The organism is Shinella pollutisoli (assembly GCF_024609765.1).
Classification (GTDB): domain Bacteria; phylum Pseudomonadota; class Alphaproteobacteria; order Rhizobiales; family Rhizobiaceae; genus Shinella; species Shinella pollutisoli.
The window spans coordinates 53,752-106,709 of sequence record NZ_JANFDG010000016.1; the positions used below are offsets into that span (position 1 = coordinate 53,752).

The window sequence follows — 52,958 nt, forward strand, 5'->3', positions numbered from 1 at the left end:
GCTCGCCGTCGCGCTGGTGGTCCGGCGCACCGCGCTCGGCATGCTGATCGAGGCGCTTGGCGTCAACCGCCGCGCCGCCATGCTGTCGGGCGTCTCGACCGGCGTGCTGCTGATCGCCGCCTACATGCTGTCCGGCCTCTGCGCGGCGATCGCCGGCATCATCGCCGCCGCCGATATCCGCGGCGCCGACGCCAACAATGCCGGCCTCTGGCTGGAGCTCGACGCGATCCTCGCCGTCGTCGTCGGCGGCACCTCGCTGCTCGGCGGCCGGTTCAGCATCGCCGCCTCGCTGATCGGCGCGCTGATCATCCAGGCGATCAACACCGGCATCCTGCTGTCCGGCTTCCCGCCGGAGTTCAACCTCATCATCAAGGCGGCGATCATCGTCCTGATCCTGGTCATCCAGTCGCCGCGGGCGCAGTCCGCCTTCGTCTGGTTCTCGCGTCCGCGGGCAACGGCGGCCGGCAAGGCGGGCGAGGAGGCGAAATGAACGCGCGCTATCTTCCGCTGACGGCGACCGTCGCGATCTTCCTCGCCGCCTATCTCGTCTGCGTGCTGCAATATCCGAACATGCTGTCGACGCGGGTGATCGGCAATCTCCTCACCGACAACGCCTTCCTCGGCATCGCCGCCGTCGGCATGACCTTCGTGATCCTGTCGGGCGGCATCGATCTCTCGATCGGCGCGGTCATCGCGTTTACCGGCGTTTTCCTCGCCGTGCTGCTGCAGGCGACGGACATCCACCCGCTCGCCGCCTTCGCGCTGGCGCTTCTCGTCACCACGGCCTTCGGCGCGCTGATGGGGGCGATCATCCATCATCTCGACATGCCGCCCTTCATCGTCACACTCGCCGGCATGTTCCTGGCGCGCGGCATGGCCTTCGTGCTGTCGATCGATTCCATTCCGGTGCGCCACCCCTTCTACGCGACGCTGAAGGGCCTCTATTACAAGCTGCCCGGCGGCGGGCGCATCACGCTGATCGGCGGGCTGATGCTGGTCGTCTTCGCGGCCGGCATCCTGATCGCCCACCGCACCCGCTTCGGCGCCAATGTCTATGCGCTCGGCGGCGGGGCCGCGACGGCCGAGCTGATGGGCGTGCCCATCGGCCGCACGACGGTCGCGATCTACGCGCTCTCCGGCTTCCTCGCCGGCCTCTCGGGCATCGTCTTCTCGCTCTACACCTCGGCCGGCTATTCGCTCGCCGCCGTCGGCGTCGAGCTCGACGCCATCGCCGCCGTCGTCATCGGCGGCACGCTGCTCACCGGCGGTTCCGGTTTCGTCGCCGGCACGCTGGTCGGCATCCTGATCCAGGGCCTGATCCAGACCTACATCACCTTCGACGGATCGCTGTCGAGCTGGTGGACGAAGATCCTGATCGGCCTGCTGCTCTTCATCTTCATCCTGCTCCAGAAGGGGCTGATCCACGTGACGGAACGACGAAGGCGTCATGCCTGACGGGAAAGGACGGGGCGCATGCCGCGCGGCAGGAGGGGAGTGCTGGAGACGGTGATGGGCGGATCGGCCGCGCGCACCAGCCACGCCCAGGTGGTGCACGCGCTCGGCAAGGCCATCGTCGCCGGCGAGTTTCCGGTCGGCACGACGCTGCCGGGCGACCAGGAGCTCGAGGCCCGCTTCGGCGTCTCCCGCACCGTGCTGCGCGAGGCGATGAAGACGCTCGCCGCCAAGGGGCTCGTGGTGCCGCGCGCCCGCATCGGCACGCGGGTGACGCCGCGCGAGCAATGGAACCTGTTCGACGGCGACATCCTCACCTGGCATTTCGCCGTCGGCGTCGACGAGGATTTCCTGCTGCACCTGAGCGACATCCGCCTCGGCTTCGAGCCGCATGCGGCGGCGCTCGCCGCCCGGCACGCGAGCGAGGCCGACATCAACCAGATGATGCATCTGGCGCTCGCCATGGGCGATCCGGCGCACACGCCCGAGACGCTGGCGCTCGCCGACCTGCGCTTCCATCTCTCCGTCATGGAGGCCTCCGGCAATCCCTTCCTGCGCACCGTCGGCAGCCTGATCGAGGCCGCGCTCGCCGGCGTGTTCAAGCTGAGCTCGCCCAAGGCCGACCGCATCCGCATCGGCGACGTCGCCGCCTCGCACATGCGCATCGTCGAGGAGATCCGACGCCGCGACGAGGCCGGCGCCCGCCGGGCGATGGAGGCGGTCATCCACGTCGGACGCAGCCGGGTGACGGGGGTGGCCGAGGCGCCGTGAGCCGGCCGTGGCGTGTCCGATAAGCCACGCCGGGCGCTTCGCAGCCCGCCGCGGGCGGCTCGTCCCCTCCGCATCGCTTCAAAAGCCGCCGCCACTCGGCTAAGCAGGAGCGAGCGGCGTTCCGACGCCGGTCGGAAGGAAGGCGGAATGAAGCGGTCCATGACGATCCCCGGAATGCCGCGCGTGCTCGCAAGCCTGCTGCTTGCCGCCGCGCTTTCGCTTTCGGGCTGCGCGGGCCGGCCGGAGGGCGTGCTCGTTCCGAACGGCACGGCGCCGGCGGGCACCTCGACGGTCGACCTTCTCGTCGCCACCACGCGCGCGCCCACCGAGGAGCCGGGCGTGCTCTTTTCCGGCGAGCGCGGCTCCGGCCTCATGCTTCGCGACATCGTCGTCTCCATCCCGCCGGAGAAGAACCGGAAGATCGGCCAGGTCCAATGGCCGAAGAAGCTTCCCGCCGATCCGCTCAAGGAATTCGCCACCGTCAGCGTGACGCCCGTCGAGAGCGCGAAGGCGGGCCGCGCCTGGCTCGCCCGCCACCTGCCGGAAAACCGGCGCGTGCTGGTCTTCGTGCACGGCTTCAACAACCGTTACGAGGATGCCGTCTACCGCTTCGCGCAGATCGTCCACGATTCCAGGACGGATGCGGCGGCGGTCGTCTTCACCTGGCCCTCGCGCGCCAGCATCTTCGACTATTCCTACGACAAGGAAAGCACGAACTATTCGCGTGACGCGCTGGAGGACCTGTTGCGCGCGGCGATCGACACGCCGAACGTGAGCGAGATCACCATCATGGCCCATTCCATGGGCACCTGGCTTGCGGTCGAGACGCTCAGGCAGATGGCGATCCGCGACGGGCGCGTGCCGAAGAAGATCCAGCAGGTCATCCTCGCCTCGCCCGATCTCGACGTCGACGTCTTCGCCCAGCAGCTCAACGCCATCGGCAAGGACAAGCCGAAGTTCACGCTCTTCGTCTCGCGCGACGACCGGGCGCTGACGCTGTCGCGGCGCATCTCCGGCAATGTCGACCGCCTCGGCCAGATCGATCCGGCCGAGGAGCCCTACCGCACGCTGCTCGAGAAGCAGGGCATCACCGTGCTCGACCTGACGGCGCTCAAGACCGGCGACAGCCTGAACCACGGAAAGTTCGCCGAAAGCCCCGAGGTCGTCCGCCTCATCGGCAACCGGCTGATCGAGGGACAGACGATCACGGATTCCGAGGTGGGCTTCGGCGAGCGGATCGGCGCGGTGGCGCTCGGCACGGCGCAGACGGTCGGCAGTGCCGCGAGCATCGCCGTCTCCACGCCGATCGCCGTGTTCGATCCGGTCACGCGCCGCAACTACGATGCCCAGTGGCGCCGTCTCGGCAGCTCGGTCGAGAACACCGCCGTCACCGCGACGGGGCAATGAAAAGGGCGGCCCCGCGCGGAGCCGCCCTTCGTTCGTCCTACCGGGAAATCGCAGTCCTCAGCGCACCCAGATCACTTCGCGGGTACCGCGGTTGACGACGACCGGGCGTTCGTCGACATAGATGTAGCCGTAGTCCGGGCTTTCGGGGATCTCGACGATCTGCACGGTGTCGGGGATGACGACGCCCGCCTCGACGGGGCCTTCGAGAATGACCGGATCGACCGGGTGGCGTTCCACATAGGTGATGGTCGTGTCCGGAACGCCGGACGAGATGCTCGCCGTCGTCTCGACCTCCGGCGCATAGATCACCTGGCGGCTGTCGGCGCGCACGATGACCGGACGGTTGTCGACATAGACATAGGCGAGGTCCGGGTGGTCCGGGATCGGCGTCAGGACGACGGTGTCGTCAAAGCGCGTGTCGGCGGAAATCTGGCCGTCCACGACGACTGGCGGCGTCGGGTTTTCGATGACGTAGACGCGGGCGTCGTCCGGGACGGCCGTTTCCGCGCCGATCGTCATGCCGGCGATGCCGCCGACCACGGCGCCGACCGGCCCGCCGATGGCGGCACCTGCCGCGGCACCGACGGCGCCGCCAGCGGCTCCGCCGACGGCTTCCCGTTCCCGGTCATCCGCGTGGGCAGCCGTCGCGCCGATGAGGGCCAGGGCGGCCCCGGCCATGAGAATCTTGCGCATGGTGTTCTCCTTCGAGCGTTGGGTTTCCAACCCCTCGGCGGAGAAAACGTGGGATGCCTCCTTCTGTTCCCCGCAGGCGGCCCCGGAAAATCACGATGTGTAACGGACGATAAGATCGGTTTCCTCAGGCGACCGCGACCTCGCGCCCGGCGATCTCGTAATCCTCGTTGTGGACCTGCAGGCCGTGTTCCGTCACCACGACGATGCCGTAGGCGGCCGGCTCGTCCACGGAAAGCGAGGTGTCCGGCGTGTCGAAGGGCATCGGCTGCTGGTGCACGGGGCTCTTGAAGATCGAGAACGGGATGCCGCGATGCGAGCCGCCGATGGTGCGGTGGACATGGCCGGCGAAGATGTGGCGGACATTGCCGTGCCTCAGCACGACGTCGTAGAATGCGTCCTCGTTGCCGAGGCGGATCGCGTCCATGCCGGAAAAGCCCGTCTTGTGCGGCGGATGGTGCATGAAGAGGAGGACCGGCCTGCCGCCCGCGCCGCCGAGCGTGCGGTCGAGCCAGCCGAGCCGCCGCTCGCAGAGATAGCCGGCGTGGCTCAGCGGATAGTCGTAGGGCGGGGCGAACAGCGTGTCGAGCAGCACCGCGCGGCAGTCGGGAAAGTCGATCACCTGCTGCACGAACCCGTGCTCGTCCGTCCCGACACGGGCGAAGGTCTCGAGGAAGCGGTCGCGGTGGTCGTGGTTGCCGATGGTGATCGCCGCCGGCGGCACCAGCAGCGAGAGGAGATCGCGCAGCCGCGCGTAGGAGGCGGCGTCGGACCGGTGGGTGAGGTCGCCGGTGAAGATCACCCGGTCGGCGTCCGCATGGTGGCGGTTGACGTGCTCGATGCCGGCGAGCAGGCGCTGGTAGGGATCGAGGCCGATGATCGTCGTGCCTTCCGGCACCATGTGGAGGTCGGTGAAGACGATGAGCTTGGTCATGGAGGCGGGTCTCGGCGGGACTCTCGGGGCAGGCGGACGGATTGCCGCAGGCATTCGTTTTAAGGCCATTCCCGTGCCGCGCAAGAGCCGGGAACGGCCCGGAAAGCAGTTGGAATGGACGCCGACCTGATATATCAGTAGCGGCGAAAATCGGCCACGGGCCGGCAACCGGCGGAGCATATCGACATGAGATGGAAGCGCACGATCCAGCTTCTGGACGTTCACTGCGAGGGCGAGATCGGCAAGGTGGCGATCGGCGGCGTGCCGAAGATCCCCGGCGACACGATCGCCGAGCAGTTGAACCACATCAACACCGTGGACGACAGCCTGCGCCGCTTCCTCTGCCTGGAGCCGCGCGCGGCCGCCACCGGCTCGGTCAACCTGCTCGTGCCGGCCAAGCGCCCGGAGGCGGATGCGGGCTTCATCATCCTGCAGGCCGACCAGGCGCACGCCTCCTCCGGCTCGAACTCGATCTGCGTCACCACGGCACTGCTCGAATCCGGCATCGTCGAGATGAAGGAGCCGGAGACGGTGGTGGTGCTCGATACGGCCGCCGGCCTCGTCAAGGCGACGGCGACCTGCCGCGACGGCCGCTGCGAGAAGGTGAAGCTCACCATGGTGCCCTGCTTCGCCCACACGCTCGACGCCGAGATCGACACGCCGCACTGGGGCCGCGTGCGCTTCGACATCAGCTATGGCGGCATCTTCTACGCATTGGTGGATGTCCGCGAGATCGGCACGACCATCGAGAAGGCCAATGCCCGCGCGCTGGTCGACGCCGGCATGGTGCTGAAGGACCTGATCAACAGGGCGATGCCCGTTGTCCATCCGGACATCCCGGAGATCAGCGGCATCGCCTATGTCATGTTCCGCGACCGCGATCCGGACGGCACGGTGCGCACGGCGACGACCATGTGGCCCGGCCGCGTCGACCGCTCGCCCTGCGGCACCGGCAATTCCGCCAACCTCGCGACGCTGCACGCGCGCGGCCTCGCCAAGGTCGGCGACACGTTCCGCTCGCGCTCGATCATCGGCTCCGAGTTCGAGGTGGGGCTTGCGGCGGAGACCACGGTCGCCGGACGCCCGGCGATCATCCCGACGATCACCGGCCGCGGCTGGACCTTCGGCCTGCACCAGATCGCCCTCGACCCGACCGACCCGCTCGCCGAGGGCTTCGCGATGACCGACACCTGGGGGCCGCAGGCGGGCGAGATCCGCTGACCGCCTATTCCACGGCGTAGTGCTTCTCGATGGCGCCGAGGGTGATCGGGTCGATCTCGGCGTCGTCCGCCCCCTCGATCATCCTGCGCTCGGCGAGCACCCGCTTGATGGCGAGGCGGGCATCGGCGCTCAACTGCTCCGGCGCGTCGCGCAGGATGACCTCGAGGTCGACGTCGCGCATCTCGAAGGCGGCGACCAGGCTCGCCACGGCCTCCTCGATGTCCTTGACGATGCCGATGCCGCTCTGCTGCATCAGGCCGAGCTTCAGCTTGCCGAAGCTGTCGCCGCGCGCGGCCGCCTTCTGGAAATAGCCGGCGGCGGCCGTCAGGTCCTGCGCCACGCCCTCGCCGGCCTCCAGCATCAGGCCGAGGTTGATCATGGCGTCGACGCTGCCGCGTTCGGCGGCGAGCCGGTACCAGGCGATGGCGCGGGCGTCGTCCTCCTCGACCAGGCCGCCGTCGTCGAAGAGCACGCCGAGATTGAAGGCGGCGGTCTCGTCGCCGCCGGCCGAGGCCTTCTCGAACCAGCGCACCGCCTGCTGCCCGTCGATTTCCGTGCCGATGCCGTCGCGATAGGCGACGCCGAGATTGTAGGCGCCGAGCACGTCGCCCAGTTCCGCGGACTTCCTGTAGAGGCCGAACTCGCTTGCCGCGTCGCCGCGCTTGCCGAGCATCGCCCCGTAATGGACCATGGCGACCGTATGGCCGAGGCTCGCCGCTTCCGCATAGAGCTTCATCGCGTCGAGGTCCTGGCCGGCGCGCTCCAGGGCGCGGGCGAGCTGGAACGCCATGCGCGCGCCGCCGCCGGCATTGTAGGCTTCGCGGCAGGCCGAAAGGGCGGGACCGAGCACGATGTCTTCCAGCGCGACCGGCGCGAAGGCTGCGTTGCGCGTCATGTCGTAGCGGCTCGCGGCCGCCGCGTCGCAACGGTCATCGAGCGAAAACCCGCTCGCCAGCGCGCCGCCGGCGACGGTGGAAAGGAGCGCCGCGAAGAAAAAGGTGCGGCCGGCCGTCTTCACTATCGTGGATCGCATGGTCATGATCCGTCTCCCGTCTGATGATGGCCGCAGGATAGACGGCCGGCCGCGGGCGGCTTGTTTCCGCGGGAACAGAGGCGGCGGCGGGGACGGACGCATAAAGGAAGAGGCGGGCGCGTCCCGCGCGGTTCAACGGGTTTCAGCGAGGTAAGTCATGCGAAGGCTGCAATCTTCCGGTCCCTTCCCCCTCAGCCGCCGGCTTTTCGTGGCGGGCGGCGCGCTCGCGCTCACCGGCATCGGCATTCGCGCGACGCAGGCCAACACCGTCATCGGCAAGGCGGTGGAGATCACCGGCGACGTCACCCGCAAGCAGGCGAACCACCGCGAAGGCCTGAAGGCCGGGGCGAGCGTGATGGACCGCGATTTCGTTTCGACCGGCCGCGACAGCTTCGCCTCGCTCGAACTCGGCGGCGACACGATGCTCCTGCTCGGCAGCGACACGGAACTGCTGGTCGACAGCTTCATCGCCGGCCAGGGCGGCGTCATCGAGCTCGGCACCGGACAGATGGTGTTCGACCGGCCGGAGGGCCTCGCCAAGATCGACCTCACCATGCGCACCGCCTTCGGCATGATCGGCGTGCGCGGCACGAAGTTCTTCGCCGGCCCCAGCCGCGGCGTCTTCGCCGTCTTCGTCGAGCACGGCCGCGTCGCCGTCACCGGCGCCGGCGTGACGAAGGAAGTGGGCGGCGGCGAGGGCGTCGAGATCGCGACGCCGGGCGCCGCGCCCGGCGAGGTCGTGCGATGGGGCGAGGCCCGCATCCGCGAGGCCTATGCCAGCGTCGGTCTTCGTTAGTCGAGCAGGTATCGCCTCGGTTTTGCCTCTCACCCTCACCCTTGTAACTTGGAATTTGCTTCCCGGACTGTCCGGTCCGGGAAGGTTGGCGACCAAGCCCGACAACTCTAAGAACTTCAAGTTCGTGGGAGAGCAAGGGACACCGGCCGGGATTTCCAAGCCCGTACAGTCGCTTGGGCCAAGCTCCGGCCGGGGACCAAGCCCGCTATGCGCAAGGATGGGACACCGAAACTCTCTACAAACTCCTCGTTCCTAAGCCCTTTCTTGGCTTGTAATTCAAGACAGTCGCTCTCCCCGCAAGCGGGGAGAGGGGACTTGCCCCGCGAAACGGTGATGCTTCGGGAAAACGATGCCGCGGATCCCCTTCTCCCCGCAGCCAGGGAGAAGGTGGCCGGCAGGCCGGATGAGGGGCCTTGTCCAGCCACGACAGCCTTGGTCAGTCCAGCGTGAAGAGGTCCATCGTGCCGAAGCCGCGGATCTCGTGGCGGCCGATGGCGCGCAGCGGCCGGCTCGTCTCGCCCGCCGCGCGCGGGCCGACGCAGATCTGCGTGCCGAGGAACTTGTTGGCGTCCTGCAGGCGGGCGGCGAGGTTCACCGCGTCGCCATGCGCCGTGTAATCGAGCTTGCCGCCTGCCCCGACCTCCCCCAGCACCGCCATCCCCGTCTCGATGCCGATACGCGTGCGGCCGAAGTCCTTTTCGAGGAAGGCGGAACGGCGGCGCATCTCCTCGGTGAGCGCCCGGATTTCCTCGGCGCAGGCGAGCGCCTTGTCGACGTGGCGGTCGAGATCGTCCGGCGCGTTGAAGAGCGCGTGCACCGCATCGCCCACCACCTTGTCGACCATGCCGCCGTGGCTGGCGACGAGCGCGTTCACCTCGGAGAAATAGATGTCGAGCAGCTTGACGAGATCATGCGGCCCGATCTTCTGGGCGAGCGCGGAAAAGCCCTCGATGTCGGTGAAGAGCGCCGTCACCTGGCGCTCCTCGCCCGCCACGCGCGCAAGCTCCGGATTGTCGATATAGCGGGCGACGACCGATTGCGGCAGGTATTGCGAGAAGCGCAGCCTGGCCGTCGCCTCCGCGCGGCGCACATGGGCATACTGCAGGAGCCCGGTGACGAGGGCGGCGAGCGCGACGACGAGCGAGACGCCGATCGCGTCCGCCAGCAGGCCCGTGCGGACATAGAGCAGCAGCGCCGCGGCGAAGACCGCGCCGACGAGAAGAAGGCCGGCAAGGGCCGAGAGCAGCGGGCGCGAGCGCGATGCCGCAAGGGCCGCCGCCGCCCCGCCGAGGAAGGCGAAGCCCGTCTCGACGGGCAGGAGGGCCGGATCGCGCATCGGGATATATCCGGTCAGGATGGCGTTGGCGACGTCGGCATGGATCTGCACGGAAGGTTCGAGCGGCATGGAGGCGCTGGCGCGCAGGCCCCCGAGATTGGGCAGGCTGCTACCGATCAGCACCACCTTGCCGGCAAGGCGCTCCGCCGGCACATGGCCTTGCGCCACGTCCGCCGCCGAGACGGTGCGCGCGGCGATCGCCTCGGCGCCGCTTGCGACGAAGCGCAGGCTGCCGTCCTCGTCGAGGCGCAGGATGCGCGTGTCGTGCCGCACCCAGGCGGGATCGCCGCCCAGCACCGGCGTGCGCGTGCCCGCCGCCAGCCGCGCCGCCTCGACGCCGAGCGCAGGATAGGCGGCATTGCCGACGATGGCATAGGCCTGCACGCGGCGCACCACCGCGTCCTCGTCGCCGACGAGGAAGGCTGCCGCTGCCGAGACCGCCCGGTCCTGCAGGAAGGCGCAGGACGTTTCCGTGCCGTCGATGAACCAGAGATCGGGCGCGACCAGCGGCCGTTGCAGCGCCAGCGCCGGCACCGGCCGCGGTGCCGCGTCCGCATCGTCGCCGATCAGGAAGCCGAGCACGGTCGGCACGCGGCCGATGGCGGCGGCAAGGGCGGCGTTCGCCGGCTCCTCGGCGGTGCAATCGGTGCTGAAGACGAAGTCGAAGGCGATCGCGGCGGGCCTCGCCGCCGCAAGCCGGTCGATCAGCGCGGCGGTCTCCTCCCGCGTCCAGCTCCTGTCCGGCGCGCTCTGGAAGGCCTTGCGGTCGATGTCGACGACGACGATCCCGTCCGCCTGCGCGACGGGCACGGCCTGCGTCAGCGCGTCGAAGAAGAATTCCCGCTGCCGTTCCAGCGCCGTCTCGCCGAAGGCGAGGAGGGCGAGCGCGCCGACGAGGCTCGCGGCAAGCCCCGCGACGAGCGGCCTGTGCCTCTTCGCGATCATGCCGGCCTAGTCATCGTCCGGCTCGGCGATCCCCTGGAGCCGGCCGATATTGCACTGGATGATGCCGTCCTTGCGGCGGATCGCGCCGGCTTCTTCCAATGAGAGGATGGAGCGGTTGATCTTCGGCCGGCTCGCGCCGACGATGCTGGCGATCTCCGTCTGGCTGAGCGAGAGCTGCAGGTTGGCGCTGTCGGGCAGGTCATCGCCGTGGATGTTGCGCAGCGTGGCGAGGAAGAAGCGGGCGACGCGCGCCTCCAGGTCGTAGAGCGCGATGGTCTCCAGCTGCTCCGTCGTCTCGCGCAGCTTGGTGCAGAGATAGTGGATGATCGCCTGCGAGGCCGTCGGATTGCGGGTGAGGATCTCCAGGAAGTCGCGCTTGGAGATGACGTAGCCTTCGGTGGCGACGACGGCGGTGGCGTCGGCCGAGCGCGGCTGGCCGTCGAGGATCGCCATCTCGCCGAGGATGGAGCCCGCCTCGAGCTGGCGCAGCGACAGTTCCTTGCCCTGCGGCGTGATGAGCGAGAGCTTGATGCGGCCGTCGACGAGCACGATCAGATAGGTGCCCTCGTCGCCGCGCTGGAAGATGACGGTGCCGGCCGGCCACCGGCGCCAGGTGGCGATCGCCGCGATCTCGGCGATCGTCTCCTTGCCGAAGCCTTCGAAAATCGGAAAGGAACGCCAGAACGCGGCACTCCTGTTGATCTCGTTCATGTCCGGTTTCCCCCGCCGCCGCCCGGGAACGGGCGGGCGGGCCTCTCGGCGGAAATCTTCGCCCAGCCGCCGGGCGCATGCAACAGAAAAGAGCGGCCGCGCCCGCGCTAGCGGCAGAGGCGCACGCGCTTCGTCAACGGCTTGCCGTCCGCCTGCGTGCGGATGGCCTGCGTGATGCAGGCCTGGCGCTGCCGCACGCCGTCGCTGCCGGCAGGCTCCGTCCGGCCGCCCGCGGTGATGGCGAGCGAGAGGACGGCGAGGATGAGCGCGAGCAGGTCGTGACGCATGGAACGCTCCGGTGGGGCAGGCGGGTCTTCGCTCCGGCTTGTCGCACGCCGGCGCCGCCCCGCCTGTTTCCCCGGAAACAGCATCGTTCACGAAAAGAGAACGAACTGTAGCCGGATCGGCCGCCTGTCTTGACGAATGAAAGCTGCTATCGGGTTCCCACCGCAAACGCTGAAGCCACAGGAGCCTTCCATGCAGCAGAATCTCGTCGTCCTCGCCGGGCGCATCCTTCTTTCCCTGATGTTCATCACCGCCGGCTATCCGAAGCTGATCGATCCCGCAGGCACGGCCGGCATGATCGCCGGCGCCGGCCTTCCGGCCGCGACCGCGCTCGCCTATCTCGCGGGCCTCTTCGAGCTCGTCGCCGGCCTCTTCATCCTCGTCGGCTTCCAGACGCGGATCGCCTCCTGGCTGCTCGCCGTGTTCTGCGTGTTCACGGCCCTCGTCTTCCATTCCGGCGCGATCAACATCCCGGACTTCCCGGAAGGCGCGAACGGCCTGCTGACCGTCTTCAACGGCCTGATGATGTGGAAGAACATCACGATTGCCGGCGGCTTCCTCGTGCTCGCCGCTTTCGGCCCCGGCGCCTTCTCGATCGACGCCCGCGCCGCCGCCGGCCGGCCTGTCGCCGCCTGAGCCTAAAACATCGATCCTCCCGAAAACCCTCCCCGGCCTCCGGGAGGGTTTTTGCCGTCCGGCGTCTGGAAAGCCGGGGCTCTTGCTGCTATGCGCTCGCGGGAGAGCCATGCGGGAGAAGCCGATGTTTTCCAATTCCTTTCCGGACAGAAGCGTGATGGCGGAGCTGATGGCCCGCATGCTATGGGAGATCAGGGCGGTGCACTTCCGCCCCGAGGAGCCCTACCGGCTCGCCTCCGGCATGGCGAGCCCGGTCTATATCGACTGCCGCAAGCTGATCTCCTTCCCGCGCATCCGCTCGGCGATCATGGATTTCGCCGCCGCCACCGTCACCCGCGGTGCGGGCTTCGAGCGCTTCGACGTGGTGGCGGGCGGCGAGACGGCTGGCATCCCCTTCGCCGCCCTCCTTGCCGACCGGCTCGGCCTGCCGATGATCTACGTGCGCAAGAAGCCGAAGGGCCACGGCCGCAACGCGCAGATCGAAGGCCACATGCCGGAAGGCGCCCGCGTGCTCGTCATCGAGGACCTGACGACGGCCGGCGGCTCCATGTTCACCTTCATCGACGCGATCCGGGCGGCTGGCGGCGTCGTCGAGCACGGCATGGCGCTCTTCTACTACGGCATCTTCAAGGAGGCCGAGGCACGCTTCGCGAACGGCGGCGTGAAACTCCACCACATCGCCACCTGGCGCGAGGTCCTGGCCGCCGCGCGTGCAGAAAAGCTGTTCGACGAGGAAACACTCGCCTCCGTCGAGGCCTTCCTCGACGCGCCGCTCGCCTGGTCGGCCTCCCACGGCGGCGTCGCCGAATTGCCGACGGCCTGAAAAGGACGCTGGCGCTTTTCGCCGAGATCGATTAAATCGATTGAAAGAATGAACGGGGAGGACTGTCCATGATCCTGTGTTGCGGTGAGGCGCTGATCGACATGCTGCCGCGCACGTCGACGCTCGGCGAGAGCGCCTATGCCCCCTATGCGGGCGGCGCCATCTTCAACACGGCCATCGCGCTCGGCCGGCTCGGCGTGCCGACGGGCTTCTTCACCGGCCTGTCCGACGACATGATGGGCGACATCCTGCGCGAGACGCTGCGCGATAGCGGGGTCGACTACAGCTACTGCGCGACGCTGTCGCGGCCGACCACGGTCGCCTTCGTCAAGCTGGTCGACGGGCACGCGACCTATGCCTTCTACGACGAGAACACGGCCGGCCGCATGATCACCGAGGCGGAGCTTCCCGCCCTCGGCGACGACTGCGAGGCGCTGCATTTCGGTGCGATCAGCCTGATCCCGGAACCCTGCGGCTCGACCTACGAGGCGCTCATGCGGCGCGAGCACGACAGGCGCGTCATCTCGCTCGATCCCAACATCCGTCCCGGCTTCATCCGGGACAAGGACGCCCATCTCGCCCGCATCCGCCGCATGGCGGCGATGGCCGACATCGTGAAATTCTCCGACGAGGATCTCGCCTGGTTCGGCCTCGAAGGCGACGAGGAGGCGCTCGCCCGTCACTGGCTGCATCACGGCGCGAAGCTCGTCGTGGTGACGCGCGGCGCGGAAGGGGCGGTCGGCTATACGGCGGGCCACAAGGTCACGGTGCCGAGCGAGCGGGTGAAGGTGGTCGACACGGTCGGCGCCGGCGATACGTTCGACGCCGGCGTCCTCGCCTCGCTGAAGATGCAGAACCTGCTCACCAAGGAACAGGTGGCGAAGCTGACGGAAGACCAGATCGCCGCCGCACTCGCCCTCGGCGCCAGGGCCGCCGCGGTGACGGTCTCGCGCGCCGGCGCCAATCCGCCCTGGGCGCGGGAGATCGGGTTGGACTGAGGCAGTTTCGAGCGCGGCGCCGCCCCTCATCCGGCTGCCGCCACCTTCTCCCCGCAAGCGGGGAGAAGGGGATGTGGTGATGGTTTCCGGCTTCAAGGAAGGGAAACCGGTGAGCCCAGCCTTCCTCGCCCCGCCTGCGGGGAGAGGATGCCGGCAGGCAGGTGAGGGGCAACCTGTCCTTACCGCGCCGCCTTCAGCAGCGCCGCCACCAGCCCCGCCGTCGACGAATCGTGCCCCGCCGCGCTCTCCTTGCCCTCCACCACCGGCAGCAGCCCCGTCGCCAGTTCCTTGCCGAGCTCGACGCCCCACTGGTCGAAGGAATTGATGTCGAAGAGCGCGCCCTCGACGAAGACGCGATGCTCGTAGAGCGCGATCAGCCGGCCGAGCGCGAAGGGGGTCAGGCTGTCATAGACCATGGTGACCGACGGCCGGTTGCCCGGAAAGACGCGGTGCGGGGCGATGCGGTCGGCCTTGGCCGGGTCCATGCCCTTGGAGAGGAGCTGGGCCTTCGCCTCCGTGAGCGTGCGGCCCTTCATCAGCGCCTCCGACTGGGCGAGGCAGTTGGAGATCAGGAGCTCGTGCTGGTGGCGCAGTTCCTTCTCGTGGCCGTTGGCGGCGATCATGAACTCGGCGGGGATGATCGTCGTGCCCTGGTGGATGAGCTGGTAGAAGGCGTGCTGGCCGTTGGTGCCGGGCTCGCCCCAGACAACCGGCCCCGTCTGGCCCTCGACCGGCTTGCTGTCCATCGTCACCGACTTGCCGTTCGATTCCATGTCGAGCTGCTGCAGGTAGGCGGGGAAGCGCGAGAGCCGCTGGTCGTAGGGCAGGATCGCCCGCGACGGGTAGCCGAGCACGTTGCGATGGTAGAAGCCGAGGAGGCCGAGCAGCATCGGGATGTTCTCCCGGACCGGCGCCTCGCGGAAATGCGTGTCGATGGCGTGTCCCCCGGCGAGGAAATCGGCGAAATCCTCTTTTCCGATCGCGATCATCAGCGGCAGGCCGATCGCCGACCAGATCGAGTAGCGGCCGCCGACCCAGTCCCAGAAGCCGAAGACGCGGGCCTCGTCGATGCCGAAGGCGGCGACCTTGTCGAGCGCGGTGGAGACCGCACAGAAATGGTGCCCCACCGCCGCCTCGCCGAGAGCGCCGACCACGAATTTGCGCGCCGTCTCGGCATTGGTCATCGTCTCGATGGTGGTGAAGGTCTTCGAGGCGACGATGAACAGCGTCGTCTCCGCCTCGACGAGCTTCAGCGTGTCGGCGATATGCGCCCCGTCGATGTTGGAGACGAAGTGCAGGCGCGGCCCGTCGTGATAGGGCGCGAGCGCCAGCGTCGCCATCACCGGCCCGAGGTCCGAGCCGCCGATGCCGATATTGACGACGTCGGTGATCTTCCTGCCCGTCGCGCCCGTCAGCCGGCCGGAGCGGATGTCGTCGGAGAAGGCGCCCATCGCGTCGAGCACGGCGTTGACGTCCGGCATGACGTCGCGGCCGGCGACGAGGACCGGCGTGTTCGCCCGGTTGCGCAGCGCCGTGTGCAGCACGGCGCGCTCCTCGGTGATGTTGATGACCGCGCCGGAAAACATCGCGTCGCGCTTGGCCTCGACGCCGGCTTCCTTCGCCAGCGCCTCCAGCCCGGCGAGCACGGCCTCGTTCACCGCGCATTTCGAATAGTCGAACAGGAAGTCGCCGAGCGTCAGGCTATAGCGGGAAAAGCGCGCCGGATCGGCGGCGAACGCTGCGCGGATGTCGGTGGCGGCGGTGTCCCGGACAGTGGATTTCAGCTTTTCGACGAGCGTGTTCATCGGCGTCTCCCGCGTTGGACGATGCGGGCTAGCTAGTCGCTTTACATGGCGCAAATCAAGACCGGAACGGTCGTCCGCCCGAAAAAATTAAATCGGTTTAGCCGCCATCTCCGCCGCCCTCAGTTCCTTGCGCAGGATCTTGCCGACGTTCGATTTCGGCAGCTCGTCGCGGAACTCTATGAATTTCGGCCGCTTGTAGTTGGTGAGGCTGGCGGCGCAGTGGGCCTTGATGTCGGCCTCCGTGAGCGCCGGGTCGCGGCGCACGACGAAGAGCTTCACCGCCTCGCCGGAATGCTCGTCCGGCACGCCGATCGCCGCGCATTCGAGGATGCCGGCATGCGCCATTGCCACCTCCTCCACCTCGTTCGGGAAGACGTTGAAGCCGGAGACGAGGATCATGTCCTTCTTGCGGTCGACGATCTTCGTATAGCCCTCGGGCGTCATGTAGCCGATGTCGCCGGAGCGGAAGAAGCCGTCGGCCGTCATCGCGCTCGCAGTCTCGTCCGGCCGCTGCCAGTAGCCGGACATCACCTGCGGACCGCGGATGCAGATCTCGCCCGGGGTGCCGAGCGGCAGCGGCCGGCCGTCGTCGTCGCGGATCTCGATCTCGGTCGAGGGCAGCGGCAGGCCGATGGTGCCGGTGAACTCCGGGCGGTCGAAGCGGTTGGCCGTCACCACCGGCGAGGTCTCCGACAGCCCGTAGCCCTCGGTGATGTTGCAGCCGGTCATCTGCTGCCAGCGCTCGGCCACCGGCCGCTGCACCGCCATGCCGCCGCCGAGCGTCAGCACCAGGCCGGAGAGGTCGAGCTTGGCGAAGCCGGGATTGTTCATCAGCGCGTTGAACAGCGTGTTGAGGCCGGGGAAGATGTGGAAGCGGTGCTTTCCCAGCTCCTTGACGAAGGTGGGGATGTCGCGCGGGTTGGCGATCAGCACGTTGTGGCCGCCGAGCGCGATGCCCATCAGCCCGTTCACCGTCAGCGCGAAGATATGGTAGAGCGGCAGGCCGCAGACGAAGACGAGCTGTTCCGGCCGCGCCTTCACCCGGAAGGTGGGCTCGATCCACAGCTTGATCTGCTCCATGTTGGAGATGAGGTTGGCGTGCGTCAGCGTCGCGCCCTTGGCGATCCCCGTCGTGCCGCCGGTATATTGCAGGAAGGCGGCATCGTGCGGCTCGACCTCCACGGCGGCGAGCTGCCGCTTCCCGCCCTCTTCCAGCACCCGTGCGAAAGGAACGTGTCCCGGCAGCGACCAGGCCGGCACCAGTTTCTTCACCCGGCGCACGACGAGATTGACGAGCAGGCCCTTGAGCCCCAGCATGTCGCCCATCGCGGTCACGACCACGTGGCTGACGCTGGTGCGTGCGACGACGCTCGCCACGGTCCTCGCGAAATTCTCCAGCACGAAAAGCACCTTCGCGCCGGCGTCCTTCAGCTGGTGCTCCAGCTCGCGCGGCGTGTAGAGCGGGTTGACGTTCACCACCACCAGCCCGGCGCGTAGGATGCCGAAGATGATGACGGGATTCTGCAGGACGTTCGGCATCATCACCGCGACGCGGTCGCCTTTCTTCAGCCCCTGCGCCTGCAGCCAGGCGCCGACCTTGGCGGTCTCCCGCGCGAAATCGGCGAAGGTGAGCGTGCGTCCCATGCTGGTGAAGGCCGGGCGGGCGGCGTAGCGCGCGCAGCTCGCCTCCACGAGCCTGCCGATCGATCCGTGACCGAGCGGCGCGATCTCGCCCGGCACGCCCGGCGGATAGGACGCCAGCCAGAAACGGCCCGGCGGCGGCGCGGATGGGGCGGGGTCCGTGACCGACATGCGAATGCTCCTCCTCGTGTCGCGCGGAAGAATCCTCCGTCCCTCCACGTGGGTCAGGATGACGGCTTTGGCCGGCGTCATCAAGCCTGTCCGGCATATGTTCCCGGCGTGACCGGAATGCTCAGCCGACGACGCGCGCCGGCGTCAGCGTCTCCGCCTCGGTGACGACGGCCGACATCGGGATGTCGTAGGGTTGCGGGCGGATGGTCGCGATCCGCTGCAGGCCGTAGCCGACGCCGATCGCCGTGGCCCTGCCGCCGGGCGCCGCCAGCGTCCGGTCGAAGAAGCCGCCACCGTAGCCGAGCCGGTAGCAGGCGGAATCGTAGCCGACGACCGGGGCGATCACGACGTCCGGCTCCCTGGCATCGCCTTCGGCCGGAACCGGGATGTTCCAGACGCCCTTCTCGAGCGGTTCGCCGCTTCGCCAGGCGCGGAAGAGGAGGGGCGCCGCCTTGGCGACGACGACGGGAAGAAGCGCCGTGCCGCCCTCCGCCCAGACCCGTTCGGCCAGCGGACGGAGGTCCGGCTCACCGCGGAACGGCCAGTAGAAGCTGACCGTCCTGCCGGCGAAGGGGCCGATCCGCGCCGCAAGCCGCTCGGCGATCGCCTCGGAGGCCGCCTGCCGTTCGGCCTGCGGCATCGCGAGCCGCAGGGCGATCAGCCGCTCGCGCTCGGCCTTGCGCCAGGCGGCAAGTGTGAGCCCGCCCGGCTGCGGCAGGCCCATGTAGCCGGGGTCCACCTCATGCGCCAGGCAGGCGGGCGAGGCGAAGCCCGCCGTTTCGTCGTCTGCGGCCATCTTTCCTCCTCCGGGGCATGATGCCGCGCCGCGGCCAAAAAATCCCCGCATATGTTTAACACTCTTCCGGTAGATATTACCTAGGCAATTCGGCCGCCGGAGGTCATCATGGGCCGTCGGGCCGCGGATCGGGAGTGAAGAGCTTTTGCTGCATTCGGAACATCAAAGGAACGAGCCCCGGCTTTTCGGCGCCTCCCGCCCGTCGGGCGCGGCCCTCGTCGCGCCGGTCACGGTGGCGCGCTGGCTGCTCGTCCTCGTCGTTCTCGCCGGCATCTATTTCTTCCACGGCTTCCTGGTTCCGGTGCTCGCCGCGCTCGTCATCGCCTTTGCGAGCTGGCCGCTCTATTCGCGCCTCATCGCCCGCGTCGGCGGCAACCGGACGCTTGCCGCCACGATCGCCATCCTGCTCATCCTCGGCTTCATCGTCGGCCCGATCCTGATCGCCTCCACCTATGCCTTCCACGAGATCCGCGAGTGGATCGGCTGGGCGGTCGAGACGAACCGGACCGGCGCGCCGACGCCGCTGTGGATCCGGGAGCTGCCGGCGATCGGCGGCTGGCTCGACATGCAGTGGACGCGCTTCCTCGACCATCCGGGCGCGGTCGGCGAGCTCACGCAGATCGTCAGCGGCGCCAATATCGGCAACATCTACCGGGTGGCGCTGGCGGCGGGCGGGGCGGCCTTCAACCTGCTGCTCGCCATGCTCTTCATGCTGATCGCGCTGTTCTTCATCTACCGCGACGGCCGGTCCTTCGCCGGCCAGCTCGACCGGCTCGGCGAGCGCATCCTGCCGACGCGCTGGGAGCGCATCTCGCGCATCGTGCCGGCGACGATCAGCTCGACGGTCACGGGCATGACGCTGATCGCCATCGGCGAGGGCATCGTGCTCGGCATCGCCTACTGGATCGCCGGCGTGCCCTCCGCCGTCACGCTCGGCGTGCTGACGGGCATCATGGCGCTCTTCCCCGGCGGCGCGCCGCTCTCCTTCACCCTGGTCTCGGTCTATCTCGTCTCCAGCGGCTCGCTGGTCGCCGGCCTCGGCCTCTTCGCCTGGGGCTCGATCGAGCTCTTCATCGTCGACAAGACGCTGCGCCCGCGGCTCGTCGGCGGCCCGATCAAGCTGCCGTTCCTGCCGACCTTCTTCGGCCTCATCGGCGGCGTGAAGACGATGGGCTTCCTCGGCCTCTTCATCGGCCCCGTCCTGATGGCGCTCCTCGTCGCCATCTGGCGCGAATGGATCCGCGAGGTCGACGCCCCGACGGAAGACACGACCGTCGTCAGCCTGGACACCCCCGAATCGGCGCACAAATAGACGCGGCGCGGGGGATGTTTCTCATGCCTGTCGGAAAAAATGGTGCCGCTTACGTGACTCGAACACGTGACCCCATCATTACGAATGATGTGCTCTACCGACTGAGCTAAAGCGGCCCGGTGGGTCCGAGGTGGCTCGGAACCGGAATGGCTGCGCTGATAGCCGCAATGCGGGGAGATTTCAAGCGGGGAGTTTCAACTTCGTGATTTTTCCGCCTGGCCCGGCGTCAGGCTCCGCCGCAGAGGCGGGCGCGGGCGGCGGCGTATTCGCGTTCCAGCCGGGCGACGAGCGTCTCGACCGGGGCGACAGCCTTGACCGCGGCGATCCCCTGGCCGCAGCCCCAGATGTCCTTCCAGGCCTTCGCGCCGCCCGCGGCCGTCGTTCCCCTGTCGAAGTCCATCTTGGAGGGGTCGGCCTGCGGCAGGTGGTCGGGGTCGAGGCCGGCGGCGGCGATCGAGGGCTTCAGGTAGTTGCCGTGGATGCCGGTGAAATAATTGGAATAGACGATGTCGGCGGACGAGCCGTCGACGATCGCCTGCTTGTAGGCCTCGCTCGCGCGCGCCTCCGCCGTGGCGATGAAGGGCGAGCCGATATAGGCCAAGTCGGCGCCCATCGCCTGCGCCGCGAGGACCGCCCCGCCGGTGGCGATCGCGCCGGAGAGAAGTAGCGGCCCGTCGAACCATTCGCGGATCTCCTGCACGAGCGCGAAGGGCGAGAGCGTGCCGGCATGGCCGCCGGCGCCGGCGGCAACGGCGATCAGACCGTCCGCCCCCTTGCGGATCGCCGAGACGGCGTGGCGGTTGTTGATGACGTCGTGCAGCACGATCCCGCCGTAGGAATGGACGGCCGCGTTCACCTCCGGCACGGCTCCGAGCGAGGAGATGACGATCGGCACCTTGTATTTGACGCAGAGCGCAAGGTCGTGCTCAAGCCGGCGGTTGGAGCGGTGGACGATCTGGTTGACCGCGAAGGGCGCGGCCGGCCGGTCGGGGTGCCGGGCGTCGTGGGCGGCAAGCGTCTCGGTGATTTCTGCAAGCCACTCGTCGAGCTGCGATTCCGGCCGCGCGTTGAGGGCCGGAAAGGCGCCGATGACACCGGCCCTGCATTGTGCGAGCGTGAGCGCCGGATGCGAGACGATGAAGAGCGGCGCGCCGACGACGGGCAGGCGCAGCTTGTCCCTGAGGATCGCGGGAAGGGCCATGAAACGGTCCGGGCCATATGACGTTTACGAAAACGTAAGGAGAATAGCAGCGGGACCGGGACCTGAAAAGGGCTCTTTAGCGCTTGTCGCCCGCGGCGCTTATCCCCGGTCAAGCGCGGCCCTTGCGGCCGAAAGACTTGCGCAACGCTCCCGCAAACGTTACGCAAATGCTAACAAATGCCGGAAAGGACAGCGCTTTCCACATGTGTTTCGCGGCCGAGCGATCCTGCGGCCGCCTCGCGAAAGGTCGGATGTGAGCGGACTGGAGACGGCAATCAGGAACGCGCTGGCGCGCTCGGACCGCGCCAATGCGGAAGTGCGGGCCCGCATCTACCAGTCGGCGCGCAACGCGCTGGAGGCGGGGCTTCGCAAGCAGGAGATCAACGACCCGCAGACGGTCGCCGCCCAGCGCCACCGTCTCGAGGCCACCATCCACCAGATCGAGGCGGAGGAACGGGCCGCTGCCGCCTCGCCGGTCGAGATCGCGCGCGAGACCCGGATCGAACCCGCCGCCGAGCTCCCCGGGGAGCCGGACCGCGCCCGCCGCGCCGATCCGGTCGTCGACGCGCCGGAGCGGACCGCCGGGACGGCGTCGTCCGAAGGGGCCAGCGATATCGGCGCGATCCGCCCGGACCGGGAAGACCGCTTTTCCGCCGGCGGCAGGCCGGCGCCCGCCGCCGCCGCGGAGGCGACGCCCTCCGAGCCCGCGGATTTCCGCCCCGAGCGGGTGGCGAAGGCGCGCCGGCGGCGCAGCCGCTTCTTCTCCTTCCTTCTCGTCGTGGCGACGCTGATCGCCGGCTTCGGCACGGCCGCCTGGTGGATCGAGACGAGCGGCCTCCTGGAGCCGCTGCCGGACGACGAGCTTTCGACGCCCGGAAGCATCTCGGGCGAAGCCTTCTCCGGCGAGGATCCGCTGAAGACGGCGCTCGACACGCAGAGCCGCTTTTCCTCGGACTGGCGGCCGGTCTTCGCGCCGCAGGACACGGCCGGTCTTTCGGCCGGGCCGCAGGGCCGTTTCGAATCGGTCGCCACCAGTGAAGGGCCGGCGGCGCGCGTCACCTCCGCCAATCCGGAGCGCGAGGGCGCGGTGCAGATCCCGGTCTCGCCGGACATGCTGCGCGAGATGGCCGGCAAGACCTCGACCGTGGCGCTCTCGCTCCGCTCGGTGAGCGGCAAGCCGGTCCAGGTCGCGGTCGAATGCGCCTTCTCGACCATGGGCGGCTGCGGCCGCCACCGCTTCACCGTGTCGGAGCGCACGGACGTCCTGTTCCAGGTGGAGTTCGACCGCTCGCTCTCGCCGAGCGAGCCCGGCCACCTGCTTGTCAACAGCGACATCGCCGGGGACGGCGCGAGCGTCGATCTCTACGCCGTGCGCATCCTGCCGGGCGAATGAGGCGAGGCGCTTCCGGCGGAAGCGCGTAGCGGCAGCCTATTTGAGGAAGCCGGGGCCGGAGCCGAGGATCTTGTCGTCGATCGCGCCGATCGCCTTCTTGTCCTTGCCGTCGTAGTCGAGCGTCTTCAGCATGTGGCGGATGATATCGAGGCGGGCGCGGCGCTTGTCGTTGGCGCGCACCACGGTCCAGGGCGCATGGTCGGTATGCGTCTCCTTCAGCATGCGGTCGCGCTTGGCGGTGTAGTCGTCCCATTTCTTCAGCGCGGCGATGTCCATCGCCGAGAGCTTCCAGATCTTCAGCGGGTCGTGGCGCCGGTCGTGGAAGCGCTTGAGCTGCATTTCCCGGCCGATGTCGAGCCAGAACTTGAAGAGATGGATGCCTTCCGAGGCGATCATCTTCTCGAAGCGCGGCGTCTCCTTCAGGAACTTCTCGTATTGCTCCGGCGTGCAGAAGCCCATCACCGGCTCGACGCCCGCCCGGTTGTACCAGGACCGGTCGAACAGCACGAACTCGCCGGCGGTCGGGAAGGTCGCCACGTAGCGCTGGAAATACCACTGCCCGCGCTCCGTCTCCGTCGGCTTGGTGAGCGCGACGATGCGCGCCGCGCGCGGGTTCATGTAGGACAGGGTGGCGTGGATCGCGCCGCCCTTGCCGGCGGCGTCCCGGCCCTCGAACACCGCCATCACCCGCCGGCCCGTCGCCTGCAGCCAGAACTGCACCTTGACGAGCTCGATCTGGAGAAGCTTCAGCGTCTTCTCGTAATCCTTGTTGGCGAGCTTCTTGTCGTAGGGAAAGCCGGCCGAGCCGAAGGCTTCCTTCTCCACCCAGTCGGGAAGGATGGGATCGTCGATGTCGTAGAGGCGCGTCTTGCCGCCGATCTCCAGTTCCACCGCCCGATTCTCGTCCTTGTCCGCCATCTTGCTCTCTCCGGTCGTTGGCGCCGCGCGCCGTTCGGCCGAAGCTGGCCCAACCGCATTGCGAATTCAAGCGCGCCGTGAAAAACATGTCATGAAGCCACGCTATCGGTGAGGAATCGAAGGCTGGCGGAGGAAGAAATGGTCGCGAGGAGTTGGGCGGCGGTGACGGATGAGCGCAGGCCTGTCGGCTGGGTGATGACGCAGCTCTGGGGCGAACGGGTGCTCGTCGCGGCGGCCGCCTTCGTCGGCTTCGTCATGTGGGCCGCCGGCATTCCCGCCGGCTGGGTGGCCTTCGCCATCCTGCTGCTGGTCATCGCCGGCCTCCTCCGGATCGACCGCAGGAGCGACGGCGCGGCGGGCTCGCATGCGGCGGCCGACACCGGCACCGCCGCCGCCGCGCGGCTTGCCGATCGCATGGCCGCCTATGCCGCGGTGCTGGACGCGCTCGATGCGCCGGCCCTGCTCCTGTCGAAGGCCGAGGCCGTGCGCGCACAGAACCGCGCGGCCGAAGCGCTCTTCGGCGCCATCCCGCGCGACAGCGATCTCGCCGGGCGCATCCGCGCGCCGGCGATCCTCGACATGGTGCGCGAGGCGATCGCAAGCGGCACGGCGCGCGAGACGGAGCATGCCGAGCATCTGCCGGCGGAGACCGTCTATATCGTGCGCATCGCCCCGCTCGTCCTGCGCACGGGCGATCACGTGTCAGAGCCGCTCTGGCTGCTGACCTTCCGCGACGTCTCGCAGGCCCGGCGCATCGAGCGCATGCGCTCGGACTTCGTCGCCAATGCCAGCCACGAGCTGCGCACCCCGCTCGCCTCGCTGCGCGGCTTCATCGAGACCCTGCAGGGGCCGGCGCGCAACGACCCGAAGGCGCAGGAGCGTTTCCTCGGCATCATGCACGAGCAGGTCACGCGCATGAGCCGGCTCGTCGACGACCTCCTGTCGCTGTCCCGGCTGGAGCTGCGCTCGAACCTCGCGCCCGACCAGACGGTGGACCTCGCCTCCGTGCTCAGCCACGTGCGCGATACGCTGCAGCCGCTGGCGAGCGACCTCGGGGTGGAGGTGGCGCTGGCCGTGCCGGCGCATCCGGTCGTCGTCAACGGCGACCGCGACGAGCTGGTCGAGGTCTTCGAGAACCTCGTGGAGAACGCCTGCAAGTACGGCCAGGAGGGCAAGCATGTCGAGGTGGTGCTTTCGGGCGGCGAGGGCGCGCCGGCCGAGGTCGCCGTCACCGACCACGGGCCGGGCATTCCGCCCGAGCATGTGCCGCGCATCACCGAGCGCTTCTACCGCATCAATGTCGAGGCGAGCCGGTCCAAGAAGGGCACCGGCCTCGGCCTTGCCATCGTCAAGCACATCCTCACCCGCCACCGGGCGCGCCTCGTGGTGAAGTCCGAGGTGGGCAGGGGCACGGTCTTCACCGTCAAGTTCTGACACAAAGGGCACGCGCGGCCGCGGGAGGCAGCAGAATAGCCTTTATGTTTCAGTGATTTGACCTGTCACAAATGTTTCGTCGAAATGACATAAAAGCAAGGGGGATCGGGGTCTAGAGAAAAGCCGCCGGTCAACGGCAAGAGCGCGCTGAAGCCAGCGCATCGACAAACGTTCTCTTTGGGAGACCCCAGATGACTTCTCTTAAGCTCACCGTCGCGGCGCTCGTTGCCTCCGCCGCATTCGCAGGCGCCGCCGCTGCGCGTGACCAGATCCAGATCGCCGGCTCCTCGACCGTCCTTCCCTACGCCAAGATCGTCGCCGAGAGCTTCGGCGAGACGCTTCCCGACTTCAAGACGCCCGTCGTCGAATCCGGCGGTTCCTCCGGCGGCCTCAAGGAATTCTGCAAGGGTGTCGGCCCGGACACCATCGACATCGCCAATTCCTCGCGCCCGATCAAGGACAGCGAGATCGAGGCCTGCAAGGCGGCCGGCGTGACCGAGATCCAGGAAGTCAAGATCGGCTATGACGGCATCGTCTTCGCCACCGACGCCGGCAATGCCGACCTCGCGCTGGAGCCGAAGGACCTCTACCAGGCGCTTGCCGCCGAAGTGGTCGTCGACGGCAAGCTCGTCGCCAACCCCTACCGTAAGTGGTCGGACGTCAACCCGGCGCTGCCGGACGCCGAGATCGCCGCCTATATCCCCGGCGAGAAGCACGGCACGCGCGAAGTCTTCGAAGAGAAGATCCTCGCCCACGGCTGCAAGGACTCCGGCGCGCAGGACGCCATCAAGGCGCTCGTCGCCGACGAGAAGGAGCAGGCTTCCAAGTGCATCGCCGTGCGCAAGGACGGCCTGGCCGTCGACATCGACGGCGACTACACCGAGACGCTGGCCCGCATCGACGCCAACAAGTCCGGCATCGGCGTGTTCGGCCTCTCCTTCTACGAGAACAACGCCGACAAGCTGAAGGTCGCGACCGTCAGCGGCGTGGCCCCCTCGACCGAGACGATCGCCTCGGGCGAATATCCGGTCTCCCGCCCGCTGTTCTTCTACGTCAAGAAGGCGCATCTCGGCGTGATCCCGGGCCTCAAGGACTATGTCGAGTTCTTCACGAGCGACGACATGATCGGCCCCGACGGTCCGCTCGCCGAATACGGCCTGGTTGCCGCGCCGGATGCAGAGCGCGAAGAGATCCGCAAGTCCTTCGAGGCCGGCAACATCATGTGATGGCCTGTGGCCGGCGCGGGAGACCGCGCCGGCCGCACCCCGCACGGTCGGGCGGATGAACCCGCCGGGAGACTTCCTTCATGAGCATTTCCCTCCTTCTGCTTCTCGTTGCCGCAATCGGCGTGACGGGCTACGTCGGCGGCAACCGGCGCGCCCAGGCGCTCGCCGGCGGTCGGCTTTCGAGCCTCCATTCGCGTCCAGGCTACTACGGCTCGCTCGTGGCCATCTGGGCGCTGCTGCCCGCCATCGCCGTGCTTCTCGTCTGGATCGTCGCGAGCCCCGTCTATATCGGCTCGACGATCCGCTCGGGCTTTCCGGAGGCGGTGCAGGCGGAACCGCAGGCCACGCAGAACCTCAATTACAACATGGTGGGGGCGATCGCCCGCGGCCTGAAGCTCCTGACGCCGGAGGAACGCGCGACGATCTCCGCCGACGCGGCCGCCGCGCGTGCGCTGCTTTCCTCCAAGGGCGTGCCGCTCGCCGCCGATCCGGCGCCCTACATGGTCGAGGCCGCGCAGAACCTCGACCGCATGACGACGACGAGCCGCATGATCGTCACCGTGCTCGTCCTTGCCGCCGCCCTTGCCGGCGCCGTCGTCGCCTACCGGTCCGTCGCCCCGCGCCTGCGCGCCCGCAACCGGGTCGAGGGCGTCATGCTGGCGGGCCTCGTCGGCGCCTCCTCCATCGCCATCCTGACGACGATCGGCATCGTCGCCTCCATGCTGACGGAGGCCGTCCACTTCTTCAGCATGGTTCCGGCCTGGGAATTCTTCTTCGGCACGGTCTGGGACCCGCGCTTCGCCGCGGCCGGCGCGACGGATTCCTCCGGCCAGTTCGGTCTGATCCCGCTTCTCGCCGGCACGCTCTATATCGGCTTCGTCGCCATGCTGGTGGCGGTTCCGGTCGGCCTCTTCGCCGCGATCTACATGGCCGAATACGCCTCCTCGCACTTCCGTTCGGTCGCCAAGCCGCTGATCGAGGTGCTCGCCGGCATCCCGACCATCGTCTACGGCTTCTTCGCGCTCGCCTCGGTCGGTCCGTTCCTACGCGACATCTCCGCCCAGCTGAACGGCCTCGCCACCGGCAGCTATGCGAGCTTCATCCAGGCGCAGAGCGTGCTGACGGCGGGCTTCGTCATGGGCATCATGCTGATCCCCTACGTCTCCTCGCTGTCGGACGACATCATCACCGCCGTTCCGCGGGCGCTGCGCGACGGCTCCCTCGGCCTCGGCGCGACGCGTTCGGAGACGATCAAGCGGGTCGTGCTGCCGGCCGCCCTTCCCGGCATCGTCGGCGCGCTGCTGATGACGGCGTCGCGCGCCATCGGCGAGACCATGATCGTGGTGCTCGCCGCCGGCGTGGCCGCCCGCATGCAGCTCAATCCGTTCGAGCCGATGACCACGGTGACGGTGAAGATCGTCAACCAGCTGACGGGCGACCTGGAGTTCACCTCGCCGCAGACGCTGGTCGCCTTCGCGCTCGGCATCACGCTGTTCTTCATCACGCTTTGCCTCAACATCTACGCGCTCTATATCGTGCGCAAGTACCGGGAGCAGTACGAATGAGCCAGGTCACGACAAGCCCCGCGACGGCCGCCTTCAAGGCGAGCGTCCGCCCGGAACGCCGCGACATCGGCCTTCGCCGCCGCTATGCCTCCGAGCGCCGTTTCCGCCTCTACGGCCTTGCGGCCATCGCTTTCGGCCTTCTCTTCCTCTTCCTGCTCCTGTCGTCCGTCGTCTCCAAGGGCTATACCGCCTTCCTGCAGACGAAGATCACGATCCCGGTCGAGTTCTCCGAACAGGTGATCGACAAGGACGGCGAGCGGGCAACCGATCCGAAGGTGCTGATGACGGCCAACTATCCGGTCGTCGCGCGCAACGCGCTCGCCAAGGTGCTCGGCGTCGATCCGGGCGACCGCGCGGCGATGCGCGAGGTCGGCGGCATGATCTCCGACAGCGTCCGCGTCCAGCTCCGCGACCTCGTGGTGGCCGATCCGTCGGTCATCGGCAGGACGGTGGACGTGGCGATCCTCGCCCACGGCAACGTCGATTCCGCCTACAAGGGGCAGATCGACCTCGGCGTCGACGAGAAGAACCGCAAGGTCTCCGACCGCCAGGTCGGCTGGATGAACCAGCTTGCCGAGACGGGCGCGCTTGCCGGCCACTTCAACACCGGCCTCTTCACCAACGGCGCATCGAGCCGTCCGGAAGCGGCGGGCCTCGGCGTGGCGCTCGTCGGCTCGCTCTACATGATGCTGATCGTGCTGGTGCTGTCGCTGCCGATCGGCGTCGCCGCCTCGATCTACCTGGAGGAGTTCGCGCCGAAGAACCGCTTCACCGACCTGATCGAGGTCAACATCAACAACCTCGCGGCCGTTCCCTCCATCGTCTACGGTCTGCTGGGTCTCGCGGTCTTCGTCAATTTCGCCGGCTTCCCGCGCTCGGCGGCGCTCGTCGGCGGCCTCGTGCTGACGCTGATGACCCTGCCGACGATCATCATCGCTACCCGCGCGGCGCTGAAGGCGGTGCCGCCGTCGATCCGCGCGGCGGCCCTCGGCCTCGGCGCCTCGAACATGCAGACGGTCTTCCACCACGTGCTGCCGCTCGCCATGCCGGGCATTCTCACGGGCACGATCATCGGCCTGGCGCACGCGCTCGGCGAGACCGCGCCGCTGCTCCTCATCGGCATGGTCGCCTTCGTCGCCGACGTGCCGGCGACCCCGCTCGACCCCGCGACCGCGCTGCCGGTGCAGATCTACATGTGGGCGAACGAGGCCGAGCGCGCCTTCGTCGAACGCACCTCGGGAGCCATCATCGTGCTCCTGATCTTCCTCATCCTCATGAATGTCGGCGCAATCCTCTTGCGTCGTCGTTTCGAACGACGCTGGTAAAAGGAACGGACACATGAATATCCTATCGGAAGCCGCGGTCGAGAAAGCCCTGGACAAGAAAATGAACGACGTTTCCTACAAGATGATCGGCCAGGACGTCTCCGTCTACTACGGCGACAAGCGCGCGCTCTACGACGTCAACCTGAACGTCCGCGAGAACACGGTGACGGCGCTGATCGGCCCCTCGGGCTGCGGCAAGTCGACCTTCCTGCGCACGCTGAACCGCATGAACGACACGATCGACGGCTGCCGCGTCACCGGCCGCATCGCGCTCGACGGCGACGACATCTACGACCCGTCGATCGACGTGGTGGAGCTGCGTGCCCGCGTCGGCATGGTGTTCCAGAAGCCGAACCCGTTCCCGAAGTCGATCTACGAGAACGTCGCCTACGGCCCGCGCATCCACGGGCTCGCCCGCACCCGGGCGGAGATGGACGCGATCGTCGAGAAGAGCCTGCAGCGGGCCGGCCTCTGGAACGAGGTGAAGGATCGCCTGCAGGAATCCGGCACCGGCCTTTCCGGCGGCCAGCAGCAGCGCCTGTGCATCGCGCGTGCCGTCGCCGTCAGCCCGGAGGTCATCCTGATGGACGAGCCTTGCTCGGCGCTCGACCCGATCGCGACCGCCCGCGTCGAGGAGCTGATCCACGAGCTGCGCGCCAACTTCACCATAGTCATCGTCACGCACTCGATGCAGCAGGCCGCGCGCGTCTCGCAGCGCACCGCCATGTTCCACCTCGGCCAGCTCGTCGAGGAGAACGACACCGACAAGATCTTCACCAACCCCGACGACCAGCGCACGCAGGACTACATCATGGGCCGCTTCGGCTGAGGCCGCCCGTCCCGAACCCGAGCGCAGCAAGGACTTGATCTCATGTCATCGACCCATATCGTCTCGATCTACGACGAAGAACTGAAATATCTCACCCGCCGCATCTCCGAGATGGGCGGCACCGCCGAGCAGATGGTGTCGGACGCCGTGCGCGCGCTCGTCACCACCGACGGCGCGCTCGCCCAGAAGGTGATCTCGGAGGACGTGGTGCTCGACAATGCCGAGCGCCAGATCAACGAGAAGGCCGTGCTGACCATCACCAAGCGCCAGCCGGTCTCGGCGGACCTGCGCGAGATCCTCGGCGCGGTGCGCATCGCCGCCGAGCTGGAGCGCGTCGGCGACCTCGGCAAGAACACCGCCAAGCGGGTGATCGCCGTGCAGGGCTCCGGCATGCCGCGCAAGCTCGCCCGCGGCCTGGAGCATCTCGCCGAACTGGCGCTGATGCAGCTCAAGGAAGTGCTCGACGTCTACGCCACCCGCTCCGTCGAGAAGGCGAAGGCGATCCGCGAGCGCGACGACGAGATCGATGCGATCTACACCTCGCTCTTCCGCGAGCTCCTCACCTACATGATGGAGGATCCGCGCAACATCACGCCCTGCACGCACCTCCTGTTCTGCGCCAAGAACATCGAGCGCATCGGCGACCATGCCACCAACATCGCCGAGACGATCTATTTCATGGCGACCGGCGCGCAGCCCGAGGGCGAGCGGCCGAAGGACGACAACACGGCCTCGCTCGTCGCGGCCGAACCGTCTGCATGAGGAGTACGGCGTCCATGGTGCCGAAGATTGCCGTCGTCGAGGACGAGGAGGCGCTGAGCGTCCTCCTGCGCTACAATCTGGAAGCCGAGGGGTTCGAGGTCGACACGATGCTCACCGGCGACGAGGCCGAGATGCGGCTTCGCGAACGCGTGCCGGACCTGCTCATCCTCGACTGGATGCTGCCCGGCGTCTCCGGCATCGAGCTGTGCCGCCGGCTGCGCCAGCGTCCGGAGACGGAGCGCCTGCCGATCATCATGCTGACGGCGCGCGGCGAGGAGAGCGAGCGCGTGCGCGGGCTTGCGACCGGCGCCGACGACTATGTGGTGAAGCCGTTCTCCACGCCGGAGCTCGTCGCGCGCGTGCGCGCCATGCTGCGGCGCGCCCGCCCGGAGGTCGTCTCGACGGTGCTGCGCTGCGGCGACATCGAGCTCGACCGCGAGACGCACCGCGTCCACCGCCGCAGCCGCGAGGTCCGGCTCGGGCCGACCGAGTTCCGCCTGCTCGAATTCCTGATGACGTCGCCCGGCCGCGTCTTCTCGCGTTCCCAGCTCCTCGACGGCGTGTGGGGCCACGACATCTATGTCGACGAGCGCACCGTCGACGTCCATGTCGGCCGCCTGCGCAAGGCGCTCAACTTCGCCAACATGCAGGATGTCATCCGCACGGTGCGCGGCGCCGGCTACTCGCTGGAATCCTGACCCACCGAACAGTCGAATGAAAACGGGGCCGAAAGGCCCCGTTTTCATATTCTCCGCGACGACGCTCAGCGCATGCGGCGCCGCTCCGCCGAGGGCTGGTAGGCCAGCCGCTGGTGGTAGGTGCAATAGGGCGAGTTGTCCGGCGATTCATTGCCGCAGAAGTGGAAGTCCTCGTTCAGCGGATCGCCGATCGGCCACTTGCAGGTGCGCTCGGTCAGCTGCGTCAGCTCCAGCCGCCGCGACATCGGCACGACGATGCTGTTGGCGTTCGCGGGAACGGGAAGCTGGTCCGCCGCACCGTCGAAGACCGCGTCGATCTCGTCCTTGGACAGGCCCGCACCGGCCGGGCGGGCGGCCGCGCGCTGCGTGGCGGGACGGGCGGCGAAGGCGGCGGCCGGACGCGGCGCGGGCGCCGCAGGGCGCTTCGGCCGGGCGGCGGCCTGCGTGCCGCCGGTCTTGGCGCGGCCGGGCAGATTGAGGCGGTGGACCTTGCCGATCACCGCGTTGCGGCTGACACCACCCAGTTGCGCGGCGATCTGACTCGCACTCAGGCCTTCGCTCCAGAGCTTCTTGAGTTTCTCGACCCGCTCGTCTGTCCAGTTCATTCTCTTGGTCTCCGCGCGGCGCCCCGATGCGGGAATCCCTCATCATCGTTGCGGACGGGGTCCGTAACGGTGGCGCCTTGGCATTGTTGGTGACTAGTTCCGCCGCATGCAGTCTAGCAATTGGGCATAAACTAGAGACCGGGTGACTCCGTGACAAGAGTCGCCGGAATCCGCGCGAATCGATTTTAGAGTTTTCCCCAACTTGCTGGCGAGGTGTGACTCGGACGCGACACCTTCCGCACGTGCCGTGAATCCTCACGCTGCGGCAGGTTCAGCGTCGTTTCACCATCCGCTTTTATTGACATCGCGCCGCGAAATGCCGATAGTGCCGGCTGCCGCCGAAAGGCGGCTTTTGATTTTTCCGGACCCGGAAAAGTCGTGCCGTCAAGATGAAATTTCCGCTAATCCGGAGGAAACGGGCCATGGCCGACGCCGCGCCGCTCTATGAAACCTATCTGCGCGCCCCGTTGCGGTTCGTGCGCGGGGAGGGCGTGTGGCTCGTCACCGAGGGCGGGGAACGCTATCTCGACTTCGCCGCCGGCATCGCCGTCAATTCGCTGGGCCACGCCCATCCCCACCTCGTCGCGGCCCTGAAGGACCAGGCCGACAAGGTCTGGCACCTGTCCAACCTCTACGACATCCCGGGCCAGGAGACGCTCGGGCGCAGGCTCGTGGAAGCGACCTTCGCCGACAAGGTGTTCTTCACCAATTCCGGCGCCGAGGCGCTCGAATGCGCGATCAAGACCGCGCGGCGCTATCATTTCTCCAAGGGCCATGCCGGCAAGTTCCATATCATCACCTTCGAGGGCGCCTTCCACGGCCGCACGCTCGCCACGATCGCCGCCGGCGGCCAGGAGAAATACCTGGAAGGCTTCGGCCCCAAGACGCCGGGCTTCTACCAGGTACCCTTCGGCGACATCGCCGCCGTCCGCGACGCGATCGGCGAGGAGACGGCCGCGATCCTGATCGAGCCGATCCAGGGCGAGGGCGGCATCCGCCCGGCATCGAAGGAATTCCTGCAGGAGTTGCGCGCGCTCTGCGACGAATACGGCCTGCTGCTGATCCTCGACGAGGTGCAGACGGGCGTCGGCCGCACCGGCCGCCTCTTCGCCCACGAATGGGCGGGCATCACGCCCGACATCATGGCGATCGCCAAGGGCATCGGCGGCGGCTTCCCGCTCGGCGCCTGCCTCGCCACGGCCGAGGCCGCCTCCGGCATGGTGGCCGGCACGCACGGCACGACCTATGGCGGCAATCCGCTCGCCATGGCCGTCGGCAACGCGGTGCTGGACGTGGTGCTCGCCGACGGCTTCCTCGATCATGTGCGCGATGTGGCGCTCGTCTTCCGCCAGGGCCTTGCCGCCCTCAAGGACCGGTTCCCGGACGTCGTCGAGGATATCCGCGGCGAGGGCCTGCTCATCGGCATCAAGACGAAGGTGCCGGTCGCCGACCTGCTGAACGCCGTGCGCGCGGAGAAGCTGCTCGCGGTATCCGCCGGCGGCAACGTGCTGAGGCTGCTGCCGCCGCTGACGGTGACGGCGGAGGAGGCGCGCGAGGGGCTGTCGCGCCTCGAACGGGCGGCCGAAAAGCTGACGGCCGCCGTCAAGGCCGCCTAACAGGGACAGGGACGACAGGCATATCATGGCAAAGCATTTCCTCGATCTTTCCGCCGTTTCGGAAAGCGATCTCCGCGCCATCATGGACGACGCGCACACGCGCAAGGCCGCCTCGAAGGCCGGTGCGGAGACCAGGCCGCTGGCCGGCAAGATGCTGGCGATGATCTTCGAGAAGCCCTCGACGCGCACCCGCGTCTCCTTCGACGTCGGCATGCGCCAGCTCGGCGGCGAGACGCTGTTCCTGTCGGGCACGGAGATGCAGCTCGGCCGCGCCGAGACGATCGGCGACACGGCGAAGGTGCTGTCGCGCTATGTCGACGCCATCATGATCCGCACGACCGACCATGCGCGCCTGCTGGAGCTTGCCGAGCACGCGACGGTGCCGGTCATCAACGCGCTCACCGACCTCACCCATCCCTGCCAGATCATGGCCGACATCATGACCTTCGAAGAGCATCGCGGCTCGACGAAGGGGCGCACCTTCGCCTGGACCGGCGACGGCAACAACGTGCTGCATTCCTTCGTCGAAGGCTCGGCCCGCTTCGGCTACACGATGAGGATGGCGGTGCCGCTCGGCTCCGAGCCGGACGACAGGATCCTCAACTGGGCGCGCGACAACGGCGGCGACATCCTGCTCGGCCACGATCCGGAAGCCATCGTCGCCGGCGCCGACCTGGTCGTCACCGACACCTGGGTCTCGATGAACCAGGAGCACCGCGCCCGCGGCCACAACATCTTCCAGCCCTATCAGGTCAACGGCGCGCTGATGGCGAAGGCGGACAGGGACGCGCTCTTCATGCACTGCCTGCCGGCGCACCGCGGCGAGGAGGTGACGGACGAGGTGATCGACGGCCCGCAGTCGGTGGTCTTCGACGAGGCGGAGAACCGCCTGCACGCGCAGAAGTCCATCCTCGCCTGGTGCTTCGGGGTCGTCTGAGGCGATCCTTGAAAACCGGCATGGCCGCCACGATCTAGGGTGCATCCAGGCGGCCGGGTTGCCGCGAATCACGATAGAACGCTGAAATGCAGGCGGACCGGACCCGCAAGGCTCGGCCGCCTTCCGGCGTGCGAAGGAGACGACCATGGCTGAGAAGGCCCCGAAACAGGCCCTGAAACTCGGCGAACCCGGCTTTGCCGGCGACGACCATGTCCTGCCCTTCCAGGTGGAGGGCCTCGACGTGCGCGGTCGCGCCGTCCAGCTCGGGCCGATGCTCGACGGCATCCTCGGCCGCCACGACTATCCCGCTCCCGTCGCGCGCCTGCTCGCCGAGGCGATCGTGCTGACGGTGCTGCTCGGCACCTCGCTGAAGTTCGAGGGCAAGCTGATCGTGCAGACGAAGGGCGACGGTCCGGTCGACCTGCTCGTCGCCGATTTCGCCGCACCCGAGAACGTACGCGCCTATGCCCGCTTCGACCAGGCCGCCCTCGACGCGGCGGTGGCGGAAGGCAGGACCGCGCCGCACGAGCTGCTCGGCAAGGGCGTGCTCGCCTTCACCATCGACCAGGGGCCGCACACCCAGCGCTACCAGGGCATCGTGCCGCTCGACGGCCATACGCTCGAGGAGATCGCCGGCGTCTACTTCCGCCAGTCGGAGCAGATCCCGACCAAGGTGCGCCTCGGCGTCGCCGAGCTCTTCGACCGCGACGAGGCCGGAAGGGCGCGCCATCGCTGGCGGGCGGGCGGCATGGTCGCGCAGTTCCTGCCGCAGGCGCCCGAGCGCATGCGCCAGGCCGACCTGCCGGGCGGCGACAGCGACGAGGCGGGCCATGTCGTGGCGGAGGACGATCACTGGGCCGAGGCCAAGGCGATGGTCGAGACGATCGACGCCGACGAGCTGACCGACCCGACCGTCGGCACCGAACGGCTGCTCTTCCGCCTGTTCCACGAGCGCGGTGTGCGGGTCTATCCGCCGCAACGGGTCTTCGACCGCTGCTCGTGCTCGCGCGAGAAGCTGAAGGGCGTGCTCTCCGGCCTCTCCCGCGAGGAGATCGAGGAGAGCGCGGACGCGGAGAACGAGATCGCCGTCACCTGCGAGTTCTGCTCGACGACCTATCGCTTCGAGGCGACGGAAATCCTGCCGGCATAATCGCCCCTCATCCCCCTGCCGGGGACCTTCTCCTTGGCTGCGGGGAGAAGGGATATGCCGCACCGGCTTCCTCACATGACAAGGATGTGCAAGGCACGTCCCCTCTCCCCGCTTGCGGGAGAGGGTTAGGGTGAGGGGCGGATGCGCATGTGCGATAGGCGGGAGAAGGTCCCGGCAAGGGGGATGAGGAGCAGCCCTCGGGCCCCTCAGTTCAGCACCCGCGCCTGCCCGGGCGTGTCCAGCGAGAAGGCGGGGATGGCGACGTCGAAGGCCTCGCCGTTCTCCGCCTCCATGCGATAGCGGCCGAACATGATGCCGGACGGCGTCTCCAGCGGGCAGCCGGAGGAATATTCGTAGGTGTCGCCGGGCCTGAGAACCGGCTGCTCGCCGATGACACCGGGGCCGACGACCTCGTCCACCTGCCCGTTCTGGTCGGTGATGTGCCAGTAGCGGGTCATCAGGCGCACGGAGAGATCGGAATGGTTGGCGATGACGACCCGGTATCCCCAGACGTAACGGTTGTCGTCCGGATCGGACTGATCTGCGAGATAATAGGGCTCTACGGTCACTTCGATGTCGCGGGTCAGCGCACGGTACATAGGAAAACCTTGGACTGGTTGTCTGCCGCTACTCTACAGGAATCCGTTTTCGTCAAGAATAGGTATCGTCAAGAATAGGTAAACGGCGCCGGGCGGGTCTTCGCCCGACGCCCATTTTTGGCGCGGCTCAGCCGGCGACTTTCGCAAGCGCGCGCGCAAAATCCTCGAGGAGGTCGTCGCCGTCCTCGATGCCGGCGGAGAAGCGCACCGTGCCGGCGGAGATGCCGAGTTCGGCGCGCGCCTCGTCGGTGAGGTTCTTGTGCGTCGTCGTCGCCGGATGGGTGATCAGGCTCTTGGCGTCGCCGAGATTGTTGGAGATGCGCACGATCTCCAGCGCGTCCTGCAGCGCGAAGGCCGCCTCCTTGCCGCCCTTCAGCTCGAAGCAGACGAGCGTCGAGCCGCCCGTCATCTGCCGGGCGATGATGTCGGCCTGCGGATGGTCCTTGCGGCCGGGATAGATCACGCGGGCGACCTTGCTCTCGCCTGCGAGCAAGTCGGCGATGCGGCTTGCGTTCTCCGTCTGCTGCTTGACGCGCAGCGGCAGCGTCTCGATGCCCTTCAAGAGCGTCCAGGCGTTGAAGGGCGACATGGCCGGGCCGGTATGGCGGAAATAGTCGTGCAGGTGCTCGTCGATCCACGCCTTGTCGGAGAGCACGACGCCGCCCAGGCACCGGCCCTGTCCGTCGATATGCTTGGTGGCCGAATAGACGACGACATGCGCGCCGAGCTCCAGCGGCTTCTGGAAGAGCGGCGTGGCGAAGACGTTGTCGACCACGACCTTGGCGCCGATCTGGTTGGCGAGCGTCGCCACGCCGGCGATGTCGATCACCTCCAGCGTGGGGTTGGTCGGGCTTTCGAGGAAGAAGACCTTGGTGTTCTTGCGGATCGCCTTTTCCCAGTTCTGCAGATAACGCCCGTCGACCAGCGTGCACTCGATGCCGTATTTCGGCGCCAGCGTCTCGACCACCCAGCGGCAGGAGCCGAACAGCGCCCGGGCGGCGACGATGTGGTCGCCGGCTTTCAGCTGGCAGAGGATCGCGGCGGAGACGGCGGCCATGCCCGACGCGGTGGCGCGGGCGTCCTCGGCGCCTTCCAGCATGCACATGCGCTTCTCGAACATGTCGTTGGTCGGGCTGCCGTAGCGGGCGTAGATGAAGCCGTCCGTCTCGCCCTTGAAGCGGGCCTCGGCGGCGGCCGACGTGTCGTAGACGAAACCCTGCGTCAGGAAGATCGCCTCGGCCGTTTCGCCGTGCTGGGAGCGGGTGGTTCCGCCATGGACGAGTTGGGTGGCCGGGCGCCAGGACTTGCTCATGTGATCGTCGCCTTCAAACAAAAAAACCGGCCGCGAAAGCAGGCCGGTCTGACGCCCGGCCTTTTTAGCTATTTGTTTTACGTGGCTGCAAGCCGGCCGGCCAAATCACCACGGGATAAACTGCTCCATACTGCGCGGACGTGCTTGCGTCAATTGTCCGCATTTGGTTTTGTCTGGCATCTTACGGGACGGGATCATGACGGCACGCAACTCGGGCATTCTGGCGGATCGCGCCATTCGCGGCTTGTTCGACGCCGGCAGGCTGAAAAGCGAGGCCGCGCTCGACGACGACCAGATCCAGCCGGCGAGCCTCGACCTGCGCCTCGGCGCGACGGCCTTTCGCGTGCGGGCGAGCTTCCTGCCCGGCCCGGCCAATCTCGTCGCCGACAAGCTCGACCGCCTGAAGCTCCACGTCATCGACCTCAGGGAAGGCGCGGTGCTGGAGACGGGCTGCGTCTATATCGTGCCGCTGATGGAGAGCCTCGACCTGCCGGCGGAGCTCGCGGCCTCGGCCAATCCGAAGAGCTCGACCGGCCGCCTCGACATCTTCACCCGCGTCATCACCGACCGGGCGCAGGAATTCGACAAGATCCCCGCCGGCTACAGCGGTCCGCTCTATCTCGAAATCTCGCCGCGCACCTTCCCGATCGTCGTGCGCCGCGGCTCGCGCCTGTCGCAGATCCGCTTCCGCCGCGGCAACGCCATGCTCGGCGAGGCGGAGCTCCTGGCGCTGCACAACACCGACACGCTGGTCGCGAGCGAGACCCCGAACGTCTCCGGCGGCGGCATCGCGCTCTCGATCGACCTCAAGGGCACCGGGCCGGACGGCCTGATCGGCTATCGCGGCAAGCACCATACCTCGGTCGTCGACGTCGACCGCAAGAACCAGCACGACGTCTTCGATTTCTGGGAGCCGCTGTTCAGCCGCGGCAGGAACGAACTGATCCTCGATCCGGACGAGTTCTACATCCTCGTCTCGCGCGAGGCCGTGCACGTGCCGCCGCTCTATGCCGCCGAGATGACGCCCTTCGACCCGCTGGTCGGCGAGTTCCGCGTCCACTATGCCGGTTTCTTCGATCCCGGCTTCGGCCATGCGCCGGCCGGCGGCTCCGGCAGCCGCGCGGTGCTGGAGGTGCGCAGCCACGAGGTGCCCTTCATCCTCGAGCACGGCCAGATCGTCGGCCGCCTCGTCTACGAGCACATGCTGGAGGCGCCGGAAGGCCTCTACGGCGCCGGGCTCGGCTCCAACTACCAGGCGCAGGGCCTGAAGCTCTCCAAGCATTTCCGCACCGGCTGAAGTGCTTGACAGGCCCGGCGAACTGTTGAATGGATGCACCCGGCCGCGGGTATGATGTAATGGTAGCCTGTCAGCTTCCCAAGCTGAACGCGCGGGTTCGATTCCCGCTACCCGCTCCAGCCCGGTTTCTCAGGCGTTTGCGGCCTCTCCGCCGACCTCAATTTTCGGGCCGTTTTACAGCAAGTTTTACAGTTTCCGTTCTTGCTCTGGCCTCATCGATCTGACGAATGACCGCCTCGGTTGCAGCCGATCGGCTGACATAGCGGCGAATAATCCTGTCGACATGGTCTTCTTCCCAGCCGAGGATTTCCGCGATGACGCGCTTGTCCAGGCCTGCCTTGTAGAATTTGGTGGCGGCCGTGCCGCGAAGGTCGTGAAAATGCAGATCGCGATCATTGAGCTTCGCATCACTCTTTGCCTTGTTGAAGACCGAGGCGAAGCCGTTGACGGTCCAGGGCCGCTTGCGGCTGTTCGTCAGCACGATCGGCGAGCGCTTCGGGATCTCATTGATCAACTCGCGCAGCTCCGCGTAGATCGGCACGACGACCTCGCGCGTATGCCGGCTCTTGCCGGTCGTCATGATGATGGCGTTCTCGCCGACATGCGACCATGACAGCCGGAACAGGTCGCCGGCACGAAGTCCGGTCAGGGCGGCGAGACGTATCGCGTGCCTCGCCTCGGTGGAGCTAGCGGTGATAATCAGCTCCAGGTCGGCCGGCTCCCATATGATCGCGGCGCGATTGGCCGCATAGAGACGGCTTATGCCCTCGCATGGGTTCGCGCCGATCTTCCCGAGCGGGTCAACGGCATATGAGAGGACGCGCGACAGGACCTGCATGCCATAGTCTGCCGCGCGGGGCGTTGCGGCATAGGTTGCCCGCCATTTACGGATGCGCGGCCTGATCTGTTCCGGGCGGTCGAATTGCTTGATCCGCAGCAGGCCGAAGTGCTCGTCGATGCGATCGAGCCACCCGGACCAGTTCCTTTTCGTGCTGTCCGCCAACTTCTTGTAGTCATCGCTGCGCTTGTAGAGCGTCACCAAGGCCGAGAAGCGCGTGTCATCCGGTATGCGGACGCCCTCGAGAGCATCGCTATAGGACTTCAAGAATTCGGGCGTTCCCGGTACGCCGTGGACGCGCGGGCCGCCGCGCCAGGCGTAGTGATAGGTCTTGCCCTTCGATCTGACGGCATGCAGTCCCTTGAGATCAACGGTAGCCATGTTTCCGGTCGAACTCCATGAGCTCGCGATCAAGCTCGGATTCCTCGCTGCCGTCAACCTTCGCGGGCGGATGATCGGCCGAGACGCGGAAGATGAAGTCATCGATCTGGACCTCAGCCTTCACGCCCTCGCGCTTGGCGTAGTCAGCCAGGCGTTTCATGTCGGCTCGCGTCAGAGGGATCGCCGAGGCCATCATCGCCCCTCCTTCCATCGGTTGAACTCCGCGCGTAGCGAGAGCCAGCGCTTGCGGGCATCCTCGTCCGTGTCGATATCGGCGCGGGACCGGATCGCGAGGATGGAACGGACGCGGGCGTTCACCCGCTCGGCGTCGGTCGTTTCCAGTCCGTGGCGGTCATGGAGGAATCGCCGGAAATCCTGACGTTCACAGAGCATGGCGCACTCGGCGGAATGGTTCTTCCTCTTCGGCGTGCCGTCGCGCCGCTGCAACTCCGCGGCGGCGTCGTGGTATCGTCTGGCAAGTTTCTCGTAGGTGGAAAGAAGCCAGACGATATCGTCCCGTGCGTGAGCCATCAGCTCCTGGTCGCCGATATCCGCATTCAGGTCGAACGCAAGTACCGGCGCCTGGTCATCACCCTCGCCGGCCGTAATGACGAGACGTCCGTCGGCCACGAGGCCCCAGTCCGGCGAGGCATTCGCCAGCCGTTGCCGGATGGCGTTGAGCCGGATCTGGGCTGGAGATGTCGCCGGCTGACTCATTCGGCTCCACCCTCTGATGGGGTGACGCCAGCCATATCGAGAGCGGCGTGGCCGACGTCGGTCAACTGGGCGTCTCCGCCGATGACCTTTGTCCAGCGAGCAAGGCCGAGAGAGACAAGGCGGCCGACAGCGCTCGGGTTCGCTCCGACGATGCGCCATGCGCCGTAACCGAATCTTTGCTGAGAGACTTTGCCGTCCCGTATGAGCCCAAGGGTTTCAAGTTGGAGCTTGGTAATGCTCATGCGACACCTCCGAAAAGCAGCGGTGATTGTTCACGATCAAGGCGCTCGGCGCAGACCGGATTGATCCAAAGAACTTCAATGCGAGGGCGCGCACCGTCGGCGAGTGCTTGACGCTCTACACGCGTCCAATCGCGAAGCGTGTCGTCGTAGAGATCGGCGGGATAGCCGGAGAGCACCACCATTCCGGTGAGATCGCGTAGTACGCTGAGCAGCTCCTCGTGCTCGGCAACCGTCAACTCATGCCGGTACTGGTGCTTGGCGTCATAAATGTTCTTGCGTCCACGCGTTTCCGGCAGATATGGCGGATCGACGTAGTGCAGGGTCTCGGGGCTGTCATGGGTCCTCAACACATGGATCGCCGGCCGGCGCTCAATCACGACGCCGCGCATACGTTCGACGACGCCGGCGATGCGAAACGGGTACCGCGCCCAATCGTGCGCCGGTGTCGAGCCGGAGCGGTTCGAGTTCGCGCGGAAACCGGTTGTTTTGTGACCTGCGCTCATATCCGCATGGGCGTGCGAACCGAAGCCCATGAAGCTCCGAATGATAAGCCTGCGCGCTATCTCGATCGGTTCGTCGGCCTCATCCCAGGCGATCTCGTACTCCGATCTGGCAAAGGGAGTGATCTCCAGTGCCGCCACCAGACGCTCGGTCGCACCGCTGTCCTGGAGAACGCGGAAAAGAGTAACGACCTGCTCGTCCAGATCGTTGTAGACCTCGGCATATGCGCGCGTTTTCCGGAGCAGGACGGATGCCCCGCCGCCGAACGGCTCAACATAGATGCGGTGCCGTGGAAAATGGCTGATGATCCAGGGCGCCAACAGCCATTTTCCCCCATGCCAACGCAGAGGCGGAAGTGTTGGGCTCATTCCGACGCTCCCTTCGTGAATAGGGTGGAGCCCGTCTCCGCCAGCCCGAGGCTCCGGAGCAGGTTGCGGCTGTCGGCCCATCGGGCGTGGCCGGTCCATGCGGCGACGAAGCGCTCCAGGCGCTCGTACTCGCCGGCGGCGCGGAAGGCGCGGATCTTGCGGCGGGCGCGGATGACGCTGTCGCGGCGCAGCAGCTTGTGCGACGGCCAGATGCGATAGCCCACGAAATTGACGCCGCGGGCGACGGACTGGATCGACCATTTCGAGAACCGCAGCCCGAGACGGTCGCGGGACAGATCCTCGATCGAGGCGCGCACCTTGCGCAGGTGCTCCGGATCGCGGCCGAGGACGACGATGTCGTCCATATAGCGGTACCAGCAGCGCTCGCCGAGATCCTGCTGCAGGTGACGGTCGACGACGCCGGCATAGATGTTGGCGAATATCTGCGAGGTGAGATTGCCGATCGGCAGGCCAATCCCCGAGCGCGACAGCATCGCCTCGATGAGCCGCAACGTGGCGCGGCAGGATATCTTGGCCTCGATCAGGCGCCATAGGGTGACGCGCTCGATCGAATAGAAGTAGCGCGAGAAATCCGTCTTGAGCGCGTAGAGCGGCCCGTCGCGGTCCAGCCGACGCATGTCCGCCTGCAGAGCGATCGCAGCGGCATGCGTACCCTTGCCCGGCCGGCAGGCGAAGCTGCGGGGAAGGAGGGTGGCGTCGAAGATCGGGGCGATGACGAGGGAGACCGCCTGCTGCGCGACGCGGTCCTCGAAGGGCAACGCGGTTATGAGGCGTTCCTTCGGATCGAAGATGCGGAATTCGCTCGGCGGCCCCGGGCGATAGCTGCCGTCTCGCATGCGGGCGGCGAGAAGATGCAGGTTCAGCGAAGCATATTCGCGGAATTCGAGATAGCCGGGCGTCAGGCGTTTGCCGCGGGCGGTCAATCGCAGGGCTGTACGCATGTTGGCGTCGTCCGTGATCGGCCCGATGAGGTTCCGGTGCTTGCGTGCCAAGGGTCTCCTCCCTGCGCCGGTCGCGGGTTTCGACGGCAGGATTGCCGCTACTCCCCGCTGTACCGGACCTTGCAATGTGTTCGCCGCGGCCGGACGGTCAGGCCGACCACCCTGGCGCTTGCGCGCCGGTGGAATGTGGCCGGCGTGGCCTTGACCATCGCCGAGCCTGAAGGGGTCGTCGCAGGCGCCCCGGGCCGACAGGTTGTCGTTCGAGTTGTCGTCCCAGTTGTCGAGGTTCGCGTAGCGGGAGCCGGCATTCGAGCCGTTCATCCACGAGCCGCCGAACCAGGAGGCGCGATCCATCATCATGTCCCCGACCGCCCGTTGCTCTTCGCGAGCTTGATCCAGGCGCCCAGCATCGCGCCGACCTCGGCAATGTGCCCAAGGGCGGTGCGATGCTGGTGGTAAGAGATGCACCGCCTGTCCGTCGCGAATTGCAACCAGTAGCGCAGCGTCGCCAGTTGGGCGTCCGCCGCATGGAGCCGCGAGACCTGCCTCGACTTCGCGGCGTGATAGAGGAGGCCGACCGTGTCGCACAGCAATCCGATCATGTGCGCCCGCAGGTCGCCGTGGCGGCGGGGCATGGCTTGCAGGATCGGATAGAGATACGACACGACCGCTCCGTACTTTTCCACGATCGCCAGGTCCCGGGGATGTCCGTTCTCATCCCTGATCATGACCGGCGACCTTCCTGGTTCAGGCGGCGTTTGCGCTGTCGCGCAAACGTTCAGGATTCAGGTGGTCGCAGGCGCCCCGGGCCGACAGGTTGACGAGCGAGAAGTCGACCCAGCAGTCGAGGCCCGCGCAGCGGGAGCCGGCACCCGAGCCGTTCACCCACGAGCCGCCGAACCCGGAGGCGCGCGGGTTGTCCGGGTCGCCGTCGGTGCCCCACTGCCACATGGTGCCCGTGACGTCGAAGAGGCCTGCCTGGCTGATGAAACGGTGCGCCCCGCCAGTGAGCTCGCCGGTGGTTTCCGGCTCGACGCCACGGGAGCATCGCTCCTCCACGCCGAAGGCGGCGGCAAAGAACTCCTCGGCGCCCAGGAGACGCTTGCCGTGATGGGCGTAGATCTCGACGGCCGTCGCATAGTCCAGTCTCGGATACACACCCTTCCCGTTTACACGCACCGGCCGGCTGCGGCCGTCGGCGATGGTCGCGCCGTGGCGGCTGGTGCCCTGCTTCAGGTGTTCGGTCCCGAGCAGGTAGATGTCCGCCCATATCCTGGTCGTGCCCGTGTCGACGAGCGCCATCCCGCGCGGGTCGGGGCATGCCGGGCGAAAGTCGCGATCCCAGATCGAGCACGGATTGATGGCCGGCGTCGTGTCGCCGCCGGCGCGGCCCGTGGCATTGCCGCCCGGCGCATAATGGAAGCCGCCGATCCAGCCGGCGTCGAGCGGGTTGACTTCGCCGAGACGGACGGCGTAAGGCCGCCCATCGCCGTCGAGACCTACGCCGTAGTCGCTGCCGGCGACGAGCGCGCCGGCGACCGGGGTCTCGTCCTCGAATGCGTGGCGCGCATCGTCGATCGCGATCACCGTGCCGGCCCGGATGGCGATGGTGGTCCGGCCGGTTGCGACGAGGATGGGCAGGGTGAGGTCCGCCCTTTCGATGGAGACGGTATTCTGCTTCACTGCGGCGGCTGCCGTCATGATCCTGTTCCTTTGATTGTGAGGGTGGGGGGAGTTTGCGCTGTCGCGCAAACTATTCAGGGTGCAGGTGGTCGCAGGCGCCCCGGGCCGACAGGAGGCCGCTCGAGTCGCCGCCCCAGCCGCCGAGGAGCGCGAAGCGGGAACCGGCAAACGAGCCGCTCATCCACGAGCCGCCGAACCAGGAGGCGCGCGGGTCGTCCGGATCGCCGTCCGTGCCCCATTGCCAGAGGTTGCCGGTTGCCTGCATGAGGCCGAAACGGCTGGTCCGCGGGGCGTCGAGGCCGGTGGTTTTCGGGTGGCGTGGAGGGGCGGATTTCTCCGTGACGCCGAAAGCGGCGACGCGGAACTCGTCGTAGGTCAGGAGGCGCTTGCCGTGGCGGGCGTAGATGTCGACCGCGTCCCGGTAGTTGAGGCGCGAGAGCGAATTGCCGTCGGCGATCGTCGCGCCGCAGCGGCTCGTGCCGTTGCGTTCGTGCTGGACGCCGAGCAGGTAGATGTCCACCCAAAAGCGAGCCTCGCCCATTTCGACCAGCGCCATCCCGCGTGGATCCGGGCATGCCGGGCGAAAGTCGCGATCCCAGATCGAGCACGGATTGATGGCCGGCGTCGTGTCGCCGCCGGCGCGGCCCGTGGCATTGCCTCCCGGCGCATAATGGAAGCCGCCGATCCAGCCGGCGTCGAGCGGGTTCTCCGGGCCGAGGAGGGAGGCGAAGGGCTGGCCGTCGTCGCCGAGGCGTACGCCGTAGTCCTCGCCGGGGATGAGATCCGGCAGGGTCACGAGATCATCCTCCGGGAAGCTGGTGACGATCGCGGCGTCCGGAAAGCTCGCGACGGTGATCGTGGTGCCGGCGCGGATGGCGATCTCCGTGCAGCCGGTGGCGTGGAGGATCGGCAGGGAGGGATCGGGCCGGTCGATGGTGACCGGCGGGGCTTCTGATCGGGTTGCGGCGGCGATGGTCATCGGGTGTCTCCGTTGGGTTGGCGGCGAGGCGTCAGAGCACGCGCCAAAGAGCGATGGCGAGGGCTGCGATGGCGAGAAGCGGGTTGATGAGGACGAGAAGGAGGAGCAGGTTGCGGACCTTGCGCACCCGGCCCCGGCTCGCGGGGAGTTCGGCATAGTCGCGGGGCGGGCGGTCCTGCATGGTCAGACCCTCGCCGCGGCGGTGAGCTGCCGCTCCATCCGTTCGAGATGGACGGCGGCAGCCATGCCGAAAAGGCCGAGTGCCGCGATCGTCACGATGAGGACGAGAGGTGCCGCGCGGTCGGCGGCGCGCTCCAGGAGCGACGGCTCGTCGGGCAGGTCGATGACGGGCAGCGGCGCGGCTTCCCGCTCGCGCGCCAGTTCGCGCAGCCTTGCCACGCCGCGCTCGTAGCCGTCGGGGAATTCGGCGTAGGGCAGCCAGAAGGCCTGGCGGTCGGCGATGCCGGCGCGCCGTTCGAGATCGCCGAGGCTCATCGCGGCCCCTCCCCGCCCACGCGCTCGCAGCTCGCCACCCGGGTGCGGTGGTGCCGGCGGCGGCGCATCGCGAAGGTCTCCGCGTCCGCCGCGCAGGCGGCGAGCACGTCGTGCTCGCTGCGGTCGGTCAGGCGGACGCGGAAATGATGCTGCGACGGCCGGGGCTTCGCCGGCGGCGGACGCCGCAGGCAGAGCGCCTGGTCGTAGATGTGGTCGGTGAGGGCCATGGCGGTCAGGCCGCCTGCCGGACGGCGTCGGCATTGGCGCGCTCCGTCGCGGCTTCGCCGAGGGTGTCCAGTTCGGCGCGCGTGACGCCGCGGCGGATCAGGCGGTGCTCGGTGCAGTCGTCGCCGAGCTCGCGCATGATCTCGGCGATCTGGCGGGCGCGGGCGCGCTGGGCGAGGGTGAAGTTCTTCATGGCGGTTTCTCCAAATCGAGGTTGACTATCAAGATGTTGTGGTGCAGCGCCCGCAGAATGGATAAATATTGACAGGCGACGCCGATTCCTGCGCGTATTGGCAGGCCGGCCCCTGGCAGCGTCGCAAGCGCTGCCAAGGGCCTTCATCCCCAAGTGCACTCCCACCAGAGGACGATCTGAAATGACGAACAATGGAAACAACGGCTCATACGAGCAGAAGGGCTGGGGTCCGCGCCAGCCGACGCAAAGCACGCCGCGGCCGATCACCGGACCCACCGGCCCGCGGCAACCGGCGGCGCCGCCGCCGCCGAAGAAATGAGGATGGATATGGACCGCGCCAGACTGCAGCTGAACGTCCTGCGAAACGCTCTCTACCATGCCGGCCAGCGGCGCCGGTACGAGCGCTACACGCGCTGGTCCAACTTCCTTGTGATCCTGCTGGGCGCGAGCGCCATGGCAGATCTTGCGCGCCTCCTGGACTTTCCGGGCGGCGCGCTTCTCCCCGGGCTTCTGACCACGATCGTCGGCGGCCTCCAGCTGGTCTTCGACTTCGGCGGCAAGGCGCGCGACCATCAGGTGCTGCAGCGCGACTACTACACCCTGCTTGCCGACATCGAGGACGCGCCGGCAGCCGACGAGGCGCAGATTGCCCGCTTCTGCGCCGTCATGACGCGGATCGCCACCGGCGAGCCGCCCACGCTGCGCGCACTCGACGCCAGGGCCTACAACGACGCGCTGTCCGGCCTCGGCCATTGGAGCGAGGGCGAGAGGCTGCACATTCCCTTGTGGCACCGCATCGCCGGATCGGTCAGCGCCTTCGACGGCTACCAGTACGAGACGCTCGACGAGCGCCGCGTGCGCCGCTCCGTCCGGGATCGCCTGTTTTCCGTGAAACGATAGCACGCCGCTCTCCGTTCGGTGGTGATCCGGAGAGGTGGGTCGCCGTCGGATAGGAGGAGGAACGGCGACCCTGTTTTCCGGGGAACGGGAAATAGGTACAACATGCACCAATATCCCGTCAAGAGAAATTGGTGCAATTAGTACCAATATTGCTTTGCCAGCATTTTAGGGTATGTTTCGGGTCAAGGATGTCGGGCCGGCCTGCGGGCTTCCGACGCAACCGATCCTTAATCACTCCGCAATTATCACCGACGGTGAGCTAGGAGGATCGACCCATGGCAGACACGTCGATCGAATGGACGGACGCAACGTGGAACCCGGTCGCAGGCTGCTCGATCATGAGCGCCGGCTGCAGCAACTGCTATGCGATGAGAATGGCTGCCCGGCTGGAAGCGATGGGCGTCGAGAAATATCGCGGCCTCACCCGCAAGAGCGGCGGCCGCGCGAAATGGACGGGCGCTCTCGTCTTCGACGAGAAAGCCCTTGCCTTGCCGGCGAGCTGGACCAGGCCGAGAAACGTTTTCGTCAATTCGATGTCCGACCTTTTTCACCCGGACGTGCCGGCGGAGTTCATTCGCAAGGTCTGGGATACGATGTCGGCAACGCGCCGGCACACTTATCAAATACTGACCAAGCGCCCGGACAGGATGGCGGAGATACTGCAAGATGGCTTCGACGTCCTGCCGAATGTGTGGCTGGGCACGAGCGTGGAGGACGGGCGCGTGCTGCATCGGCTCGACGACCTGCGGCTGGTTCCGGCGCGCATCCGGTTCGTGTCATTCGAGCCGCTGATCGGATCTGTGGCTGGCGGCAAGCTGGACGACATTCACTGGGCGATCGTCGGCGGTGAGTCCGGTCCGAAGGCCCGCCCCATGGATCCGCGCTGGATCGACGAAATCTTCGATCTGTGCACGACGGCCGGGGCCGCCTTCTTCTTCAAGCAATGGGGGGGCGCGAACAAGAAGGCGACCGGGCGCTCCTATCGCGGCCGCACGTGGGACGAAATGCCTGCCTTGAGTATGTGACCGGCGAACCGTCGCGCCAACGCAATCGCCTTTTCGGAAGGATTCGAGGCCGCGAAGAACAGCGAGAAGCGCTGCGGCTTCCTCTGTGGTGGCAGAGGGAAAGGATCGGCGACCAAGGGAAAGATCGTCTCCAGGCGACGTTTCACATACTGCTCCAGACCGGCCACGTCGGCATTGCGCTGGCGTTCCGCCGAGGGTTCAAGTGCTCCCAGCAGGTCGACTGCCGGCGGAACGGGGCTGTAGAGTTCCGTTTCCCATTCGTTCGTGCCAAGCATCGTCGTCAATGCCCTCCGCTTTGTCGCGTCGACGTCGCTGATGCTTCTTGCGGCTTGGCGGTAAAGGCCGGAAAGCGGGAAAAGGAACCAGACGTCGATCGCCCGCGTCCGTGCTATCGCTTCGAGCGTCGCCCATGCGACTTCCATGCCGTAAGGGTCGAGGAAAAGGATCGCGCGGCGGGACGTCCAGTTCACTCGGTCGATGGTGGCCGGTATGAGGACGTTGGCGTCGCCATTGAGTATCCGGATATCGCGATCGGGATGCGCGGCCTTCAACGCTTCCAGCGCGGCGCAATGGGCTGCCTTCTGCTCCATGAAGATCAGGCGATCAAACGGTGGCACGATGTCGAGGGCGATTTTCGCGGATCCGCGCCGGCTTTCGACGCGCTCGGGGACCGGAGCCTCGAACAGGTCACCATCCCTGGCCTCGGTCCGGACCGTCCGCGCGCCAGTCCCGGCAAAGGCGTCGATATACCAGAGCGAATTGAACTTCGGCCGGAGCGCGGTCGCCCAGGCCTTGAGATACTTCTCGACCAGTTCCAGCTTGATCTCGGTGTGCTGGCCGCCGAATTCATGGTTGTCGATCAAGTCCCGGTGGCTCCTACATGTTGATAAGGGATCTCCGCACGCGCCCTACCACCGTCACCGCGCCCTGAAACCGCGGCGGCGGAACATCCTCATAACTCGCGGGCTGGAACGACGGATTCTCGCTCGGACGGTAGCGCTTGTATGTCGCCGCGCCGGTCTCGTCGCAGACGACGTAACAGGCATTCGAGACCAATCGCTTGTCCCTGAGGTTCACGAAAATCAGGGATTCCGGGGGCGATATCTTGTTCATCGAGTTGCCTTGAACCTCAAGGCAGATCCAGTCGCCCTCCGGCAGGTCGATCGCTGGCTCGGTCGGGAACTCGGAGAAGTCGGATACCCCGTCCTGGTCTGTCAACTGACCCGCGCTTACCCAAGAGATGCGAGGGACATCCACTATGGAAACTGGTTCGGCGTCCGCATCGTCTGGCTGGCCGATGCCAAACTGCAACCACTTGAGGTTCACCTTAAAGGCTTTAGCGTATCGCTTCGCGTCGGCTATGCCGAAACCATTGCGCCCGGACTCGTGGGATTTGTACTTGTTTTCGTTCCATCCGAAATGCTTGCTGACTTTTCGAATGCCGCCGATCTTAGAGTGTATGCGCGCGGCAGCAAGGCGCGCGGCGCGCTTCTCACGCTCAATCTGTTCTTCACGATTCGTCATAGTTACGATGTGTACCCATAGACGTTGGTGCAAATAACAACGTGTTGCGTTGACGTGGCGTAGGTATTTATTGTACCAATATCGCCATGACCCATGCTGACATCATCAACCTTTGGCCGTCGCTGACCGCTTTTGCGCAGGATCTGGGCGTGCCTTATGTGACCGCCAAGGCCATGCGACGCCGCGGTTCCATCCCGGCGACCTATTGGGTTCGGTTGGTCGACCACGCTGAGAGGCGGGGGCTCCACGGCGTCACGATTCGTCACTTGGCCGAGATGATCGCCATAACATCTGAGGCCGCCGAATGACGCGCATCCTCCCTCCTTCCCCGCGCGGCCGGTTTTTCTCCCTGGCCGGCCGCGCCCTCCGGCGCCGGGGCGTGAAGCTGCGCGGTTTCGCGTGGCGGGTCGCTCCGGCGCCGGTCGTCTTTCCTCGTACATGCGGACCCCCGTGATGTGACGGCCTGATCATTCGACGATTTCCATCCTTCCCGCCACGGGAAAGCCCGGCCGGATTTCCCGGCACGGGAATGCATTCTTGCTGTCCGGAGACATGCCATGTCCGATCCCTTTCTCTACCGGGTCAAAGCCGCGCAGCGCGACCTCATCGAGCGCTGCGGCGGCATCCTGCGCGTCGAGACGATCAGCGGCTATTCGAAAAGCCAGGTCGGGCGCTGGAACAATCCGTCCGACCCCGACCTAATGCCGGTCGGCGCCGTCCGCGTGCTGGAGGCCGACTGCGGCGTGGCGCTCGTGACGTCGGTGCTCGCCGAGGCGAACGGTCGGCGGCTCACCGACCCCGAGACGGAGCGTGCCGCCGACGTCTGCGTGATGCTCTCCCATGCCGAACTGATGCGGCAGGCGGCGGAGCTCGCCAACGGGATGGCGATCGCCATCTCCGACGGGCAGGTGACGCCGACCGAGGCGCAGACGGTGGACCGGCTCGCCGCCGGCCTGGAGCGGGCGGCGAGCGACCTTCGTGCCGCGCTCGCCACCATCAAGGCGCGCGGCGGCGTGCCGGCCGGGCTGCGGGTTGTCGGGGACGAGGGACGATGATCTGCTGCCCGACCTGCGGGCAGGCCCTGCCGCCCGATCGCTTCAGCTTCGACGTCGACAGCGGCGTGCTCGTCTGCGGCGGACGGTTCGTGCATCTGCCGCGCCGCGAGGCGCACGTCCTCGAATTCCTGCTCGAGCGCCGCGGCCGCACCGTCACGCGCTCGATCCTGTTCCAGGAGCTCTATCGCGGCGACGACGAGCCGGACGCGGAGAACGTGGTGGAGAGCCACGTCTCGAAGCTGCGCCGCAAGATCCTGCCTCTCGGCCTCGTCATCACGTCGGAGCGCTACAAGGGCTACCGGCTGACGGTGGAGGCGACGCTATGACCGCCTGCCCGTGCCCGACCTGCGGCCAGCCGCTGCAGACGGAGACCTTCGCGATCGACTGGGATGCCGGCATCATCGTCGCGGGCGGCCGGTTCGCGCAGCTGACCCGGCAGGAGATGGCGATCTTCTCCACGCTTCATGCCGCCAGGGGGGGGGGTGCGGACGAAGGAGCAGTTGCTGCGCGCCGTGACCTCCTTCATCGACGATGCGCCGGAGATCAAGATCGTCGACGTCCTCGTCTGCAAGATCCGCAAGAAGCTCACGGGTCTCGATATCCCCATCCACACGGTCTGGGGCGAGGGCTACCGCCTGGTGCCCCGCAAGGGAGGCATTCTGCATGAGTGAGGCTGTATCGGCAGATCTCGGCGAACGGTCCGAGCTGATGTGGGTCGACGTGGAGCGCATCTTCGTCGACCGCAACTACCAGCGCGAGCTGCGCCCGACGCGCGTCGCACAGATCCTGCGGGAGTTCCGCTGGTCGAAGTTCGAGCCCGTCGTGCTCGCCGAGCAGGAGGGCGGGACCTTCTCGGTGATCGACGGTCAGCACCGCGTCGCCGCCGGCCGTGCGCATCCGGCCGTGAGCCAGATCCCGGCCGCCGTGGTCCGGCTCTCGGGTTCGCGCGAGGAGGCGGGCGCCTTCCTCGACATCAACGTCAACCGCACGGCCGTGACGACCGTCGAGAGGTTCTGGGCGGGGATCGAGGCCGGCGACGAGGCCATGCTGCGCGTCCAGGCGGTGCTGGCGCGCGCCGGATGCGAGGTCATCCAGGCGGCAGGCGTCAGGCCCGCGTCCACGAAGACCAACGCCGTGACCGCCGTCGCGCGGTCGATCCGCATATACGGCGATGCGGCGACCTCGGACGCCTGCAGGGCGCTCTCCACCGCCTGGCCGGCGGATACGGGCGCGCTCGGCGGCATCTACATCCAGGCGCTTGCCCGCCTCTTCCGCAACAATAGGTCGACGATCAACGCCGAACGCATCGTCCAGAAGCTCAGGGGGAGCGACCGCAAGATGCTGGCTGCACAGGCCGAGACGCTGCGCAAGATCGGTGGCGGCGATGCTGCGCTCAACCTCTCGAAGGCGCTCTGCGAGATCTACAACAGGCAGCTCCAGGTCAACCACATCACGATCGGAGTGAAGGCATGACCGTCGCCCTCTGCCTCTTCGCCCGCCTCGTCTGCGGCCTTGCGGTTGTCGCGGCGCTCGTCATCGCGCTCGCGATCCTCCCCGCTCTCGCCCTCGTCCTTGCGGTCCCGATCCAGCCGGCCCGCGCACACGACGCGCCCTCCGGCTGGAGCTATCCCTTCGCCTGCTGCTCGAACGACGACTGCCGGCCGGTCGCGGAGACCGCGGTCGGCGAAGGGCCGGCGGGCTATGTCGTGCGCGCGACCGGCGAGGTCGTGCCCTATGCCGACCCCCGGGTGCGGGCCTCGCCGGACGGCGATTTTCATTGGTGCAGCGTGGCGGGCGAGGCGACCTCGCGCACGATCTGCCTGTTCGTGCCGCCGAGGGCGTTCTGATGGTGCGGGCGAGATATCGCGATGGCGAGCGTCCGGCGCCGGAGGTTCCGCCGGAACCGCTCGGGCCGCGCGGCGTAGCGCTGCTGCGCCGCATCCGCTTCGCGGGCGGCAGCTGGCGCTGCGAGCGCAACCGCGACCGGGATGCCGCCGGGGCATGCGAGATGCTCGGCTACGTTTGCCGCGACCGGCGCGACGAGGAACTGCTGCTTCTCACCGATGCGGGTGCCGCGCATCTCGACCGGCTGATGAGGGCGCACTGATGGCGCTGAGTCCTGATCAGTCCGCCATCCTTGCCGCGGCCCTCGCCGGCGGCCGCTATCACGCAGCCGACGAGGCGGCCACGAAGAAATGCCGGAAGCTCAACGCGAAAGGATTGTTGCGGCGCGATCCGAA

General features: G+C 67.5%; 61 protein-coding genes, 2 tRNA genes and 1 riboswitch (2 of these 64 only partly in view). Of the genes, 33 read left to right on the forward strand and 30 right to left on the reverse strand.

From position 1 onward, the window contains the following. The 4 genes from NNZ72_RS14290 to NNZ72_RS14305 form a co-directional block, all read left to right on the forward strand. Window positions 1–490 carry the 3' portion of an ABC transporter permease gene (locus NNZ72_RS14290; RefSeq protein WP_257315994.1) on the forward strand. Its footprint begins 539 nt before the window's first position, so the window shows 490 of its 1,029 coding nt (coding positions 540–1,029); its start codon lies off the left edge, out of view; the stop codon is at window positions 488–490. Next, window positions 487–1,455: a galactofuranose ABC transporter, permease protein YjfF gene (yjfF, locus tag NNZ72_RS14295; protein ID WP_257315995.1), complete on the forward strand. Its 969-nt coding sequence runs from the start codon at window positions 487–489 to the stop codon at window positions 1,453–1,455. The genes NNZ72_RS14290 and yjfF overlap by 4 nt, the downstream gene beginning before the upstream one ends. 18 nt (window positions 1,456–1,473) lie before the next feature. Next, complete coding sequence (locus tag NNZ72_RS14300; protein WP_257315996.1) at window positions 1,474–2,223, forward strand: FadR/GntR family transcriptional regulator; 750 nt, start codon at window positions 1,474–1,476, stop codon at window positions 2,221–2,223. 159 nt (window positions 2,224–2,382) lie between these two features. Beyond that, entirely contained in the window at window positions 2,383–3,630 is a 1,248-nt protein-coding gene (locus NNZ72_RS14305; RefSeq protein ID WP_257316105.1) for an alpha/beta hydrolase, read from the forward strand. A 57-nt stretch (window positions 3,631–3,687) separates the two neighbouring features. Here the strand turns inward: NNZ72_RS14305 and NNZ72_RS14310 are convergent, their stop codons facing one another. Both NNZ72_RS14310 and spdA read right to left on the reverse strand, forming a co-directional pair. Beyond that, on the reverse strand, window positions 3,688–4,323 hold the full coding sequence (locus tag NNZ72_RS14310; RefSeq protein WP_257315997.1) for a DUF1236 domain-containing protein: 636 nt from the start codon (window positions 4,321–4,323) through the stop codon (window positions 3,688–3,690). A 124-nt stretch (window positions 4,324–4,447) separates the two neighbouring features. After that, the gene (spdA, locus tag NNZ72_RS14315; protein ID WP_257315998.1) at window positions 4,448–5,254 is read right to left on the reverse strand and encodes a 2', 3'cyclic nucleotide phosphodiesterase SpdA; all 807 of its coding nucleotides are present in this window, start codon (window positions 5,252–5,254) and stop codon (window positions 4,448–4,450) included. A 186-nt stretch (window positions 5,255–5,440) separates the two neighbouring features. Here spdA and NNZ72_RS14320 point away from each other — a divergent pair, with 186 nt between their 5' ends. Continuing rightward, window positions 5,441–6,475 (forward strand): proline racemase family protein, encoded by a 1,035-nt coding sequence (locus NNZ72_RS14320; protein ID WP_257315999.1) that lies wholly within the window; start codon window positions 5,441–5,443, stop codon window positions 6,473–6,475. Window positions 6,476–6,479: 4 nt separating this feature from the next. On the opposite strand, the gene NNZ72_RS14325 is transcribed toward NNZ72_RS14320, so the two are convergent. Next, window positions 6,480–7,514 (reverse strand): tetratricopeptide repeat protein, encoded by a 1,035-nt coding sequence (locus NNZ72_RS14325; protein WP_257316000.1) that lies wholly within the window; start codon window positions 7,512–7,514, stop codon window positions 6,480–6,482. A 151-nt stretch (window positions 7,515–7,665) separates the two neighbouring features. Between NNZ72_RS14325 and NNZ72_RS14330 the strand changes: the two genes are divergently transcribed. Then, entirely contained in the window at window positions 7,666–8,304 is a 639-nt protein-coding gene (locus NNZ72_RS14330) for a FecR family protein (RefSeq protein WP_257316001.1), read from the forward strand. 436 nt (window positions 8,305–8,740) lie between these two features. On the opposite strand, the gene NNZ72_RS14335 is transcribed toward NNZ72_RS14330, so the two are convergent. The 3 genes from NNZ72_RS14335 to NNZ72_RS14345 all read right to left on the reverse strand — a co-directional run bounded on the left by NNZ72_RS14335 (window position 8,741) and on the right by NNZ72_RS14345 (window position 11,583). After that, the gene (locus NNZ72_RS14335; RefSeq protein WP_257316002.1) at window positions 8,741–10,585 is read right to left on the reverse strand and encodes an adenylate/guanylate cyclase domain-containing protein; all 1,845 of its coding nucleotides are present in this window, start codon (window positions 10,583–10,585) and stop codon (window positions 8,741–8,743) included. 6 nt (window positions 10,586–10,591) lie between these two features. Beyond that, window positions 10,592–11,296 carry a Crp/Fnr family transcriptional regulator gene (locus NNZ72_RS14340; RefSeq protein WP_257316003.1) on the reverse strand — a complete coding sequence of 235 codons (705 nt, stop codon included), beginning with the start codon at window positions 11,294–11,296 and terminating at the stop codon, window positions 10,592–10,594. A 107-nt stretch (window positions 11,297–11,403) separates the two neighbouring features. Next, window positions 11,404–11,583, reverse strand: a complete 180-nt coding sequence (locus NNZ72_RS14345; protein ID WP_257316004.1) for a hypothetical protein — start codon at window positions 11,581–11,583, stop codon at window positions 11,404–11,406. A gap of 190 nt (window positions 11,584–11,773) precedes the next feature. On the opposite strand from NNZ72_RS14345, the gene NNZ72_RS14350 reads away from it, so the two are divergent. From NNZ72_RS14350 to NNZ72_RS14360, 3 genes are all read left to right on the forward strand, one after another. Then, window positions 11,774–12,217, forward strand: coding sequence for a DoxX family protein (locus NNZ72_RS14350; protein ID WP_257316005.1), 444 nt, complete (start codon window positions 11,774–11,776; stop codon window positions 12,215–12,217). 124 nt (window positions 12,218–12,341) lie between these two features. Continuing rightward, window positions 12,342–13,040 carry an orotate phosphoribosyltransferase gene (locus NNZ72_RS14355; RefSeq protein WP_257316006.1) on the forward strand — a complete coding sequence of 233 codons (699 nt, stop codon included), beginning with the start codon at window positions 12,342–12,344 and terminating at the stop codon, window positions 13,038–13,040. Window positions 13,041–13,108: 68 nt separating this feature from the next. After that, window positions 13,109–14,038, forward strand: coding sequence for a carbohydrate kinase family protein (locus NNZ72_RS14360; RefSeq protein WP_257316007.1), 930 nt, complete (start codon window positions 13,109–13,111; stop codon window positions 14,036–14,038). Window positions 14,039–14,217: 179 nt separating this feature from the next. On the opposite strand, the gene pgi is transcribed toward NNZ72_RS14360, so the two are convergent. The 3 genes from pgi to NNZ72_RS14375 all read right to left on the reverse strand — a co-directional run bounded on the left by pgi (window position 14,218) and on the right by NNZ72_RS14375 (window position 18,451). After that, window positions 14,218–15,843: a glucose-6-phosphate isomerase gene (gene pgi / locus NNZ72_RS14365; protein WP_257316008.1), complete on the reverse strand. Its 1,626-nt coding sequence runs from the start codon at window positions 15,841–15,843 to the stop codon at window positions 14,218–14,220. An 87-nt stretch (window positions 15,844–15,930) separates the two neighbouring features. Continuing rightward, a complete protein-coding gene (locus NNZ72_RS14370; RefSeq protein ID WP_257316009.1) occupies window positions 15,931–17,655 on the reverse strand; it encodes a long-chain-fatty-acid--CoA ligase in 1,725 nt (574 codons plus the stop codon). A gap of 121 nt (window positions 17,656–17,776) precedes the next feature. Further along, complete coding sequence (locus NNZ72_RS14375; protein WP_257316010.1) at window positions 17,777–18,451, reverse strand: 5-formyltetrahydrofolate cyclo-ligase; 675 nt, start codon at window positions 18,449–18,451, stop codon at window positions 17,777–17,779. Between the two features lie 145 nt (window positions 18,452–18,596). On the opposite strand from NNZ72_RS14375, the gene NNZ72_RS14380 reads away from it, so the two are divergent. Further along, the gene (locus NNZ72_RS14380; protein WP_257316011.1) at window positions 18,597–19,763 is read left to right on the forward strand and encodes an AI-2E family transporter; all 1,167 of its coding nucleotides are present in this window, start codon (window positions 18,597–18,599) and stop codon (window positions 19,761–19,763) included. Between the two features lie 40 nt (window positions 19,764–19,803). On the opposite strand, the gene NNZ72_RS14385 is transcribed toward NNZ72_RS14380, so the two are convergent. Next, a tRNA-Thr gene (locus NNZ72_RS14385) sits at window positions 19,804–19,879 on the reverse strand. Window positions 19,880–19,989: 110 nt separating this feature from the next. After that, on the reverse strand, window positions 19,990–20,964 hold the full coding sequence (locus tag NNZ72_RS14390; protein ID WP_257316012.1) for an NAD(P)H-dependent flavin oxidoreductase: 975 nt from the start codon (window positions 20,962–20,964) through the stop codon (window positions 19,990–19,992). Between the two features lie 253 nt (window positions 20,965–21,217). Between NNZ72_RS14390 and NNZ72_RS14395 the strand changes: the two genes are divergently transcribed. Beyond that, complete coding sequence (locus NNZ72_RS14395) at window positions 21,218–22,357, forward strand: biotin transporter BioY (RefSeq protein WP_257316013.1); 1,140 nt, start codon at window positions 21,218–21,220, stop codon at window positions 22,355–22,357. A 36-nt stretch (window positions 22,358–22,393) separates the two neighbouring features. Here the strand turns inward: NNZ72_RS14395 and ppk2 are convergent, their stop codons facing one another. After that, complete coding sequence (ppk2, locus tag NNZ72_RS14400; RefSeq protein ID WP_257316014.1) at window positions 22,394–23,275, reverse strand: polyphosphate kinase 2; 882 nt, start codon at window positions 23,273–23,275, stop codon at window positions 22,394–22,396. A gap of 138 nt (window positions 23,276–23,413) precedes the next feature. Between ppk2 and phoR the strand changes: the two genes are divergently transcribed. The 7 genes from phoR (at window position 23,414) to phoB (ending at window position 31,114) form a co-directional block, all read left to right on the forward strand. Continuing rightward, window positions 23,414–24,709 (forward strand): phosphate regulon sensor histidine kinase PhoR, encoded by a 1,296-nt coding sequence (gene phoR, locus NNZ72_RS14405; protein ID WP_371747759.1) that lies wholly within the window; start codon window positions 23,414–23,416, stop codon window positions 24,707–24,709. A 191-nt stretch (window positions 24,710–24,900) separates the two neighbouring features. Next, the gene (locus NNZ72_RS14410) at window positions 24,901–25,935 is read left to right on the forward strand and encodes a substrate-binding domain-containing protein (protein ID WP_257316015.1); all 1,035 of its coding nucleotides are present in this window, start codon (window positions 24,901–24,903) and stop codon (window positions 25,933–25,935) included. An 80-nt stretch (window positions 25,936–26,015) separates the two neighbouring features. Continuing rightward, on the forward strand, window positions 26,016–27,500 hold the full coding sequence (gene pstC, locus NNZ72_RS14415) for a phosphate ABC transporter permease subunit PstC (protein ID WP_257316018.1): 1,485 nt from the start codon (window positions 26,016–26,018) through the stop codon (window positions 27,498–27,500). Beyond that, window positions 27,497–28,825, forward strand: coding sequence for a phosphate ABC transporter permease PstA (pstA, locus tag NNZ72_RS14420; protein WP_257316019.1), 1,329 nt, complete (start codon window positions 27,497–27,499; stop codon window positions 28,823–28,825). The genes pstC and pstA overlap by 4 nt, the downstream gene beginning before the upstream one ends. A 13-nt stretch (window positions 28,826–28,838) precedes the next feature. Next, window positions 28,839–29,654 carry a phosphate ABC transporter ATP-binding protein PstB gene (gene pstB / locus NNZ72_RS14425; RefSeq protein ID WP_257316024.1) on the forward strand — a complete coding sequence of 272 codons (816 nt, stop codon included), beginning with the start codon at window positions 28,839–28,841 and terminating at the stop codon, window positions 29,652–29,654. Window positions 29,655–29,696: 42 nt separating this feature from the next. After that, a complete protein-coding gene (gene phoU, locus NNZ72_RS14430) occupies window positions 29,697–30,416 on the forward strand; it encodes a phosphate signaling complex protein PhoU (protein ID WP_257316025.1) in 720 nt (239 codons plus the stop codon). 14 nt (window positions 30,417–30,430) lie between these two features. Further along, window positions 30,431–31,114 (forward strand): phosphate regulon transcriptional regulator PhoB, encoded by a 684-nt coding sequence (gene phoB / locus NNZ72_RS14435; RefSeq protein ID WP_257316027.1) that lies wholly within the window; start codon window positions 30,431–30,433, stop codon window positions 31,112–31,114. 65 nt (window positions 31,115–31,179) lie between these two features. On the opposite strand, the gene NNZ72_RS14440 is transcribed toward phoB, so the two are convergent. Next, window positions 31,180–31,719, reverse strand: coding sequence for a GcrA family cell cycle regulator (locus tag NNZ72_RS14440; protein ID WP_257316029.1), 540 nt, complete (start codon window positions 31,717–31,719; stop codon window positions 31,180–31,182). A 422-nt stretch (window positions 31,720–32,141) separates the two neighbouring features. On the opposite strand from NNZ72_RS14440, the gene NNZ72_RS14445 reads away from it, so the two are divergent. From NNZ72_RS14445 to NNZ72_RS14455, 3 genes are all read left to right on the forward strand, one after another. After that, window positions 32,142–33,335: an aspartate aminotransferase family protein gene (locus NNZ72_RS14445; protein WP_257316031.1), complete on the forward strand. Its 1,194-nt coding sequence runs from the start codon at window positions 32,142–32,144 to the stop codon at window positions 33,333–33,335. Between the two features lie 25 nt (window positions 33,336–33,360). After that, a complete protein-coding gene (gene argF / locus NNZ72_RS14450) occupies window positions 33,361–34,272 on the forward strand; it encodes an ornithine carbamoyltransferase (RefSeq protein WP_257316033.1) in 912 nt (303 codons plus the stop codon). Between the two features lie 145 nt (window positions 34,273–34,417). Further along, window positions 34,418–35,422, forward strand: a complete 1,005-nt coding sequence (locus tag NNZ72_RS14455) for an Hsp33 family molecular chaperone (RefSeq protein WP_257316035.1) — start codon at window positions 34,418–34,420, stop codon at window positions 35,420–35,422. 206 nt (window positions 35,423–35,628) lie between these two features. On the opposite strand, the gene apaG is transcribed toward NNZ72_RS14455, so the two are convergent. Both apaG and NNZ72_RS14465 read right to left on the reverse strand, forming a co-directional pair. Beyond that, the gene (gene apaG / locus NNZ72_RS14460) at window positions 35,629–36,021 is read right to left on the reverse strand and encodes a Co2+/Mg2+ efflux facilitator ApaG/CorD (RefSeq protein ID WP_257316037.1); all 393 of its coding nucleotides are present in this window, start codon (window positions 36,019–36,021) and stop codon (window positions 35,629–35,631) included. A gap of 127 nt (window positions 36,022–36,148) precedes the next feature. Further along, a complete protein-coding gene (locus NNZ72_RS14465) occupies window positions 36,149–37,333 on the reverse strand; it encodes an O-succinylhomoserine sulfhydrylase (RefSeq protein ID WP_257316038.1) in 1,185 nt (394 codons plus the stop codon). A 43-nt stretch (window positions 37,334–37,376) separates the two neighbouring features. Continuing rightward, window positions 37,377–37,455, reverse strand: a riboswitch (SAM riboswitch). Window positions 37,456–37,529: 74 nt separating this feature from the next. Here NNZ72_RS14465 and NNZ72_RS14470 point away from each other — a divergent pair. After that, a complete protein-coding gene (locus NNZ72_RS14470) occupies window positions 37,530–38,630 on the forward strand; it encodes a 2'-deoxycytidine 5'-triphosphate deaminase (protein ID WP_257316039.1) in 1,101 nt (366 codons plus the stop codon). A gap of 45 nt (window positions 38,631–38,675) precedes the next feature. Beyond that, window positions 38,676–38,749 (forward strand) — tRNA-Gly (locus NNZ72_RS14475). Between the two features lie 38 nt (window positions 38,750–38,787). Here NNZ72_RS14475 and NNZ72_RS14480 read toward each other — a convergent pair. Genes NNZ72_RS14480 through NNZ72_RS14540 form a run of 13 tightly spaced genes read right to left on the reverse strand, consistent with a single transcriptional unit; the run spans window position 38,788 to window position 46,214 of the window. Beyond that, window positions 38,788–39,849: a tyrosine-type recombinase/integrase gene (locus NNZ72_RS14480; RefSeq protein WP_257316040.1), complete on the reverse strand. Its 1,062-nt coding sequence runs from the start codon at window positions 39,847–39,849 to the stop codon at window positions 38,788–38,790. Next, window positions 39,836–40,042, reverse strand: coding sequence for a hypothetical protein (locus NNZ72_RS14485; RefSeq protein ID WP_257316042.1), 207 nt, complete (start codon window positions 40,040–40,042; stop codon window positions 39,836–39,838). The genes NNZ72_RS14480 and NNZ72_RS14485 overlap by 14 nt, the downstream gene beginning before the upstream one ends. After that, window positions 40,042–40,566, reverse strand: a complete 525-nt coding sequence (locus NNZ72_RS14490) for a hypothetical protein (protein WP_257316044.1) — start codon at window positions 40,564–40,566, stop codon at window positions 40,042–40,044. The genes NNZ72_RS14485 and NNZ72_RS14490 overlap by 1 nt, the downstream gene beginning before the upstream one ends. After that, window positions 40,563–40,808, reverse strand: coding sequence for a hypothetical protein (locus tag NNZ72_RS14495; RefSeq protein ID WP_257316046.1), 246 nt, complete (start codon window positions 40,806–40,808; stop codon window positions 40,563–40,565). Before NNZ72_RS14495 ends, NNZ72_RS14490 begins: the two co-directional genes overlap by 4 nt. After that, the gene (locus NNZ72_RS14500) at window positions 40,805–41,677 is read right to left on the reverse strand and encodes a DNA adenine methylase (RefSeq protein WP_257316048.1); all 873 of its coding nucleotides are present in this window, start codon (window positions 41,675–41,677) and stop codon (window positions 40,805–40,807) included. The genes NNZ72_RS14495 and NNZ72_RS14500 overlap by 4 nt, the downstream gene beginning before the upstream one ends. Beyond that, window positions 41,674–42,999 (reverse strand): reverse transcriptase/maturase family protein, encoded by a 1,326-nt coding sequence (locus NNZ72_RS14505; RefSeq protein WP_257316049.1) that lies wholly within the window; start codon window positions 42,997–42,999, stop codon window positions 41,674–41,676. Before NNZ72_RS14505 ends, NNZ72_RS14500 begins: the two co-directional genes overlap by 4 nt. Beyond that, on the reverse strand, window positions 42,996–43,367 hold the full coding sequence (avd, locus tag NNZ72_RS14510; protein WP_257316052.1) for a diversity-generating retroelement protein Avd: 372 nt from the start codon (window positions 43,365–43,367) through the stop codon (window positions 42,996–42,998). Before avd ends, NNZ72_RS14505 begins: the two co-directional genes overlap by 4 nt. A 19-nt stretch (window positions 43,368–43,386) precedes the next feature. Next, window positions 43,387–44,340 carry a phage major tropism determinant gene (locus NNZ72_RS14515; RefSeq protein WP_257316053.1) on the reverse strand — a complete coding sequence of 318 codons (954 nt, stop codon included), beginning with the start codon at window positions 44,338–44,340 and terminating at the stop codon, window positions 43,387–43,389. A gap of 52 nt (window positions 44,341–44,392) precedes the next feature. Then, entirely contained in the window at window positions 44,393–45,301 is a 909-nt protein-coding gene (locus tag NNZ72_RS14520; RefSeq protein WP_257316055.1) for a phage major tropism determinant, read from the reverse strand. 31 nt (window positions 45,302–45,332) lie between these two features. Further along, a complete protein-coding gene (locus NNZ72_RS14525) occupies window positions 45,333–45,482 on the reverse strand; it encodes a hypothetical protein (protein ID WP_257316057.1) in 150 nt (49 codons plus the stop codon). Between the two features lie 2 nt (window positions 45,483–45,484). Continuing rightward, on the reverse strand, window positions 45,485–45,796 hold the full coding sequence (locus NNZ72_RS14530) for a hypothetical protein (protein ID WP_257316059.1): 312 nt from the start codon (window positions 45,794–45,796) through the stop codon (window positions 45,485–45,487). After that, window positions 45,793–46,023, reverse strand: a complete 231-nt coding sequence (locus tag NNZ72_RS14535) for a hypothetical protein (RefSeq protein ID WP_257316061.1) — start codon at window positions 46,021–46,023, stop codon at window positions 45,793–45,795. Before NNZ72_RS14535 ends, NNZ72_RS14530 begins: the two co-directional genes overlap by 4 nt. 5 nt (window positions 46,024–46,028) lie before the next feature. Further along, a complete protein-coding gene (locus tag NNZ72_RS14540) occupies window positions 46,029–46,214 on the reverse strand; it encodes a hypothetical protein (protein ID WP_257316063.1) in 186 nt (61 codons plus the stop codon). Between the two features lie 321 nt (window positions 46,215–46,535). On the opposite strand from NNZ72_RS14540, the gene NNZ72_RS14545 reads away from it, so the two are divergent. Beyond that, window positions 46,536–47,114 (forward strand): hypothetical protein, encoded by a 579-nt coding sequence (locus NNZ72_RS14545; RefSeq protein WP_257316064.1) that lies wholly within the window; start codon window positions 46,536–46,538, stop codon window positions 47,112–47,114. A gap of 275 nt (window positions 47,115–47,389) precedes the next feature. Then, window positions 47,390–48,139, forward strand: a complete 750-nt coding sequence (locus NNZ72_RS14550) for a DUF5131 family protein (protein ID WP_257316066.1) — start codon at window positions 47,390–47,392, stop codon at window positions 48,137–48,139. Here NNZ72_RS14550 and NNZ72_RS14555 read toward each other — a convergent pair. Then, window positions 48,094–49,002 (reverse strand): three-Cys-motif partner protein TcmP, encoded by a 909-nt coding sequence (locus tag NNZ72_RS14555; protein ID WP_257316070.1) that lies wholly within the window; start codon window positions 49,000–49,002, stop codon window positions 48,094–48,096. The genes NNZ72_RS14550 and NNZ72_RS14555 overlap by 46 nt on opposite strands. Before the next feature lie 13 nt (window positions 49,003–49,015). Next, complete coding sequence (locus NNZ72_RS14560) at window positions 49,016–49,663, reverse strand: S24 family peptidase (protein WP_257316072.1); 648 nt, start codon at window positions 49,661–49,663, stop codon at window positions 49,016–49,018. A gap of 86 nt (window positions 49,664–49,749) precedes the next feature. Here NNZ72_RS14560 and NNZ72_RS14565 point away from each other — a divergent pair, with 86 nt between their 5' ends. From NNZ72_RS14565 to NNZ72_RS14600, 8 genes are all read left to right on the forward strand, one after another. Next, window positions 49,750–49,971, forward strand: a complete 222-nt coding sequence (locus tag NNZ72_RS14565) for a hypothetical protein (protein ID WP_257316073.1) — start codon at window positions 49,750–49,752, stop codon at window positions 49,969–49,971. Between the two features lie 249 nt (window positions 49,972–50,220). After that, complete coding sequence (locus NNZ72_RS14570) at window positions 50,221–50,718, forward strand: hypothetical protein (protein WP_257316074.1); 498 nt, start codon at window positions 50,221–50,223, stop codon at window positions 50,716–50,718. Continuing rightward, window positions 50,715–51,044, forward strand: coding sequence for a winged helix-turn-helix domain-containing protein (locus tag NNZ72_RS14575; protein ID WP_257316075.1), 330 nt, complete (start codon window positions 50,715–50,717; stop codon window positions 51,042–51,044). Before NNZ72_RS14570 ends, NNZ72_RS14575 begins: the two co-directional genes overlap by 4 nt. A gap of 156 nt (window positions 51,045–51,200) precedes the next feature. Beyond that, window positions 51,201–51,389, forward strand: a complete 189-nt coding sequence (locus NNZ72_RS14580; RefSeq protein WP_257316076.1) for a winged helix-turn-helix domain-containing protein — start codon at window positions 51,201–51,203, stop codon at window positions 51,387–51,389. Continuing rightward, entirely contained in the window at window positions 51,382–52,191 is an 810-nt protein-coding gene (locus NNZ72_RS14585; RefSeq protein ID WP_257316077.1) for a DUF6551 family protein, read from the forward strand. Before NNZ72_RS14580 ends, NNZ72_RS14585 begins: the two co-directional genes overlap by 8 nt. After that, complete coding sequence (locus NNZ72_RS14590) at window positions 52,188–52,565, forward strand: hypothetical protein (protein ID WP_257316078.1); 378 nt, start codon at window positions 52,188–52,190, stop codon at window positions 52,563–52,565. The genes NNZ72_RS14585 and NNZ72_RS14590 overlap by 4 nt, the downstream gene beginning before the upstream one ends. Continuing rightward, window positions 52,565–52,825 carry a hypothetical protein gene (locus tag NNZ72_RS14595; RefSeq protein ID WP_257316079.1) on the forward strand — a complete coding sequence of 87 codons (261 nt, stop codon included), beginning with the start codon at window positions 52,565–52,567 and terminating at the stop codon, window positions 52,823–52,825. The genes NNZ72_RS14590 and NNZ72_RS14595 overlap by 1 nt, the downstream gene beginning before the upstream one ends. Further along, window positions 52,825–52,958, forward strand: the 5' end (the start) of a protein-coding gene (locus NNZ72_RS14600) for an MT-A70 family methyltransferase (protein ID WP_257316080.1). 1,300 nt of this gene lie beyond the right edge of the window; the window shows 134 of its 1,434 coding nt (coding positions 1–134); the start codon lies at window positions 52,825–52,827; its stop codon lies off the right edge, out of view. The genes NNZ72_RS14595 and NNZ72_RS14600 overlap by 1 nt, the downstream gene beginning before the upstream one ends.

Excerpts from the sequence above, each read along its gene's own strand:
- NNZ72_RS14345 (WP_257316004.1), bottom strand. The coding sequence starts at position 11,583 with ATGCGTCACGACCTGCTCGCGCTCATCCTCGCCGTCCTCTCGCTCGCC.
- spdA (WP_257315998.1), bottom strand. The coding sequence starts at position 5,254 with ATGACCAAGCTCATCGTCTTCACCGACCTCCACATGGTGCCGGAAGGC.
- NNZ72_RS14545 (WP_257316064.1), top strand. The coding sequence starts at position 46,536 with ATGGATATGGACCGCGCCAGACTGCAGCTGAACGTCCTGCGAAACGCT.
- ppk2 (WP_257316014.1), bottom strand. The coding sequence starts at position 23,275 with ATGGCGGACAAGGACGAGAATCGGGCGGTGGAACTGGAGATCGGCGGC.
- NNZ72_RS14490 (WP_257316044.1), bottom strand. The coding sequence starts at position 40,566 with ATGAGTCAGCCGGCGACATCTCCAGCCCAGATCCGGCTCAACGCCATC.
- phoB (WP_257316027.1), top strand. The coding sequence starts at position 30,431 with ATGGTGCCGAAGATTGCCGTCGTCGAGGACGAGGAGGCGCTGAGCGTC.
- NNZ72_RS14470 (WP_257316039.1), top strand. The coding sequence starts at position 37,530 with ATGACGGCACGCAACTCGGGCATTCTGGCGGATCGCGCCATTCGCGGC.
- pgi (WP_257316008.1), bottom strand. The coding sequence starts at position 15,843 with ATGAACACGCTCGTCGAAAAGCTGAAATCCACTGTCCGGGACACCGCC.
- NNZ72_RS14390 (WP_257316012.1), bottom strand. The coding sequence starts at position 20,964 with ATGGCCCTTCCCGCGATCCTCAGGGACAAGCTGCGCCTGCCCGTCGTC.
- NNZ72_RS14480 (WP_257316040.1), bottom strand. The coding sequence starts at position 39,849 with ATGGCTACCGTTGATCTCAAGGGACTGCATGCCGTCAGATCGAAGGGC.
- NNZ72_RS14300 (WP_257315996.1), top strand. The coding sequence starts at position 1,474 with ATGCCGCGCGGCAGGAGGGGAGTGCTGGAGACGGTGATGGGCGGATCG.
- NNZ72_RS14335 (WP_257316002.1), bottom strand. The coding sequence starts at position 10,585 with ATGATCGCGAAGAGGCACAGGCCGCTCGTCGCGGGGCTTGCCGCGAGC.
- phoU (WP_257316025.1), top strand. The coding sequence starts at position 29,697 with ATGTCATCGACCCATATCGTCTCGATCTACGACGAAGAACTGAAATAT.
- NNZ72_RS14320 (WP_257315999.1), top strand. The coding sequence starts at position 5,441 with ATGAGATGGAAGCGCACGATCCAGCTTCTGGACGTTCACTGCGAGGGC.
- NNZ72_RS14340 (WP_257316003.1), bottom strand. The coding sequence starts at position 11,296 with ATGAACGAGATCAACAGGAGTGCCGCGTTCTGGCGTTCCTTTCCGATT.
- NNZ72_RS14590 (WP_257316078.1), top strand. The coding sequence starts at position 52,188 with ATGACCGTCGCCCTCTGCCTCTTCGCCCGCCTCGTCTGCGGCCTTGCG.
- NNZ72_RS14575 (WP_257316075.1), top strand. The coding sequence starts at position 50,715 with ATGATCTGCTGCCCGACCTGCGGGCAGGCCCTGCCGCCCGATCGCTTC.
- NNZ72_RS14325 (WP_257316000.1), bottom strand. The coding sequence starts at position 7,514 with ATGACCATGCGATCCACGATAGTGAAGACGGCCGGCCGCACCTTTTTC.
- NNZ72_RS14495 (WP_257316046.1), bottom strand. The coding sequence starts at position 40,808 with ATGAGCATTACCAAGCTCCAACTTGAAACCCTTGGGCTCATACGGGAC.
- NNZ72_RS14455 (WP_257316035.1), top strand. The coding sequence starts at position 34,418 with ATGGCTGAGAAGGCCCCGAAACAGGCCCTGAAACTCGGCGAACCCGGC.
- NNZ72_RS14375 (WP_257316010.1), bottom strand. The coding sequence starts at position 18,451 with ATGGCCGCAGACGACGAAACGGCGGGCTTCGCCTCGCCCGCCTGCCTG.
- argF (WP_257316033.1), top strand. The coding sequence starts at position 33,361 with ATGGCAAAGCATTTCCTCGATCTTTCCGCCGTTTCGGAAAGCGATCTC.
- NNZ72_RS14360 (WP_257316007.1), top strand. The coding sequence starts at position 13,109 with ATGATCCTGTGTTGCGGTGAGGCGCTGATCGACATGCTGCCGCGCACG.
- NNZ72_RS14530 (WP_257316059.1), bottom strand. The coding sequence starts at position 45,796 with ATGAGCCTCGGCGATCTCGAACGGCGCGCCGGCATCGCCGACCGCCAG.
- NNZ72_RS14595 (WP_257316079.1), top strand. The coding sequence starts at position 52,565 with ATGGTGCGGGCGAGATATCGCGATGGCGAGCGTCCGGCGCCGGAGGTT.
- NNZ72_RS14540 (WP_257316063.1), bottom strand. The coding sequence starts at position 46,214 with ATGAAGAACTTCACCCTCGCCCAGCGCGCCCGCGCCCGCCAGATCGCC.
- NNZ72_RS14350 (WP_257316005.1), top strand. The coding sequence starts at position 11,774 with ATGCAGCAGAATCTCGTCGTCCTCGCCGGGCGCATCCTTCTTTCCCTG.
- NNZ72_RS14410 (WP_257316015.1), top strand. The coding sequence starts at position 24,901 with ATGACTTCTCTTAAGCTCACCGTCGCGGCGCTCGTTGCCTCCGCCGCA.
- NNZ72_RS14485 (WP_257316042.1), bottom strand. The coding sequence starts at position 40,042 with ATGGCCTCGGCGATCCCTCTGACGCGAGCCGACATGAAACGCCTGGCT.
- yjfF (WP_257315995.1), top strand. The coding sequence starts at position 487 with ATGAACGCGCGCTATCTTCCGCTGACGGCGACCGTCGCGATCTTCCTC.
- NNZ72_RS14370 (WP_257316009.1), bottom strand. The coding sequence starts at position 17,655 with ATGTCGGTCACGGACCCCGCCCCATCCGCGCCGCCGCCGGGCCGTTTC.
- NNZ72_RS14330 (WP_257316001.1), top strand. The coding sequence starts at position 7,666 with ATGCGAAGGCTGCAATCTTCCGGTCCCTTCCCCCTCAGCCGCCGGCTT.
- NNZ72_RS14500 (WP_257316048.1), bottom strand. The coding sequence starts at position 41,677 with ATGAGCCCAACACTTCCGCCTCTGCGTTGGCATGGGGGAAAATGGCTG.
- NNZ72_RS14310 (WP_257315997.1), bottom strand. The coding sequence starts at position 4,323 with ATGCGCAAGATTCTCATGGCCGGGGCCGCCCTGGCCCTCATCGGCGCG.
- NNZ72_RS14440 (WP_257316029.1), bottom strand. The coding sequence starts at position 31,719 with ATGAACTGGACAGACGAGCGGGTCGAGAAACTCAAGAAGCTCTGGAGC.
- NNZ72_RS14355 (WP_257316006.1), top strand. The coding sequence starts at position 12,342 with ATGTTTTCCAATTCCTTTCCGGACAGAAGCGTGATGGCGGAGCTGATG.
- NNZ72_RS14550 (WP_257316066.1), top strand. The coding sequence starts at position 47,390 with ATGGCAGACACGTCGATCGAATGGACGGACGCAACGTGGAACCCGGTC.
- pstB (WP_257316024.1), top strand. The coding sequence starts at position 28,839 with ATGAATATCCTATCGGAAGCCGCGGTCGAGAAAGCCCTGGACAAGAAA.
- NNZ72_RS14505 (WP_257316049.1), bottom strand. The coding sequence starts at position 42,999 with ATGATGATGGATCGCGCCTCCTGGTTCGGCGGCTCGTGGATGAACGGC.
- NNZ72_RS14560 (WP_257316072.1), bottom strand. The coding sequence starts at position 49,663 with ATGACGAATCGTGAAGAACAGATTGAGCGTGAGAAGCGCGCCGCGCGC.
- NNZ72_RS14515 (WP_257316053.1), bottom strand. The coding sequence starts at position 44,340 with ATGACGGCAGCCGCCGCAGTGAAGCAGAATACCGTCTCCATCGAAAGG.
- pstC (WP_257316018.1), top strand. The coding sequence starts at position 26,016 with ATGAGCATTTCCCTCCTTCTGCTTCTCGTTGCCGCAATCGGCGTGACG.
- NNZ72_RS14570 (WP_257316074.1), top strand. The coding sequence starts at position 50,221 with ATGTCCGATCCCTTTCTCTACCGGGTCAAAGCCGCGCAGCGCGACCTC.
- NNZ72_RS14465 (WP_257316038.1), bottom strand. The coding sequence starts at position 37,333 with ATGAGCAAGTCCTGGCGCCCGGCCACCCAACTCGTCCATGGCGGAACC.
- avd (WP_257316052.1), bottom strand. The coding sequence starts at position 43,367 with ATGATCAGGGATGAGAACGGACATCCCCGGGACCTGGCGATCGTGGAA.
- NNZ72_RS14565 (WP_257316073.1), top strand. The coding sequence starts at position 49,750 with ATGACCCATGCTGACATCATCAACCTTTGGCCGTCGCTGACCGCTTTT.
- phoR (WP_371747759.1), top strand. The coding sequence starts at position 23,414 with ATGGTCGCGAGGAGTTGGGCGGCGGTGACGGATGAGCGCAGGCCTGTC.
- pstA (WP_257316019.1), top strand. The coding sequence starts at position 27,497 with ATGAGCCAGGTCACGACAAGCCCCGCGACGGCCGCCTTCAAGGCGAGC.
- NNZ72_RS14535 (WP_257316061.1), bottom strand. The coding sequence starts at position 46,023 with ATGGCCCTCACCGACCACATCTACGACCAGGCGCTCTGCCTGCGGCGT.
- NNZ72_RS14445 (WP_257316031.1), top strand. The coding sequence starts at position 32,142 with ATGGCCGACGCCGCGCCGCTCTATGAAACCTATCTGCGCGCCCCGTTG.
- NNZ72_RS14520 (WP_257316055.1), bottom strand. The coding sequence starts at position 45,301 with ATGACCATCGCCGCCGCAACCCGATCAGAAGCCCCGCCGGTCACCATC.
- NNZ72_RS14585 (WP_257316077.1), top strand. The coding sequence starts at position 51,382 with ATGAGTGAGGCTGTATCGGCAGATCTCGGCGAACGGTCCGAGCTGATG.
- NNZ72_RS14305 (WP_257316105.1), top strand. The coding sequence starts at position 2,383 with ATGACGATCCCCGGAATGCCGCGCGTGCTCGCAAGCCTGCTGCTTGCC.
- NNZ72_RS14525 (WP_257316057.1), bottom strand. The coding sequence starts at position 45,482 with ATGCAGGACCGCCCGCCCCGCGACTATGCCGAACTCCCCGCGAGCCGG.
- apaG (WP_257316037.1), bottom strand. The coding sequence starts at position 36,021 with ATGTACCGTGCGCTGACCCGCGACATCGAAGTGACCGTAGAGCCCTAT.